At 39.6% G+C, this 57,671-nt stretch carries 53 protein-coding genes and 2 pseudogenes (1 of these 55 running past the window's edge); 4 read left to right on the top strand and 51 right to left on the bottom strand.

Going from position 1 to position 57,671, the window contains the following annotated elements:
* The 7 genes from EUBHAL_RS16245 to EUBHAL_RS10550 all read right to left on the bottom strand — a co-directional run.
* Nucleotides 1-480: the beginning of an ABC transporter substrate-binding protein gene (locus tag EUBHAL_RS16245; protein WP_005349228.1), read on the bottom strand. It extends 627 nt beyond the left edge of the window; only the first 480 of its 1,107 coding nucleotides appear in the window; the start codon lies at nt 478-480; its stop codon lies off the left edge, out of view.
* Nucleotides 477-1,277 carry an ABC transporter permease gene (locus EUBHAL_RS16240; RefSeq protein WP_005349224.1) on the bottom strand — a complete coding sequence of 267 codons (801 nt, stop codon included), beginning with the start codon at nt 1,275-1,277 and terminating at the stop codon, nt 477-479. Before EUBHAL_RS16240 ends, EUBHAL_RS16245 begins: the two co-directional genes overlap by 4 nt.
* Nucleotides 1,271-2,086 (bottom strand): ABC transporter permease, encoded by an 816-nt coding sequence (locus EUBHAL_RS10570; RefSeq protein ID WP_005349223.1) that lies wholly within the window; start codon nt 2,084-2,086, stop codon nt 1,271-1,273. The genes EUBHAL_RS16240 and EUBHAL_RS10570 overlap by 7 nt, the downstream gene beginning before the upstream one ends.
* On the bottom strand, nt 2,079-3,152 hold the full coding sequence (locus EUBHAL_RS10565) for an ABC transporter ATP-binding protein (protein WP_022169524.1): 1,074 nt from the start codon (nt 3,150-3,152) through the stop codon (nt 2,079-2,081). Before EUBHAL_RS10565 ends, EUBHAL_RS10570 begins: the two co-directional genes overlap by 8 nt.
* 36 nt (nt 3,153-3,188) lie before the next feature.
* Nucleotides 3,189-3,725 carry a helix-turn-helix domain-containing protein gene (locus EUBHAL_RS10560; RefSeq protein WP_005349219.1) on the bottom strand — a complete coding sequence of 179 codons (537 nt, stop codon included), beginning with the start codon at nt 3,723-3,725 and terminating at the stop codon, nt 3,189-3,191.
* 434 nt (nt 3,726-4,159) lie between these two features.
* Complete coding sequence (gene sstT / locus EUBHAL_RS10555) at nt 4,160-5,395, bottom strand: serine/threonine transporter SstT (protein WP_005349216.1); 1,236 nt, start codon at nt 5,393-5,395, stop codon at nt 4,160-4,162.
* A gap of 31 nt (nt 5,396-5,426) precedes the next feature.
* Nucleotides 5,427-6,221 carry a molybdopterin-binding protein gene (locus tag EUBHAL_RS10550; RefSeq protein ID WP_005349215.1) on the bottom strand — a complete coding sequence of 265 codons (795 nt, stop codon included), beginning with the start codon at nt 6,219-6,221 and terminating at the stop codon, nt 5,427-5,429.
* Nucleotides 6,222-6,423: 202 nt separating this feature from the next.
* On the opposite strand from EUBHAL_RS10550, the gene sigG reads away from it, so the two are divergent.
* Nucleotides 6,424-7,203: an RNA polymerase sporulation sigma factor SigG gene (sigG, locus tag EUBHAL_RS10545; RefSeq protein ID WP_022169526.1), complete on the top strand. Its 780-nt coding sequence runs from the start codon at nt 6,424-6,426 to the stop codon at nt 7,201-7,203.
* 515 nt (nt 7,204-7,718) lie between these two features.
* Here sigG and sigE read toward each other — a convergent pair.
* From sigE to EUBHAL_RS16920, 7 genes and pseudogenes are all read right to left on the bottom strand, one after another.
* Entirely contained in the window at nt 7,719-8,462 is a 744-nt protein-coding gene (gene sigE / locus EUBHAL_RS10540) for an RNA polymerase sporulation sigma factor SigE (protein ID WP_005349209.1), read from the bottom strand.
* Between the two features lie 38 nt (nt 8,463-8,500).
* Nucleotides 8,501-9,472: a sigma-E processing peptidase SpoIIGA gene (locus tag EUBHAL_RS10535; RefSeq protein ID WP_005349208.1), complete on the bottom strand. Its 972-nt coding sequence runs from the start codon at nt 9,470-9,472 to the stop codon at nt 8,501-8,503.
* A 156-nt stretch (nt 9,473-9,628) separates the two neighbouring features.
* Complete coding sequence (ftsZ, locus tag EUBHAL_RS10530) at nt 9,629-10,771, bottom strand: cell division protein FtsZ (protein WP_005349206.1); 1,143 nt, start codon at nt 10,769-10,771, stop codon at nt 9,629-9,631.
* Nucleotides 10,772-10,973: 202 nt separating this feature from the next.
* Nucleotides 10,974-11,750: a cell division protein FtsQ/DivIB gene (locus EUBHAL_RS10525; protein WP_005349203.1), complete on the bottom strand. Its 777-nt coding sequence runs from the start codon at nt 11,748-11,750 to the stop codon at nt 10,974-10,976.
* 16 nt (nt 11,751-11,766) lie between these two features.
* Entirely contained in the window at nt 11,767-12,897 is a 1,131-nt protein-coding gene (locus EUBHAL_RS10520; RefSeq protein ID WP_005349196.1) for an FtsW/RodA/SpoVE family cell cycle protein, read from the bottom strand.
* On the bottom strand, nt 12,894-14,255 hold the full coding sequence (murD, locus tag EUBHAL_RS10515) for a UDP-N-acetylmuramoyl-L-alanine--D-glutamate ligase (protein ID WP_005349181.1): 1,362 nt from the start codon (nt 14,253-14,255) through the stop codon (nt 12,894-12,896). Before murD ends, EUBHAL_RS10520 begins: the two co-directional genes overlap by 4 nt.
* Nucleotides 14,256-14,366: 111 nt before the next feature.
* A pseudogene (locus EUBHAL_RS16920) lies at nt 14,367-14,489 on the bottom strand (DUF6783 domain-containing protein); the annotation flags it as partial.
* Between EUBHAL_RS16920 and EUBHAL_RS16915 the strand changes: the two are divergent.
* Nucleotides 14,433-14,603, top strand: a pseudogene (locus EUBHAL_RS16915) (DUF6783 domain-containing protein). The pseudogenes EUBHAL_RS16920 and EUBHAL_RS16915 sit on opposite strands and share 57 nt — an antisense overlap.
* Here the strand turns inward: EUBHAL_RS16915 and mraY are convergent.
* From mraY to EUBHAL_RS10340, 34 genes are all read right to left on the bottom strand, one after another.
* The gene (gene mraY, locus EUBHAL_RS10510; RefSeq protein ID WP_005349179.1) at nt 14,557-15,510 is read right to left on the bottom strand and encodes a phospho-N-acetylmuramoyl-pentapeptide-transferase; all 954 of its coding nucleotides are present in this window, start codon (nt 15,508-15,510) and stop codon (nt 14,557-14,559) included. The pseudogene EUBHAL_RS16915 and the gene mraY overlap by 47 nt on opposite strands.
* Nucleotides 15,511-15,572: 62 nt before the next feature.
* Complete coding sequence (locus EUBHAL_RS10505; protein ID WP_005349177.1) at nt 15,573-17,291, bottom strand: peptidoglycan D,D-transpeptidase FtsI family protein; 1,719 nt, start codon at nt 17,289-17,291, stop codon at nt 15,573-15,575.
* Nucleotides 17,292-17,384: 93 nt separating this feature from the next.
* The gene (locus EUBHAL_RS10500; protein ID WP_005349175.1) at nt 17,385-19,490 is read right to left on the bottom strand and encodes a peptidoglycan D,D-transpeptidase FtsI family protein; all 2,106 of its coding nucleotides are present in this window, start codon (nt 19,488-19,490) and stop codon (nt 17,385-17,387) included.
* A gap of 27 nt (nt 19,491-19,517) precedes the next feature.
* Nucleotides 19,518-20,039, bottom strand: a complete 522-nt coding sequence (locus tag EUBHAL_RS10495) for an FtsB/FtsL family cell division protein (protein WP_005349174.1) — start codon at nt 20,037-20,039, stop codon at nt 19,518-19,520.
* Nucleotides 20,040-20,067: 28 nt separating this feature from the next.
* Nucleotides 20,068-21,015, bottom strand: a complete 948-nt coding sequence (gene rsmH, locus EUBHAL_RS10490) for a 16S rRNA (cytosine(1402)-N(4))-methyltransferase RsmH (RefSeq protein ID WP_005349169.1) — start codon at nt 21,013-21,015, stop codon at nt 20,068-20,070.
* Nucleotides 21,016-21,345: 330 nt separating this feature from the next.
* Entirely contained in the window at nt 21,346-22,083 is a 738-nt protein-coding gene (locus tag EUBHAL_RS10485) for an ABC transporter ATP-binding protein (RefSeq protein WP_005349168.1), read from the bottom strand.
* Nucleotides 22,083-22,865, bottom strand: coding sequence for an ABC transporter permease (locus EUBHAL_RS10480; RefSeq protein ID WP_005349165.1), 783 nt, complete (start codon nt 22,863-22,865; stop codon nt 22,083-22,085). Before EUBHAL_RS10480 ends, EUBHAL_RS10485 begins: the two co-directional genes overlap by 1 nt.
* 130 nt (nt 22,866-22,995) lie before the next feature.
* Nucleotides 22,996-23,892, bottom strand: coding sequence for a prolipoprotein diacylglyceryl transferase (lgt, locus tag EUBHAL_RS10475; RefSeq protein ID WP_005349162.1), 897 nt, complete (start codon nt 23,890-23,892; stop codon nt 22,996-22,998).
* A 585-nt stretch (nt 23,893-24,477) separates the two neighbouring features.
* Nucleotides 24,478-25,575 (bottom strand): redox-regulated ATPase YchF, encoded by a 1,098-nt coding sequence (ychF, locus tag EUBHAL_RS10470; protein WP_005349155.1) that lies wholly within the window; start codon nt 25,573-25,575, stop codon nt 24,478-24,480.
* A gap of 394 nt (nt 25,576-25,969) precedes the next feature.
* Nucleotides 25,970-27,010, bottom strand: a complete 1,041-nt coding sequence (locus tag EUBHAL_RS10465; RefSeq protein WP_005349153.1) for a leucine-rich repeat domain-containing protein — start codon at nt 27,008-27,010, stop codon at nt 25,970-25,972.
* A gap of 240 nt (nt 27,011-27,250) precedes the next feature.
* Nucleotides 27,251-27,946: a thiamine diphosphokinase gene (locus tag EUBHAL_RS10460; RefSeq protein WP_081452293.1), complete on the bottom strand. Its 696-nt coding sequence runs from the start codon at nt 27,944-27,946 to the stop codon at nt 27,251-27,253.
* A gap of 194 nt (nt 27,947-28,140) precedes the next feature.
* On the bottom strand, nt 28,141-29,019 hold the full coding sequence (gene rsgA / locus EUBHAL_RS10455; RefSeq protein WP_022170001.1) for a ribosome small subunit-dependent GTPase A: 879 nt from the start codon (nt 29,017-29,019) through the stop codon (nt 28,141-28,143).
* Nucleotides 29,020-29,101: 82 nt separating this feature from the next.
* Nucleotides 29,102-31,198: a Stk1 family PASTA domain-containing Ser/Thr kinase gene (gene pknB / locus EUBHAL_RS10450; protein ID WP_044923049.1), complete on the bottom strand. Its 2,097-nt coding sequence runs from the start codon at nt 31,196-31,198 to the stop codon at nt 29,102-29,104.
* A gap of 5 nt (nt 31,199-31,203) precedes the next feature.
* A complete protein-coding gene (locus EUBHAL_RS10445; RefSeq protein WP_005349143.1) occupies nt 31,204-31,935 on the bottom strand; it encodes a Stp1/IreP family PP2C-type Ser/Thr phosphatase in 732 nt (243 codons plus the stop codon).
* Nucleotides 31,932-32,981, bottom strand: coding sequence for a dual-specificity RNA methyltransferase RlmN (rlmN, locus tag EUBHAL_RS10440; RefSeq protein ID WP_005349139.1), 1,050 nt, complete (start codon nt 32,979-32,981; stop codon nt 31,932-31,934). Before rlmN ends, EUBHAL_RS10445 begins: the two co-directional genes overlap by 4 nt.
* 1 nt (nt 32,982) lies before the next feature.
* Entirely contained in the window at nt 32,983-34,344 is a 1,362-nt protein-coding gene (gene rsmB / locus EUBHAL_RS10435) for a 16S rRNA (cytosine(967)-C(5))-methyltransferase RsmB (RefSeq protein ID WP_242648780.1), read from the bottom strand.
* 103 nt (nt 34,345-34,447) lie between these two features.
* The gene (gene fmt / locus EUBHAL_RS10430) at nt 34,448-35,383 is read right to left on the bottom strand and encodes a methionyl-tRNA formyltransferase (RefSeq protein ID WP_005349135.1); all 936 of its coding nucleotides are present in this window, start codon (nt 35,381-35,383) and stop codon (nt 34,448-34,450) included.
* On the bottom strand, nt 35,374-35,850 hold the full coding sequence (def, locus tag EUBHAL_RS10425; protein WP_005349132.1) for a peptide deformylase: 477 nt from the start codon (nt 35,848-35,850) through the stop codon (nt 35,374-35,376). The genes fmt and def overlap by 10 nt, the downstream gene beginning before the upstream one ends.
* Nucleotides 35,851-35,997: 147 nt before the next feature.
* The gene (priA, locus tag EUBHAL_RS10420; protein ID WP_005349129.1) at nt 35,998-38,250 is read right to left on the bottom strand and encodes a replication restart helicase PriA; all 2,253 of its coding nucleotides are present in this window, start codon (nt 38,248-38,250) and stop codon (nt 35,998-36,000) included.
* A gap of 15 nt (nt 38,251-38,265) precedes the next feature.
* Complete coding sequence (locus tag EUBHAL_RS10415; RefSeq protein ID WP_005349127.1) at nt 38,266-39,726, bottom strand: UDP-N-acetylmuramoyl-L-alanyl-D-glutamate--2,6-diaminopimelate ligase; 1,461 nt, start codon at nt 39,724-39,726, stop codon at nt 38,266-38,268.
* Nucleotides 39,727-39,790: 64 nt separating this feature from the next.
* Complete coding sequence (locus tag EUBHAL_RS14900) at nt 39,791-40,573, bottom strand: VanZ family protein (RefSeq protein ID WP_049940657.1); 783 nt, start codon at nt 40,571-40,573, stop codon at nt 39,791-39,793.
* A gap of 19 nt (nt 40,574-40,592) precedes the next feature.
* Nucleotides 40,593-40,913 carry a DNA-directed RNA polymerase subunit omega gene (gene rpoZ, locus EUBHAL_RS10400; RefSeq protein ID WP_022170009.1) on the bottom strand — a complete coding sequence of 107 codons (321 nt, stop codon included), beginning with the start codon at nt 40,911-40,913 and terminating at the stop codon, nt 40,593-40,595.
* 36 nt (nt 40,914-40,949) lie between these two features.
* Nucleotides 40,950-41,597 carry a guanylate kinase gene (gmk, locus tag EUBHAL_RS10395; RefSeq protein WP_005349121.1) on the bottom strand — a complete coding sequence of 216 codons (648 nt, stop codon included), beginning with the start codon at nt 41,595-41,597 and terminating at the stop codon, nt 40,950-40,952.
* The gene (locus tag EUBHAL_RS10390) at nt 41,587-41,856 is read right to left on the bottom strand and encodes a DUF370 domain-containing protein (RefSeq protein WP_005349119.1); all 270 of its coding nucleotides are present in this window, start codon (nt 41,854-41,856) and stop codon (nt 41,587-41,589) included. The genes gmk and EUBHAL_RS10390 overlap by 11 nt, the downstream gene beginning before the upstream one ends.
* Nucleotides 41,857-41,867: 11 nt before the next feature.
* The gene (locus tag EUBHAL_RS10385) at nt 41,868-42,746 is read right to left on the bottom strand and encodes a YicC/YloC family endoribonuclease (RefSeq protein WP_044923047.1); all 879 of its coding nucleotides are present in this window, start codon (nt 42,744-42,746) and stop codon (nt 41,868-41,870) included.
* 135 nt (nt 42,747-42,881) lie between these two features.
* The gene (locus EUBHAL_RS10380) at nt 42,882-43,427 is read right to left on the bottom strand and encodes a Holliday junction resolvase RecU (RefSeq protein ID WP_005349116.1); all 546 of its coding nucleotides are present in this window, start codon (nt 43,425-43,427) and stop codon (nt 42,882-42,884) included.
* A 1-nt stretch (nt 43,428) separates the two neighbouring features.
* Complete coding sequence (locus EUBHAL_RS10375) at nt 43,429-44,697, bottom strand: RluA family pseudouridine synthase (RefSeq protein WP_005349115.1); 1,269 nt, start codon at nt 44,695-44,697, stop codon at nt 43,429-43,431.
* A 7-nt stretch (nt 44,698-44,704) separates the two neighbouring features.
* Nucleotides 44,705-45,466, bottom strand: coding sequence for an SDR family NAD(P)-dependent oxidoreductase (locus EUBHAL_RS10370; protein WP_005349114.1), 762 nt, complete (start codon nt 45,464-45,466; stop codon nt 44,705-44,707).
* Between the two features lie 23 nt (nt 45,467-45,489).
* A complete protein-coding gene (locus EUBHAL_RS10365) occupies nt 45,490-47,598 on the bottom strand; it encodes a YgiQ family radical SAM protein (RefSeq protein ID WP_044923045.1) in 2,109 nt (702 codons plus the stop codon).
* A gap of 180 nt (nt 47,599-47,778) precedes the next feature.
* On the bottom strand, nt 47,779-48,507 hold the full coding sequence (locus EUBHAL_RS10360; RefSeq protein ID WP_005349100.1) for a pseudouridine synthase: 729 nt from the start codon (nt 48,505-48,507) through the stop codon (nt 47,779-47,781).
* 151 nt (nt 48,508-48,658) lie between these two features.
* On the bottom strand, nt 48,659-50,116 hold the full coding sequence (locus tag EUBHAL_RS10355) for an RsmB/NOP family class I SAM-dependent RNA methyltransferase (RefSeq protein ID WP_005349096.1): 1,458 nt from the start codon (nt 50,114-50,116) through the stop codon (nt 48,659-48,661).
* An 87-nt stretch (nt 50,117-50,203) separates the two neighbouring features.
* Complete coding sequence (locus tag EUBHAL_RS10350; protein ID WP_005349093.1) at nt 50,204-51,004, bottom strand: GTP pyrophosphokinase; 801 nt, start codon at nt 51,002-51,004, stop codon at nt 50,204-50,206.
* Nucleotides 51,005-51,138: 134 nt separating this feature from the next.
* Nucleotides 51,139-52,608, bottom strand: coding sequence for a stage IV sporulation protein A (gene spoIVA, locus EUBHAL_RS10345; protein WP_005349090.1), 1,470 nt, complete (start codon nt 52,606-52,608; stop codon nt 51,139-51,141).
* A 128-nt stretch (nt 52,609-52,736) separates the two neighbouring features.
* Nucleotides 52,737-54,011 (bottom strand): M18 family aminopeptidase, encoded by a 1,275-nt coding sequence (locus EUBHAL_RS10340; RefSeq protein WP_005349087.1) that lies wholly within the window; start codon nt 54,009-54,011, stop codon nt 52,737-52,739.
* 88 nt (nt 54,012-54,099) lie between these two features.
* Here EUBHAL_RS10340 and EUBHAL_RS10335 point away from each other — a divergent pair, with 88 nt between their 5' ends.
* Nucleotides 54,100-54,582, top strand: a complete 483-nt coding sequence (locus EUBHAL_RS10335) for a DUF5721 family protein (RefSeq protein WP_044923042.1) — start codon at nt 54,100-54,102, stop codon at nt 54,580-54,582.
* Nucleotides 54,583-54,772: 190 nt separating this feature from the next.
* On the opposite strand, the gene EUBHAL_RS10330 is transcribed toward EUBHAL_RS10335, so the two are convergent.
* Both EUBHAL_RS10330 and EUBHAL_RS16905 read right to left on the bottom strand, forming a co-directional pair.
* Entirely contained in the window at nt 54,773-56,050 is a 1,278-nt protein-coding gene (locus tag EUBHAL_RS10330) for a S41 family peptidase (RefSeq protein WP_005349082.1), read from the bottom strand.
* Between the two features lie 73 nt (nt 56,051-56,123).
* The gene (locus EUBHAL_RS16905) at nt 56,124-56,246 is read right to left on the bottom strand and encodes a DUF6783 domain-containing protein (RefSeq protein ID WP_320855626.1); all 123 of its coding nucleotides are present in this window, start codon (nt 56,244-56,246) and stop codon (nt 56,124-56,126) included.
* On the opposite strand from EUBHAL_RS16905, the gene EUBHAL_RS16900 reads away from it, so the two are divergent.
* The gene (locus tag EUBHAL_RS16900) at nt 56,196-56,369 is read left to right on the top strand and encodes a DUF6783 domain-containing protein (RefSeq protein ID WP_334290895.1); all 174 of its coding nucleotides are present in this window, start codon (nt 56,196-56,198) and stop codon (nt 56,367-56,369) included. The two genes, EUBHAL_RS16905 and EUBHAL_RS16900, sit on opposite strands and share 51 nt — an antisense overlap.
* Here EUBHAL_RS16900 and EUBHAL_RS10325 read toward each other — a convergent pair.
* Nucleotides 56,366-57,454, bottom strand: coding sequence for a PucR family transcriptional regulator (locus EUBHAL_RS10325; protein WP_022169857.1), 1,089 nt, complete (start codon nt 57,452-57,454; stop codon nt 56,366-56,368). The two genes, EUBHAL_RS16900 and EUBHAL_RS10325, sit on opposite strands and share 4 nt — an antisense overlap.
* Nucleotides 57,455-57,671: the final 217 nt, after the last annotated feature.

Genomic DNA, 57,671 nt, shown 5'->3' with positions numbered 1-57,671 from the left:
GTTATAGAGGATTCCTACGGTCCCCCAAAGGTAAGGGACTGCGTATTCATTGGTCGGGTCAAATGCCTTACAGAAATCTAAATACTTTTCATCAATATTTTTATAGTATTCCATAGAGGAAGTATCAATTTTCTGTGCTTCGCCCTCCTGCATCATTTTCTCTACCATGTAGTCGGATGTACAAATAACATCGTAGTTAATGACACCGGATTTATATTTTGTATACATATCTTCCGGGGTGACATATTCTTCGTATTTTACTTTGATGCCAGTTTCTTTCTCGAAAGTTTTTAGTACACTTACATCAATATAATCTCCATAATTAAATACGGTAACCGTATTTTTGTCATCGCTCTTTTTTCCAGAAGAAAAGCAGCCGGTAAAGGCAATGGTTGAGATAATTAACAATACTACGAGGACGAAAATACCTGCCATCAGCTTTCCTTTTCCCTGCAGATAATATTTTTCCAGTAAATTCATCGATTTTCCTCCCTGTCTGCTTTTTTCTGTTTTGTTGCGGACATATGGTTAATGAGTCCGAGTAAAATAAGAATTGTCAAGAATAAAAGGGTTGAAAGTGCATACATCTGTGGGTTGATTCCTCTTCTAAGCTGCTGGTAAAGCATTGTGGAAATCGTGTTGATTCCCGCTCCCTTTGTGAAGTATGTTACGACAAAATCATCCATAGATACCGTAAATGCAAAGAAAAATCCTGAAAGGATTCCCGGGATAATTTCCGGCAGGACAACTTTGACAAAGGCGTATACTGCGGATGCACCTAAATCCTGTGCCGCCTCGTATACATTTTTATCCAGCTGCTGAAATCTCGGCATGACATTTAAAATGATATAGGGTAATCCTAAAGTTACGTGTGCTATCAACATGGAAGTGAATCCCAGTGACATGAAATGCACAAATAAGAGCATGATAGCCACACCGGTTACGATATCGGCATTTAATAATGGGATATTTGAAAGTCCTTCCATTACCTTTTGGAAACGGAGCTTCATCGCAGTCATTCCGATACACGCAAGTGTTCCAATCAATGTAGCGATTAAAGCCGCCAATGTTGTAAGCAGCAGGGACGTTCTTACGGCTGAAAGTACTTCCTCATTCTGAAATAAATCAGTATACCAGTGCAAGGTGAAGCCGCCCCAAACGGTTCTTGATTTAGAATCGTTAAATGAGCAGACAAATAACACAAGTAACGGCGCATACAGGAGAAACCCAATAAATGCCACATAAAATTTTTCTATAAAACTTTTTGCTTTTACCATAGCATGTTGTCTCCTTCCTCTGACGCGTGGCGGTTCATAATTGCCATACTAATAAAAATAAATATCATAAGTACAATAGAAAGCCCGGAACCTAAATTCCAGTTATTTGCCACATTAAATTCCTGGTCGATAACATTTCCAAATAAAAGAACTTTGGACCCACCTAAAATATCAGCCACAACGAACTCGGAAATGCTTGGGATAAATACCATAATAATTCCACTGATCACTCCTGGCAGAGAAAGTGGAATGATAATCTTCTGGAATGTCACCCTTGCGCTTGCTCCCAAATCATGTGCTGCTTCGATAACGTCTTTGTCAATTTTGCAAAGGGCATTGTAAATCGGCAAAATCATAAATGGAATATAGTCATAAACCATTCCGACCAAAACTGCTCCTTTTGTATACATTAATTTTTGTAAAGGAAGTCCAAAAAATCCGAGAATGGCATTTAATATTCCTGTTTTTGATAAAATAACCTGCAATGCCAGTACACGAAGAAGGAAGTTAATCCACATTGGCAAAATAAACAGCATAATGACAATGCCGGAACCTCTATGTTTTCCCTTACTTAAAATATATGCCAAAGGATACGAGATAACGAGACAAATGAGTGTACTTGCTAACGCAATCCAGACAGAATTCCAGAACGCTTTGTAGTGAACGGAATCAGCCATTGCGGTAATATTAGAAAGGGTAAAGCTTCCGTCGCTTCCTGTACAGCCATAATATAGCACCATAAATAATGGCAAAATGATAAATGCTGCTCCCCACACAATGTAAGGAGTTGTAAGAACTTTTCTACTCATCTATCGTCACCGCCTTTTCATCTTCGGATTCTGGCTTATGCATAATCTGAATATTAAACGGAATGACGGAAATGCTTACTTTAGATCCTACTGGATGACAGTTTGTGCTGTGAACAAGCCACTCATATCCATTTGCCTCCACTTCCATCTCGTAATGTACGCCCTTAAAAATAAGAGAAGTAACCACACCATCAAGGATTCCCTGACCTTCCTCACCAAGAACCACATCCTCCGGACGGATTACAACGTCAACCGGACGATTTCTTCCAAAACCTTCATCTACACATTCAAACTTTGTTCCAAGAATCTCTACCAAACGGTCTTCTAACATAATACCGTCAATAATATTACTGTCACCGATAAAATCAGCCACAAATGCATTTTCCGGCTCATTATAAATGTCTTCCGGTGTTCCCATCTGCTGGATGTACCCTTTATTCATAACGATAATCTTATCAGACATGGTAAGTGCTTCTTCCTGGTCATGTGTAATATAAATAAAAGTGATTCCCAGTTCTTCTTTCAAACGCATCAACTCATACTGCATATCCTGACGAAGCTTTAAGTCAAGCGCACCAAGCGGCTCATCTAATAACAAGACTTTCGGTTCATTGACAATCGCTCTTGCAATCGCGATTCGCTGCTGCTGTCCACCACTTAAAGAAGTTGGCTTTCTCTTCTCAAATCCTTCCAAATTCACAAGCTTTAACGCATATTTAATCTTATCCTTAATGTAGGAATCCGATTTATTTTTAATCTTTAAGCCAAATGCAATATTTTCCTCAATCGTCATATGTCCAAATAACGCATACTTCTGGAAAACCGTATTCAGGTTTCGCTTATTCGCTGGAACATTTGTAATATCCGCTCCGTCAAAAAAGACTTTTCCACTGTCTGGTTTCTCAAATCCACCGATAATACGAAGCGTTGTTGTCTTTCCACAGCCGGACGGACCAAGCAGTGTCAGGAACTCATTCTCTTTTACCTCTAAACACAACTCATCTAATACTTTGGTTGAACCAAAAGACTTTGAAACATTCACTAACTCAACTAACTTATTCTTCATTCCCATTTCCTCAATAAATTTTACTATATTTCCTGTCTAAAAACTTGGCGGCGAAGTCACCCAGATTAATTCCGTCCGCTCAATTCCCTTTAAATAATGCGTCTTATCTGCCCTGTAATAAAAAGCATCTCCCTTTTGGGCAATACAGATTCGCTTTCCCAGATGGATTTCTACTTTACCCTTTAAGATATAGCCAAACTCTTCTCCCTCATGGGGGTTGTCCGGACAGGTCTCTCCACCTTTTTCCAAAAGCAAATGAATCGGCTCCATGCAGTTCTTCTGTGCATTTGGAATAATCCACTTAATCTGGTTTTTATATTCTTCATCCTTTTTTACAAAAAAATCCTCCTCCGTAAACACAATCTGTTCCTCTTCCTGCTCTTCATTGAAAAACTCTCCGAGAGTTGTTCCAAGACATTGCAGTAAATCTTCTAACGTTGCGATGGAGGGAGAAGTCATATCTCTTTCTAACTGGGAAATAAATCCCTTACTAAGCTCTGCCCGGTCGGCAAGTTCTTCCTGAGTAAGTCCTTGCTTATTCCTCAATTCTTTAATCTTCTCTCCTAGTTCCATGATTCATGACTTCACACCTTTCTATTTATGTAATAATAAACTTAAAGTTTAGTATAGTTAAACTTCCAAAGGGTATTATGGCAGAAAGAAGTGTGCTAGTCAAGAGAGAATTAATTTCGAATTTGCCGCAGGCTGTCTTTGGCTGTTGGTGTGAAATCGAAATTTAAGTTTTGCTTCGGTACCATATACTGACTAGACACTTGCGGAATGGGTTGGGGATGGGGACAGGAGAAATAGGAACTCTGATAAATTCTGCGTTTGCATAGGCGACCAACAAACAGCCCGCAGAAAGAGAAACAACCTATATTTGTGACCTGGGAGCAAAGGTTGGATGTGAGCGATTAAGCGAACATTCAACCTGTAGCGACGAAAGTCACAAATATAGGTTATTTCTCTTTCTGTGGGCGTCTACCTTGCCTGCGGCAATTCAAGCTTTAAAATGGTATTTCTTTTCCAGCTTTTCTCCACTGCATAAATTCTGCTGTTGCAGTAAGCAGTACATCAGAAGATGAGTTCAGGGCTGTCTCACAGGAATCCTGAATTACACCGATGATAAATCCTACCCCTACTACCTGCATGGCAATATCATTGGAGATTCCGAAAAGGGAACATGCTACAGGGATTAACAGGAGAGAACCTCCGGCGATTCCTGATGCTCCACATGCGGAAAGTGTTGCTAAGATACTTAATACGATTGCTGTTGGAATGCTTACGCTGATTCCAAGTGTATGTGCAGCTGCTAATGTCATTACTGTAATTGTGATTGCCGCTCCGTCCATGTTGATTGTAGAACCAAGTGGAATGGATACGGAATAGTTATCTTTATCTAAGCCCATTTTTTCGCAAAGTTCCATATTTACAGGAATGTTTGCTGCTGAACTTCTTGTGAAGAATGCTGTTAATCCACTTTCTCTTGCACAACGTGAAATTAATGGATATGGATTTTTCTTAAGGCAAAATCCTACAATAATACCATTTGTGATAAATTCCTGGAATAACATACATCCTACGAGTAAAAGGATGAGTTTTCCGTACTGTGTGAAAATCTTCATACCACTTGTGGATACAGCATTAAATACTAAACCTAAAATACCAAATGGAGCAAGATTGATAATCCAGCGTACTGCCTGAGATACTGCATCAGAGGCATCAGAGAGCATCTGTTTTGTTCCTGGTGTAGACTTTTTAAGAGCGATTCCAAGAATAACAGCCCATGCAAGTACTCCAAGATAGTTTGCATTTACTAATGCATCAATTGGGTTTGCTACGATTTTTAAAAGGAGATTTTCAAGTACTTCTACGACTCCTTTTGGAGCTTCCTGCTGTACAGCATCTGCTAATGTGATTTTTAATGGGAATAAGAAGCTTCCTGCTACCGCTACGATTGCTCCCATTATTGTACTGAACATATAAAGGATTACTACAGTTTTCATGTTTCCGTTATGTCCTTCTTTTGTCTGAGCTAAAGAACTCATAATTAAAAGACATACCAGTAATGGAGCGATTGCCTTTAATGCTCCTACGAAAAGGTCTCCAAGAATCTTGATTCCTGTAAATTGAGGCACAGCAAGTGCCAGCACCACACCGATTGCCATACCGATTAAGATACGGATGATCAGACTGGTCTCTGTATATTTATTTACTATTCTTTTTAAACTAGATGTTTCCACTTTTTTCCTCTTTCAATTTAATGTTTTTTAGTTACACTTCTTCCTTTACCCACGCAATCTTTCCGGCAAGTATTTCTGCAATTTTTGTTACGACCGGCTGCATGGCGGTAAGGGCGTCTTCTCTTGTCTTTCCGGATGCAGTTACTCGTATTAATACGCCGTCTTCTTTTGCGTAAGTTGCGACTGTCGGATTCTCATTATCAAGGATGTCTCCTAATAAATCTGCAACTGGTGCTTCTCCAATCTCTCTTAACGGAAGCTCGTCCGGGCCTTTGCACTTAATGTTGATTGATACAAATACCTGGTCGGAAAGACGGTTAATGAAAAGGTGACAGCACTCGGCAAGAACAGCCTTCATCTCCTTTGGCGGACCTGGCAGCATAACGATTGCCTTATCTCCCTGTGCCATAATGATTCCCGGAGCAAGTCCTGCAGGATTGGTAACTACAAGAGAACCTTCTGGGACTAATGCCTGTTTTTTCTGGCTTTCTGTCATCTCATTTATTCCATAAGATTCCAGTTTCTTTCTGACGTGTTCATATGTCTGCTCATGAAAGACTAATTTCTTCCCAAAAAAAGATGCCGCTACTTCTTTCGTAAGGTCATCTTTCGTCGGACCAAGTCCACCTGTCATGATAATTAGGTCTGAACGCTTCAAAGCTGTGTCTAATACATTCCACACGCGTTCCTTATTATCTCCTACCACTGTCTGGTAGTATAAATCAATTCCTATATGGGCAAGCTCTTTTGATATATGCTGTGCATTCGTGTTTACGATATCTCCCAGCAGAAGTTCTGTTCCCACACATACGATTTCTGCAACCATGTTGATATCCTCCTATCTAATTTGAAATTTTCCGTGAAAAAATGTGCAGCCATTTCTCTCACATTTACCATTATAACAGATTTCTTAAATATATTCACCTTTTATATGAATATTTTTATTTTTTTAAGTTCATCCTTTTATACAGATGCATTTTCTATTGCATAAAATTCTGAAAGTACATGTTCATCTTAGGAGGATAGCGATGTTTTTAAACAAAGTGGAAATCTGTGGAGTAAATACTTCGGAACTGCCTCTTTTATCCGATGAGGAAAAGGAAAATCTATTCATACAAATTGAACAGGGAAATATGGATGCCAGAGAACAATATGTGAAAGGCAATCTGCGTCTTGTTTTAAGTGTTATCCAGCGTTTTTCCAGCAATCACGAACATGCCGATGATTTATTCCAAGTCGGCTGTATCGGTCTTATGAAAGCCATTGATAATTTTGACCGCACTTTAAATGTAAAATTCTCTACCTATGCTGTTCCTATGATTCTCGGAGAAGTCCGAAGGTACTTAAGAGACAATAACAGTATCCGCGTCAGCCGCTCCCTTCGTGATACTGCTTACAAGGCAATCTATGCAAAAGAACAGCTCACTAAATCAATGAACCGCACCCCCACGATTGAGGAAGTTTCCAAAAAAACGGAAATTCCCGAGGAAGATATTATTTATGCCCTGGATGCGATTGCCACCCCTATGTCCCTTTTCGAACCAGTCTATCAGGATGGAAATGATCCTCTGTTTCTGATGGATCAAATTTGCGACAAGAAAAATAAAGAAGACACCTGGATCGAGCATCTCTCTCTCCAGGAAGCCATGAATCAGCTTTCCGGAAGGGAATATCACATTATTGAAAAACGATTCTTTGAGGGGAAAACACAAACAGAAGTTGCTGATGAAATCAGCATCTCGCAGGCTCAGGTGAGCAGGTTGGAAAAAAATGCACTGAAATCTATTCGAAACTTTATTGAACGGTAGTTTTACAGGCAAAATAGACACTCTCAGAGAAGAAAAGAATCTATATTTGTGACTTTAGTCGCGGCAGGTTGAATGTTCGCTTACCCGCTCGCATCCAACCTTTGCTCCGAGGCCACAAATATAGATTCTTTTCTTCTCTGAGAGCTGTCTTTGGCTGGACAGAATTAGAAACTACTGCTCGACTTAAAAGATTCTCTTCCAGATATATATTTTTTCAGATTTACACTTTATTAAGAAATCAGAGACAACTAGCGATTCTCCGATATAAGGATTTTTCTCAACATTTAATAAGACTTGAAGTCGTTATGAAGAATTTCCAACCCCTCCAATATGCAATTTCACTCCAACAGCCAAAGACAGCACCGCAAAAGAGAGCATAGCCTATATTTGTGGCCTTAGAGCGAGGATTGAATGTGAGCATAGAGGCGAACATTCAACCCGCAGTGATAGAGTCACAAATATAGGCTATGCTCTCTTTTGCGGTGCGTCTCTCCTTGCCTGCAGCAACCCAGAATTTACTGCATTTTAATCATCTCCCGCTTCAACCGATGGATAATCTTCTTCTCCAGCCTGGAGATATAGGACTGTGAAATTCCCAGCAAGTCTGCGACTTCTTTCTGCGTCTTTTCTTCGCTTTCCTCGCCTCCTATCCCAAACCGGAGCCGAATGATAAGTTTTTCTCTGTCTGATAAAGTCTCCATCGCTTTATTTAACATTTTCCGGTCAATCTCATCTTCGATATCTTTTGAGATGACATCGCTGTCTGTTCCTAAAATGTCAGAAAGAAGAAGCTCATTACCGTCCCAGTCCACATTCAGCGGTTCATCAATAGAAACTTCCATTTTTGTTTTATTGGTTCTTCGTAAATACATCAATATTTCATTTTCGATGCATCGTGAGGCGTAGGTTGCCAATTTGATTTTTTTATCTAATTTAAAGGTCTGGATTGCTTTAATCAGTCCGATGGTACCAATCGAAATCAAATCTTCTACTCCAATTCCTGTATTCTCAAATTTCTTTGCTATGTAAACGACTAATCGTAAATTTCTCTCGATTAAAAGTGCTTTTGCTTCCTCACTTCGTCTTGTATCTAACTGACTTAACACATAAGCCTCCTCTTCTGGCTCTAAAGGCGGCGGCAAAATATCGGTTCCTCCGATATAGTGAATCTCCCGCTGAGGATGAAATAATGACTTCATATTATTTATGACTGTAAATCTTACCCGGTTTACTCCTGATGCATTCAATACAACTGCCATGCTCTTACCCTCCTTAAATATTACGATTTATTTTAGGATTATAATATATTACTACTTTCTTCTCTATCGAAAATATCATTTGGAAGCAGGACGAAAAATTCTTTTGTTTCTGAAAGTTCCTCCTGACTGATTCCAAGCATTCCTTTTGTCCTGGTAAGCACCTCCCCATCTTTTAACACAACAATTTCTTCGGCCATGACTCCCGGCATTTTTGCATTTTTCTTCCCAACAGTTGAATACTGTAGTACATAAATTCCTGTCTGAAACTGTTTTGCCCACATTCTCCATAAAGGCTGTTCTATTTGCTGCTTCTTTTTTCCATTCTTTTCTCTCTTCTTTTCTTCTTTTTCTTCTGAAAACTGTATATAAATCTGCTCTATCTCTGACTTTTCTTTCGTCAATAGCAGTTTTGCTGCCTGCTCTTTTTGTATAATGCAGACTCCCTGTCCGGTAATCTGACTGACTAAAAGATTCCCTGAATCATAGATACCTTTGTATACTGCTTTTCTCCCTTTTCTCGATATTCTCACTTCATAGGTATATGTCTTAGAAATCTGAGTTGCATTTTCTTTTTTCTTTTTCATTTTCCATAGAAAAATCACTCCTGCGCTAAACCATATAACTGCCATCGCTTTCCACGCTGTTTTTCTTCCACCGACCGTTTTTATATGTATGCAGGATAAAAAAAAGGAAACCGCTCCACCCATCAGAAAAAGATAACACAAAAATAGACTGATTGTTTTTCCTATTTTTTTAACGGAACGTATTTTAAAAAGAATGTACAGAATGCTAAAAATCAGGAACCATTTTAAAATAATTCTACAATACGGGGGCAATTTCCCTGCTGTTCCTTCCCACAGAATATAAGAGAGGGAACAGGCCGATGCCCCGATTAAAATTGTCCTGTTTTTTATTTCTGGATATAAGTCTTTTTTTACAAACAACAGCAAAATATAATCTGCTGCCCAATTATATAAAAAAGAAAATAGGAACGGATATTCCGTTTTCATGGCACCTTCTATTGCTATGTGGTTAATTTATTATATAAATTGACATAAAAAAATGAGGTCGAAATAATAAAGAAAAAATCTTTAATATTCGACCTCCGGCGACAACGCCTGCCTAAAAGAGTGAAAACTCTTTATATTCTGTTGTTCTCTTCGACCTTATCTTCTTTTCTGCAAAAATTCTGGAATCTTAATCTCCATATCTCTGTTATCATATGTTCTCGAAGATTCTCGGCTGTCACTGCTACGGCCTGTACCAGTCTTGATAGCCTGTCCACTGTATGTAGGACCATTACTTTCTGCATTATTCTTATCTGCTGCTGGTTTACGGACTTTCACCGCAGATGCTCCCTTACCAGAAACATCATGAAGTCCGGTTGCAATGATTGTAATGCTTACTTCATCATCCGGTACATCTTCACTCTCTACATTACCAAAGATAATGTTCGCCTCATCACCGGCAACTTCTGTAAGATAAGATACTGCCTCATAAACTTCCTGGATTCCGATATCACCTGAGAAGTTAATGATAATATCGGTTGCTCCACTGACTGTTGTTTCAAGTAATGGACTTTCCATCGCACTCTTGATCGCATCAACAGCCTTGTCCTCACCACTTCCAACACCGATTCCGATATGAGCGATTCCCTTATCTCTCATTACTGTCTGAATATCGGCAAAGTCTAAGTTGATAAGTCCTGGCTTAAAGATTAAGTCTGTGATACCCTGAACACCCTGCTGTAAAACCTCATCTGCCTTACAGAATGCATCTTTAATAGATGTTCTCTTATCACAAATCTGTAATAGCTTATCATTAGGAATGATAATTAAAGTATCTACGTTCTCTTTGAGACGTTCAATACCATTGAGTGCATTATTCATACGAGGCTTACCCTCAAAAATAAATGGCTTTGTCACAACACCAACGGTAAGAATTCCCATCTCTTTTGCGATCTCTGCTACAACAGGCGCAGCACCTGTTCCAGTTCCGCCACCCATACCACAGGTAACAAATACCATATCTGCTTCTTTTACGAGTTCTGTAATCTCATCACGGTTCTCTTCTACGGCAGCAGCACCAATCTCTGGCTTGGCACCAGCGCCCAGTCCCTTTGTAAGCTTCTCTCCGATCTGCACTCTTGTAGGTGCCTTACATAAATCAAGAGCCTGTTTATCCGTGTTGATTCCAATCAGTTCTACCCCTTCGATAGCTTCGTCAACCATTCGGTTCACTGCATTGTTACCGGCTCCTCCGACTCCGATAACCAGGATTTTAGCTTGTGCTAATTCTTCGTTTGACATAATTTCCAGCAAGGTTTACTCCTCCTTATTCTATGTAAATATATAATTCATCCAATTTTACTTATCATAAATATATAATACGTTTTTTTATAGAAATAATCAACTAAAAAAATTGGATTTTTGCGTTTTTTTCTGACTTCTATGAAAATTCCCATAATTGCCTTGAAAAATCAGGAAAATATCGCCAGATGTTCTTTGTCTCTTACTTATCATTCTCTTTAAAAGTGACAATCGGTTTATCATCTGTATATAAATGCATATCAATGGTTCCTTTTTTGTAATTAGAAGAAACCGTCTCAAGTATAGAAGAAAGTTTTGACATTTTACCATCGAGATAAGAAGAGCTTCCTAAATATATCTTATATTTTGAAGAAGTTAATGTAATATCATCTTCCCCTTCAAAATGTATTTCTGAAACATTTAGTTTATATGTCGTAATTTTTTTCGTAATAGATACGATAGTATTAAAATAATTCTTTTTTACCGGAACTTTATTTTCAAGTATCTTTCTTTTCAGATTCATCTCATTGAATTTGACACCGGTTACAACCGGAACCCCCTCAAACAGAGTGTTTCTACTCTCCATCGCAATTCCATTTTCATTAAAATACACATATTCATTCATGTATTTAAAAACGCCTGTCCGAAGTTTCTCTTTCACTTTTACCTTCAGTATGTGACTGTCGTCATAACTCATTGATACTTTTTCGATAAATGGCAGATAGGTCTGATCAAAAATCTGATTCTGTGCGATCATCAGCAGCGTGTTATCTATATATCCATCCTCTTTCATCGCTTCAATGATTTCGGCATTCGTATAGGTATTATTTCCTGAAATCTGTATTTTCTGAATAGAAAAATCCGTAATAAGGAAATAAATACCCATCCCCAAAACAACCGCCAGACAGGCAAAAAGAAGAAGGATATGCCGCTTTCTGGGCTTATTATCTGCCACAAGTTTTAAATTTCTTTCCCCCATCTTTTTCTCCTATCTTTTACTTTTTCACGTTTATGTAACGGGATACTGACAGCACCAGTCCCATCTCTAATAGCATAAATACCAGCGAACTTCCTCCATAGCTTATGAATGGAAGCGGGATTCCTGTATTGGGAATCGTGTTTGTTGCAACTGCAATGTTGATAAATACCTGAATACCGATATGGGCAATGACTCCAACAACAATCATAGAACCGTAAAGATCTGGTGCATTCACGGCAATCACCATAAAGCGCCATATCAGCGCAAAAAACAGAGCTAGCACGCACAACGCACCGAAAAGTCCAAGTTCCTCGCAAATAACAGAGAAAATCATATCATTATTCGCTTCTGGAAGGAATCCAAGCTTTTGCATACTCTGCCCAAGCCCCTTTCCAAACAGGCCACCGGAACCAATCGCATATAATCCCTGTATGGTCTGATGTCCCTTTTCAGAAGCTGCTGGATCAAGCCACACTGTAATACGCTCCATACGATATCCCTGTGTGAGAAGAAGTCCTCCCGCTCCAGCCACTCCAATAAGACCAATAACAACGAAAGGCACCAACAGAGGTGTAGCCACAAAAATCATAATAAAAGAGATTGCAAGAAGAATAATACAGGTACTCAGATTCTCAATACCGACAATTACGATAATCGGTATTGCAAAAAGAAATGGAATAACCATCTTCTTCCATTGTCGCATTTCTCTTGATTTACTGCTGATATAAGCTGCCAGAAAAAGGATGATTCCAATTTTGGCAAGCTCAGAAGGCTGTAAACTAAATGGCCCAATCGAAATCCATCTCTGAGAACCATGGCTCGCTGCTCCAATCGCAAAAGTAAGAAGAAGCAATCCGATGACTCCGCCATAAATCACCCAGGCAAACCACCATTTTTTCTGCCAGATATGATAATCTCTCGTAGCAATAAATAACATGCCACAGATTCCCATAGCAGCAAAAAGTGCCTGCTTTTTCACCCAGTATGTCGTATCATTATACAGGAGACTTGCCTTATAGGAACTGGTGGAATATAAAATTACAAGACCAAATCCTACCAGGAAAAGCACCAGGAATAATATAGAATAATCCATGGCCTGTGGCCGTCTTTTTGGTTTCTTCCAGGATTTCTTCTGCACAGCATTCACCCCTTAAACTTTCGGACGATTTCTTTAAATACCTTGCCTCGAACTTCATAATTTTTGAACATGCCCCAGCTTGCACATGCCGGTGAAAGTAAAACAGCATCTCCCGGTCTTGCCTTCTCTTTTGCAATGTTCATTGCTTCCTCAAAAGTATCTGCAAAAATGACGTTATGGAAACCGTGATTCTTTGCCGTGTCTGCAATTGCCTGTGCCGTTGCACCCATAACAATAAGATAACGTACTTTACCATGGAATGCATCGATCCACTCATCATAAGTAGACTTCTTATCATATCCGCCGCCTAGTAAAATCGTAGGCTTTGTCATAGCTGAGATTCCCTTGATTGCCGCATCCGGGTTCGTTCCCTTAGAATCGTTATAATAATCTACACCATCTACCGTATCCACATATTCAATACGGTGCTCTACAGCAGTAAACTTCATAACAGCATCCCTGATCTGTTCTACAGGTACTCCCATATAATATGTTATGCCGATAGCTGCCAGAATATTTTCATGATTATGAGAACCGAGTAATTTTATCTCAGAAGTTGTACATACAGGAAGCTCCTTTCCATCTTCTTTAATGATAAAAGTATCTCCTCTTAATACAATTCCCTCATCAAGTTCTTCTAAACGACTGAACATGACAGGTCTCGCTGTTGCTTTTTTAGCCATCTCTCTCGTGATTGGATCATCATAATTTAATACGATAACCTGCTCTTTATTCTGCTTTTTAGAAATGGAGAACTTAGTATCTGCATATACTTCCATCGTACCATGTCGATCTAAATGGTCTGGAGTTACATTTAATACTGCACTTACTTCTGGCTGGAAATCAATCGTTGTCTCTAACTGGAAACTGCTGATTTCTGCTGCGATCACAGAATCTTCTGTTGTATCTAATGCGACGGAAGTAAATGGAATTCCGATGTTACCTACTACAAATACAGACTTATAGTATTCGCGTAAAATACTTCCCACTAATGCAGTAGTTGTTGTCTTTCCATTTGTTCCTGTAATAGCGGCAATCTTACCCTTTGCAAAATGCGCTGCAAGTTCAATCTCGCCCCACACTGGCTTCTTTCTGTCATAGAAAGCTTTTGCTACCGGTTTATGAATTGAAATTCCAGGGCTTAAAATCAGCATATCGTATTTATCTGCTAATTCCTCTTTAAATTCTCCTAACTCAAAAGAAATTTCCATTCCTTCTGGAAGCTTTGCAGCTACTGCCTCCTTATCAAGTTCTTCATTCCCATCGTATATTGCTGCTGCAATTCCTGCTTTTCCTAATAAAGCTGCTGCACCAATTCCACTGATTCCGGCTCCGGCAATCAGTATCTTTTCACTCTTTAAATCCATGTTAACCTCCAAGTTTCGTATCTTTAAATAAAAACTCCACAAATGTGGTTGATCTTTATATTTTAGTGTTTATATTTTATAATATTTCTCTTTAATTCTATAAGTATCTTTTTATAGCTCTAAACCATGTGTTTTAGAGCGTGTTTGAAAAATGCTTTCTGCAAGATGTGTGTTACAATTTGTGGAAGATTTTACCCGAATGAGGACGGCGTAGCGAGCTCGGGCTACGTCAACTGAATGAAGGCAAAATATACCGCAAATTGGGGCGTGCAGATTGCAGAAATGATTTTTCAAACACTCTCTAGTAAGCAAGCATACCAATCAGACATAAAACAGCCGTTACAATAGAAAAGATAGAAACTACCTTTGTCTCCGGCCATCCTGATAACTCAAAATGGTGGTGAATTGGTGCCATTTTGAAAATACGCTTCTTTGTCTTTTTATAGTATGTTACCTGAATGATAACAGAAAGTACCTCAATGAAGTAGATAAATGCAACGATTGGTATAAACAGAGGAATCTTTAACATATATGCTGCAGATACGACAAATCCACCTAATGCGAGAGAACCTGTATCTCCCATAAATACCTTGGCTGGATGTGTGTTAAAGCATAAGAATCCAAGTAAGGCACCAATTACCGCACAAATTACAGGATGGATTCCCGCGTTTGTTCCAACAGCGATCACTGTTAAAAATACTGCAATTAATGTGGTTACGCTTGCTGCGAGACCATCCAGACCATCTGTAAAGTTCGCACCATTAACTGTTCCAAGTACAACAACAAATAAAATTGGAATATATAAGATTCCAAGATGCCATTCCTTTCCTCCAGAAAATGGAATAATTACATCTGTTCCAAGTCCGGAATGATTCACCATGTAAAAGGCAAATACGGCTGTAATAACAATCTGTCCAAGCATCTTCTGTGCTGGTGTCAATCCAAGATTCCGCTTCATAACAACCTTGATATAGTCATCAAGAAAACCAATTAATCCAAATCCCAGTGTGACGAAAAGAATTGGGATAATCTTTTTGTAATCAGAAATATAGAACGCACTTCCGACTAAGATTCCCACTAAGAATAAGATTCCACCCATTGTTGGTGTTCCTGACTTTTTCAGATGAGATTCCGGTCCCTCTTCTCTGATAAACTGGCCAAATTTCAGCTTATGTAAGAAACTGATCAGCCCCGGCCCTAATATTAATGTAATAAAAAATGCAACTAATGCTGGTATTGCAATTGAATGATCCATAATCTAACCTCCATTTTATCTCTTTGTAATTTAAGACATTCTTACACAGTATAATCCTCTTTTCACAGATTATCAAGATATGGCAGGACATTTTGAAAAATTTCTGCCATAACCGGTGCTGCGATCACACCCCCATAGTAAGTTCCCTGCGGCTCGTCAATCAGTACAAGACCTAAAATTTGGGGATGATTCGCCGGTGCAAATCCAAGAAAAGAGGAAATATATTTGCCACTTCTTCTTGGAAGCTTCTCACTTGTTGCCGTCTTTCCTCCTACCCGGTATCCTTCCACCTGTCCGTTCTTTCCTGTTCCTTCTGCCACCACTGCTTCTAATACTTCCCTTAATGTCTGCGATGTTTCCTTTGAAACAGCTCCCGCCTTTTCTTTATATTCATACTCTGTAATCTCTTTTGTTACAGGATTTTTCTTCTCTAAAGCAAAATGCGGTGTTACAAGTCTTCCATCATTAATTCCTGCGCTGACCGCCCGCATAAGCTGTAGTGGTGTAATCTGTATCGACTGCCCAAAAGACATTGTAGCCAGTTCTACTGCACCAATCTTATCAAGCTTATGCATAATGGAATTTGCCTCTCCTGGAAGATCCACTCCTGTTCTTTCGTAAAGTCCAAGCTTGTGGTAATAGCGAAGCATATCTTTTGCCCCGACCCTTGCCCCAATTTCCATGAAAACCGGGTTGCAGGAGTTCATAACTCCCTGCTTAAAAGTTTCTGAGCCATGTCCCTGTGTTTTATGACAGCGTATCTTTCTATCTTCTACGATTTTAAATCCCGGACAGAAAAAAGAATCCTGCAACGTTACTTTTCTTTCTTCTAAAGCGGCCGTTGCCGTGATAATCTTAAATGTGGAGCCCGGTTCATAGGAGTCACTGATCACAGGATTTCTCCACATATCATTTAGCTTATCATTCTGATTCTTTCCTTCGGCCTCATATGCTTTTGTCAAAACAAATGGCTCATTTAAATCATATTCTGGAAGGCTTACCAAAGCATAAATCTCTCCATTTTGCGGATTCATTAAAATAACAGAAACCCGTTTTGCTTTCTTAACCTTAAGAACTTTCTCGGCTGCCTGCTGTACATAACATTGCACATTATAGTCAACAGAAAGATACAGATCATTGCCATTTACCGGCTCCACCCGGGTTTCTGCCGCATTTTCAATCTCGATTCCCTGATAATCTGTAAGGGTCAAAATCTTTCCATCTGTTCCCTTCAGCACATCATCATAACGGGATTCTATTCCTAAAATTCCCTGATTATCTGCACCGGCAAACCCTAATACTTTTGATGCCAATGTTCCAAACGGATAGTATCTTTTATAATCTTCATCTACCTTTACTCCGTCAAGACCAGCTTCCCTTATCTCATCTGCCACACTCTTTGGCACATTACTCTTTATTTTTTCTCTCGAAGATACCTTTTCTACCTTCTTTTTTACTTCCTCTTCCGAAAGAGCAAGCTTTTGCGACAGTAGTTTTATTACCTTTTGTGATTCTTTTATCTGATAATAGATCACAGAAACGGAACAAACTGCCTGATTGTCTGCCAGCACAATACCATTTCTGTCATAGATTTTCCCTCTGGCAGCCTTGATCGTCCTCTCCCTCTGTTCGATATTTAATGCTTTTTTGCTTAATTCTTCGGAACGAAAAATCATAAGATAGCACAGTCTTCCTGCAAGCAGAGTAAATCCTAAAATAAATGCTCCAAATACAAGGGTATACTTCTCTTTTTGAAATGTATGAACCTTTATCGCTCTCACCCTGCAAAATGTTTTAATAGAAGTATACGCAGAAATTCTGGTCTTATTACTAACATGCCATCATGATTTTTCAAACACGCTCTAAATTCGCTGTTACTGATTCGCTGCATCCTTCGTATTCTTTTTACTTTTTGTCGTGCTGCTGCTTGTGTTCTTTTTATTTTTTGTCGTATTGCTGCTGGCTTCTGTTGTAGCACTGGTCGTATCGTCCTTCTGTTCAGTGCTGGCATTATCTGTATTAGATGTATCTGTTGTTTCCGGCTTTATGCCCAGCACATCCACGATTTCTTCCATGCAGGCTTTTTCTAACTCTACTGCCAGTCCGGCATTTGCCTGGAATGAAACATTTGGCTCATCAATCGTTACATAGATTAAGAGCTGCGGGCTTTCTACTGGGGTAAATCCAATAAAGGAAATATAATAATCCTTTTTATTTCTTGGAATTTTTTCGGCAGTACCCGTTTTACCACCAATACTATAGCCTTCAATCTGTGCTTTTGTTCCTGTTCCAGACTCCACTGTCTGCTGCATATAAGAACGGATTGTCGCTGAAGTTTCTTCGGAAATGGTCTTTCTTAACACTTCTTTCCCGATATCTTTTACTACAGCCCCATTATCACTCTGAATCTGCTTTACAATATGCGGACGATAATAATTGCCGCCATTAATAAGAGAACAAAATCCTGCTGCCATCTGCATCATCGTACAGTTAAAGTTCTGACCAAAAGCATTCGTTGCTAAAGTTACACTATTGGAATAATTCGATGCATTGTATACAAGACTCTTTGTATCTGTCTCACCTGGAAGGTCGATTCCAGTGCTTCGTCCAAATCCGAAAATATTCTGATATTTATAAAAAGTATCTGCGCCTTCTTTAAATCCAATGTTCATCATTGCTACATTACAAGATTTTGCCACCGCATCTTTTAATGTAATGTTTCCATGGACATGGGAACATCCGATGTTACGCTTTCCTACCATAAGAGAACCTGTACAAAAATAATTCTCATTGCCAGTAAGTGCTCCACTCTCAAGTCCTGTTGCCACGGTAAATGGCTTATAGGTAGATCCCGGTTCATTTGTATCACTTATAATGGAGTTTCTCCATAATTCATTAAACGCATCATAGATTGTTTTCTGGTCATCTGTTTTCTTTTTTGTGCTATCTTGGGAATCCTCAGAAGCATCTTCACTATCCGTAGTTTCCTCAGCCTGCTTCTGCTTTGTGTAAGCTTTCATCTTATCAATATCACTTTGAGAATAAAGAGATAAAAGACTTTTCTCATCCATCGGCTTATTCAGATTATATGGATAAGAACTTGTCATTCCGAGAATTTCTCCATTCTGCGGATTCATGACAAGAATATTCGTAACCTTACTTCCAATCTTATCATCAAAATCTTTTAACTTCTGCTCAATAATCTTCTGAATCTGCATATCAATCGTGCTGACAACAGAATTTCCATTCTTAGGTTCTTTTACAGACTGCTCCTGGTCAAGCTCCTCATTAAAATAATAGTATGCACGACCGTTCACTCCGTTTAACTGACTATTATAATATTGTTCGATTCCCCAGTTACCAACATTACCTGAAGATGTATACCCAAGAACACGGCAGGCAAGGGAATTATACGGATAAACTCTCTTATAGTCTTCCTCAAAAGAAACTCCCTTTACCATCTTGGCACTTTCTATCTTTGCTTTCTTTGCTTTTGAGACTCCTTTCATAGAAGCATCCGCTAAGTCTAAGAACTTCTGAAACTTCTCCACTTCGTCATATGTCATATTCTTTTTATATACTTCATAATAAGAGTATGGATTATCCTCAATCGTCTTCTTTAATTTACTCTTACTAAATCCAAAATACTCATGAAGCGCATTAATGGTCGCTTCTTCATATTTTTTATCTTGAAGCAAAATATTCTGCGGTTCCAGTATGAGTGTATAAATCTTCTCATTGGTAGCCAGGATATTTCCATTCCTGTCATAAATCTTGCCTCTCTCAAACGGCAGAATTGTACTGTCATGTTTTTGCTGACTTAGAACTGCTGTCTCATATTCTTTTCCCTTTGTTGCTGTCACATAGCATAATTTCACCACCAAAATCAAAAAGAGGAAGATGATACCTCCAAATACCAATATCAGCTTCCCTTTCATTGGGGTGGTAAGTCGTCTGTCTGCTTTTTTCTTCTTCGCCACTTTACTACCACCTGTTCTTTATCTGCTTTAATCTACACTTTCATATTGCCGGAAATAATCGTCAGAATCCCTCTGATACAAAAGGACATCGGAATCCTTCGGATAAATCATATGTAACTTCTTCTCGGCATAATCTTTAATCTGATCCAGATTGATTGATTTATCAATTTCAGCCTGAATCGCACTCTGTTTACTTTCTAAACTTGTCTTTTCAGTTTTAAGGTCAGAAATCTGTTTCTCCATCACATTAAGCTGTGCATTCGCATGAAGATAAAACATTGCTGCTGCAGAACATATGATTACCGCAATCAATGCTACCAGCGTATACTTCCAGTCAAATGCAAGAAACTTCGCCGCATTCTTCTGAATAGCTGCCGCTGCTTCTGAATCTGCTGCTTTATTCCCCGTTCTTCTTTGTTCGGGTCTTCTCACATTCTTCTTTGCAGGAACTGCCTTTGCTGTCTGCTTCCCTGCCATATCTGTTTCTAACTTTCTGACGTTGCTTCCATAAATGTATTCATAACGTTCTGATGTATTACGAAGTGCCATATTCTACCTCCAACACGATAAAATGTCTCTATCCTTCTGTGATTCTCCTCTCAAAAACACGAAGCTTTGCACTCTTAGACCGACTGTTCTCCTCAAGCTCTTCCTTACCAGGCACAATTGGTTTCCTTGTGATAACCTTTCCCTTTGATACTCTGCCACATACACAAACCGGAAATTCCGGCGGGCAAATACATGGCCGCTCACTGGTACGGAAAATATTCTTTACGATTCTGTCTTCTAAAGAATGGAATGTAATAATCGCGATTCTCCCCTCATCATTAAGAAGATCAATCATGTCCTCTAAATTATTCTTCAGCACATCAAGCTCATGATTTAACTCAATACGGATTGCCTGAAAAGTCTTCTTCGCAGGATGTCCTCCTGTAGCGCGCACCTTTTTAGGGATGGCTGCCTTGATAACCTCAATCAGCTGACCTGTTGTCTCAATCGGAGTCTTCTGTCTTGCCTGGACAATATGCTTTGCGATATTCTTTGCAAACTTGTCCTCCCCGTAATTACGGATAATATGATACAGCTCCATCTCGCTATAATCATTCACGATATCTTTCGCAGTCTTTGTCTGTCTCTGATCCATACGCATATCAAGAGGTACATCTTCCCGGTAAGTAAAGCCTCTCTCAGCATTATCAAGCTGATAAGAGGATACTCCTAAATCAAGCAGGATTCCATCTACCTTGGGGATTCCCAAATCTCTCAGTACTTCCTTCATCTGTGCATAATTGCTTCTTACAATCGTTACTTTATCCTTATACGGTTTCAGACGCTTTGTCGCAGCTTCGATTGCTTCGCCATCCTGATCGATACCAATAAGCCTTCCGTCCTCTCCTAATCGTTTCACAATTTCAGAAGAATGACCTGCACCTCCTAAAGTGCCATCTACATAAATTCCGTTCGGTTTAATTGCCAGAGACTCAATTACTTCCTCCAGCATAATCGATTTATGAACAAATTCCATTTTTACCTCCGTGTTCCATTTAAATTTTATTTTATATCAATAAGCCATCTAATGCAATATAAACCTGCTGTTATTTTCAATGTTTTATCTGCAAATTTCCAGAGCGTGTTTTTCAAACACGCTCTAAAGAAAAAGAACGATTGTCCACAAAAAACAACCGTTCCCCTTTTTCTGTTATTTCATCCTATAACAAATCTTTTTATTATAGATTTATTGTTCTTTTATTATAAAATTTCTCTCTGGTTTGACTCTAAACCATTACGAACTCACCTGTTACTGATTTGTTGCTCGCCACCTGCAGATGTGGAGTCATCTCACATCTGATATACATTATCTCATAAAATCCGTATAAACCGGCAATACAATCTCCGGCTTATCGTACATTACGATTTCCCCATCATGCATCCAGATAATCTGATCACATAAATCCTCTAAAGTAGACATACTGTGCGATACGATAACTACGGTACGGTCTCTCTTAGAAATGAGCTCTTTCATCTTGTTGTAGCTCTTCTTCTTAAACTTCTGGTCACCTACACTAAGTACCTCATCAATGAGCATAATCTCTGTCTCAAGAATCGCTGTGATAGAGAATGCAAGCTTAGAATACATACCACTAGAATATGTCTTTACCGGCATATCAATGAAGTTACCGATTCCGGCAAATTCAATAATCTCCGGCATCTTCTCAATAATAAACTCTCTTGAGAATCCAAGGAGCATACCAGATAAAATGATATTCTCTCTTCCGGAAAGTTCATTCTTAAATCCTACACCGATAGAAAGTAATGAAATCGTATGTCCATGAAGATCAATCTCTCCACTATCCGCAGAGAAAATTCCTGCGATTGCACGAAGCATCGTAGACTTTCCACTTCCGTTCTTTCCGGTAATTCCAAGAATCTGCCCTTCCGGAACCTCAAAAGATACATTCCTTACTGCGTGGAAAACTTCCTGTTCTACCTTTTTTAATTTGAAAAAGTTCTGTTTAATCGAGCCTGTTTTTAAACTTTTATAATCAATGCAGACATTCCTTACACTGATTGCACTGTTTTTATTCTCTTCCATTAAATCACCTTTACATAGCTGTTTTCGTTCTTATAAATCTTACGAACTCCTAATGCAGCAACAATAATACCTATGATAAACCATATGATAAGCCACTTTACATCTGGTGCCTGCCCGTATAAAATACACTTTCTGAGACTGCTCAAAACAAGAGCCATCGGATTCCCTTTCATAAGAATCCCTGTGTACTGTGCCGGAAGTCTCTTCTCAATATTATAGAAAATACCTGTCATATAGAATACCATACGAAGAACAATGTTCGTTACGTTCGCTAAATCCTGAATAAATACACCATAATGCATCAAATGAGTCATACATGCAAATGTAACAACAAAGAGTACAATAAATGATGGGATAACATATAAAATATTCAGCGTGATCGGTATTCTAAAGTAAATAATCATAATGACGATAATACCAAAAGAAAACAACATCTTATATCCATTAAAAAACATCTTAGATATGAGCAAAATAAATTTTGGTATATATACCTTAGTTACAATAGACTTATTATTCTTTAAAAGCTTTACACTCTGTGTCAGACATCGGTTAAAAAAATCCCAGGCAGTAATACCGATAAAAATAAATGCCGGGAAATACTGTTCTCTTGCTTCAAACACAACACCAAAAATAAATGCATAAATCAGCATGAAACAGAATGGCTCTAATACCCACCATATCCAGTTCAGATAAGAGTTGGCAACTTCTGACTTCAGCTCTGACTTTGCAGAATAAATGGCGTAGCGATAGTGACTTGTTAAATCTCTCCAAAATCGCTTCATAACATCCTCCAGCCAATTTGGAACTATCCAAAATCATTGTAGTCTCGCAACATATATATTGCCAATGCATTCTGAATAGTTACTATATTTTTTGTAAAAACCTATGGAATTATAGCATAAACAGGCGACTTTAGCAAGCCTTACCCTTTTTATGCCTGATGCGCCCTAAAATCATGCCCAAAAGTCCTCCGGCAAAAATACAGATACATACTACCTGGGTCACAGCAATTCCTGTGTGTCCAATGATAAGCTGGTCAACCCGGAGTCCCTCAATAAAGAATCGGCCTGCCCCATATCCCATCAGATAAATACACAATAGCTCTCCATCAAACTTCTTATGTTTTCGATACAGGAAAATGCACAATAATATGAGAAGATTCCACAATCCCTCATAAAGGAATGTCGGGTGCACCTGAATATACGAAAGCTTCTCTCCATTTACTGTCAACGTCACAAGATGATCAAGAATTCCTGATGTCTTTAGTTCAGATACTCTTCCATACTGTTCAAAATACTTTAATGGAATCTGCATGGCAAGTGGGCCATTCGTATAGCCTCCAAAAGCTTCTCTGTTAAAGAAGTTCCCCCATCGTCCCATAATCTGACCCAGCAGAAGTCCCATTGTCATTGTATCAAGCATTAAAAGTGCACTCTGCTTTCTTACCTTTGCAAAAATTAACAGAACGATAATTGCCATTGTCACACCTCCGACAATGCCAAGCCCTCCATGTCTTAAATTAAAAATCTCGAGGATGTTATCCTTATATGCATCCCATGAAAATACAACGTAGTAAATTCTTGCACCAATAATCGCCGGAATCATCATCCACAGCAGATAATCCATATAAATCTCTGGATTCTGCCCAGTTCGCTTTGCCTCCTGCTGTGCAACCACCAGCCCTGCTAAAAAACCGCAGGCAATGATAATCCCGTAAAACATAATCTGAAAGTTTCCGATGGAAATGTATCTTCCTACATGGGAAAGGACAATTCCTAAATGCGGAAACCGAATGTCTGTATACTGCATAAAGTCCTCCTGTTTGATAATGTCTTTTTATTATATCCCTCGGAGGGGGAAATTTCAATCTAATTAAATGAAGGTTGAAAAACAGACGCTCATGAAGCAAGCCTATCCCCTATATTTGCGACTTTAGTCGCGGCGGTTTAAATGCTCGCTCTACTCGCTCGCATCTAAACCTTGCTCCGAGGCCACAAATATAGGGGATAGGCTTGCTTCACGAGCTGTCTTTGGCTGAATTTGGTTTGGATTAATATTTTGTATGATCGGTCTTATGTGGATTCATTTAAAACGAAAAAGAATTAATTTACTTGAATCAAATAAGAGTTATAGAAATTTTATAACTTTTCCGTGTTACCTCTAATTAAAAAATCTCGCTTTACTGCAGGTATATCGAAGCAAATAGAAGCTATCATCTTCTGTCCTCAAATCTCCTCCCACTGTTTCATTCATCTTACTGCCATAGCACAGAAACCATTGAAGCCAATAAGCCATATTTGTGGTCTCGGAGCGAGTATTCAGCACGCCGCGACTAAAATCACAAATATGGCTTATTGGCTTCAATGGTTTCGTCTGTTTTACTACTAAACCAAATTATACATTAAATTTAAACAGAACCACATCTCCGTCCTGCATGACGTATTCTTTTCCCTCAGAGCGTACAAGTCCCTTATCTCTTGCGGCAGTCATGCTTCCGTTTGCGATTAAGTCCTCGTAGCTGATAACATCAGCTTTGATAAAGCCTCGTTCGAAGTCAGAGTGAATCTTTCCGGCAGCTTGTGGAGCCTTTGTTCCACGGGTGATTGTCCATGCTTTAGACTCGATTGGACCTGCTGTAAGATAAGAGATAAGTCCGAGTAAGGAATAGCTTGCCTTGATAAGTTTTTCAAGACCGGATTCTTTTAATCCTAAGTCCTCTAAGAACATTGCCTTTTCATCATCATCAAGTTCAGCGATTTCCTGCTCAATCTGCGCGCATACAACAAATACTTCTGCTTCGCAACTCTTTGCATATTCTCTTACTTTCTGTACATAATCATTTTCTGCACCGTCATCTGCTAAGTCATCTTCGGAAACGTTAGCGGCAAAAATAACTGGCTTTGCAGTAAGAAGATTACATTCGTTTAATAATGCCTGCTCATCCTCATCTTCTGTTACGAAAGTTTTAGCAAGCTGTCCATCTTCAAGATGTGCTTTTACTTTCTTTAAGAATTCTACTTCTGCAGCAATCTTTTTATCATTGTGTGCTGCGCGGGCAGATTTGGAAATACGGCGGTCTAATACTTCGATATCAGAGAAAATAAGCTCAAAGTTAATTGTCTCAATATCACGAAGTGGATCAACACTTCCGTCAACATGGATTACATTGGTATCCTCAAAACAGCGTACAACGTGAACGATAGCGTCTACTTCACGGATATTGGCAAGGAACTGGTTACCAAGTCCCTCTCCTTTGGACGCACCTTTTACAAGACCTGCAATATCAACAAATTCGATAGTAGCCGGAACAATCTTTGCAGAATCATACATATCTGACAGCACCTTAAGACGCTGATCTGGAACGGCAACAATACCGATGTTAGGGTCTATAGTACAGAATGGATAATTGGCTGACTCTGCTCCTGCCTTTGTCAAAGAGTTAAATAATGTACTCTTTCCGACATTAGGAAGGCCAACGATACCTAATTTCATAAAAAATTCCTCCTGTGGTATTTAAGTTCATAATTTCAATCTAATATTTTAGCATAGAACCTAAAAAAAAAACAGGGGGTTCTGGGTTAATTTATTAGCTAGGTAGACGAAAATGGAAAGATAATGACTTGCTATTTGTGACTTTAGTCGCTGCAGGTTGAATGTTCGCTTGCCCGCTCGCATCCAACCTTTGCTCCGAGGCCACAAATAGCAAGTCATTATCTTTCCATTTTCTGTCTTTGGCTAGCCAAGATGAATTAAACCCAGAATCTTGAAAGGATTTGGGGATGAATGCCGTGAGCAGAAATGATTTTAATGCATCTCATCTTAATTCAACAATTCAACTAACTCCAGCCAAAGACAGCCCACTTCTTTCTTCGAGGGCGTCTGTTACTTAACGAATTAAAATCTTGCCCTTAAAACCAGCACCTTTCACCTGTTGTTTTACTTTTTTGTTTTTTACATATATTTTGCAGGTTTTTGGAATACTTTTTAAATTGCATTTTTTTAAGCTTGTTGCATTGATGTATACTTTTTTCAGATAACAATTTTTCTTTCCACCGAAAGTTCCACGTATCGTCTGGATTTTTTTTGGAAGCTTAACAGTTGTTAATTTTTTGCATTTGTTAAATATAGCGTAGTCTAATTCTTTGATGGAATTGCTGAAACGAATAGATTGAAGATTCTTCATGTCACCAAATGCTTCATCTCCGATTTTTTTTACGGAATCTGGAAGATAAATGCTTTTAATATTGTCGTTCTTATAAAAAGCACCATCATCAATTACTTTTACAGATTTTTTTACTTTATAGTTTGCCTTTGTGCTTGCAACACTGTAAAGTGTTTTACCATTTTTAGAATAGATATCGTTGTTGATTACCTTTAAATAAGGATTGGAAGAAGAAATCGTAATCTTTACTTTTGGACATTTTCTTACTGTAGGCCAGTATTTTACTTTTTTCGGGATGTAAAGACTTTGAAGCTGTGGGCAGTCATAGAATTCTGTTCCAGATACACCAGCTGGTTCTTCAAACACAATTTTTTTCAGCTTCTGGTAATGACAGGCTGGTTCAGAAACACGAACACCTTTTGCGATAGTAATCTTCTCTAATACTGCCTGATAAGAACCTGCTGCCGGTTTATAAGAGCGATTTGTTTCCTCTTTCCAATCCTGATCCCAGTCATCCCAGCTAAAGAAAGTTACTTTATAAGTATCTCCCTGATACTTTACCTTATTTGGAATGCGGACTTCGCTTTTTCCTTTTTTCACATTCAGGCTTGCCTCACATTCTCCTGTAATTCTGTTTATCTCGTAGTTAACTCCGTTGATTTCTACCCATTTTGATTTTGCTTCTACCTTTGAAAAAGGGAGGGCTGATACAGCAAGTACTGCTGATAACATCAGGGCAGATAATGTTTTAAATTGTTTTCTCATTATAACATTCCTCCTGTAGATATATTAAAACCCCACCATTATAGCACAGTTTTCTATTTAATTCACTAGGAAAACTACAGACGAAGCCATTGCCCCCAATAAGGCATATTTGTGATTTTAGTCGCGGCGGTTTGAATGTTCGCTCATGCGCTCGCATCCAAACCTTGCTCCGAGACCACAAATATGCCTTATTGGGGGCAATGGCTTCGTCTGTAGTTTGCTTAATGAATTAAATAGCAATCAATCCCTTGTGATTAGAACTAAGAGATAGCCTTTTTTGACGCGAAGTGTTGCTTCTTTCGCCATAATCTCATTGCTTACCCCCACGCTTTCTTTGTTGTACAGTGTGCCATTTTTCAGTGAGTAGGAGAATCCTTCTTCGTCTATTCCTGTTACTTCTGGGGAAAAAGCAATTATGGAGAAGTATTCTTTTCCAGGATTTTGTGGATTTTTGATATCGGAACGGAGATATTTTCGTTCTTCGGGGCCGTGAAGCATTTCGATTTCATTGTGTGCATCAACAATTTTGGCTTCGATTCCATTATCTTTCAGGAATGCGAGCAGGCTGATATTTGCTAATGCATGGTCATATCTCGTTCCGGTTGCGCCGAGAATTGTTACTTTCTGAGGTTTTAAATCTACTGCGTATTTTACTGCAAGATGGGTGTCTGTGTAATCTTTTCTTGTTGGGAATTCACGAAGAGGGATACCTTTTTTTCTATATTCTTCAAGAAGTTCCTTATTTTTAAGGCTGTCGAAATCACCGAGAATGTCGGTTGGTTCTATGCCGATTTCTTTACAGTGTGCCAGTCCGGAATCGGCAGCGATGATTCGGTCATATTTTTTATCTTTTATATATTCTTTACTAAAGTTTATATCAATACTTCCCCCACTGACGATTAATAATGTCTTTCCGTTTTGCATGGTATATTTCATTCCCTTCTGATATTATATTTCACTTTTTATATCTAACTGCATCTAATCAAAGCAATCTATCTTATTTGTTCTTCTAATCTTTTGGCAATTCATCTCCCACCTTAGAGGTCGGAGTCTTCTTGCTGTAAGAGGATAAATAACTTACTTTCTCAAAAGATTTTTCTACCATGAAGAAAAACAAGTTTCATCAGTCATTACCATTTCTTTTGCTGTGCTAATTCTTCATAAAACATACAGTAATCATCATAGCGGAGTTTGCTGATTTTACCTTCTTCTAAGGCTTTTTTTACTTCACATCCTGGTTCATGGATATGACAGCATCCATTAAAGCGGCAGGTATTTTCGTAAGGTTCAAATTCTGGGAAATAATATTTCAGGTCTTCTTTTTCGATATTTTCGAGAAAGAGGGAGCTAAATCCTGGTGTGTCCATCAAGTAGGTATCCTCTCCAATGTGAATTAATTCGGAATGTCTTGTTGTGTGTTTTCCCCGCTTGATTTTTTCACTGACTGCACCGGTTTCCATCTGTTTTTCTTTACTAATACAGTTTAAAGTAGAAGATTTCCCGACACCAGACGGACCTGCCATAATTGTTGTCCTGCCACGAAGGAGTTCTTCTATCTGTGTAATCCCTTCTCCTGTTGCTGCTGCCTGGAAAATCACCTGACATCCACTGTTTTCATAATCTTTTTCAAGCTGTTGCATTTGCTCTGTTGTTGCTAAGTCTGTCTTATTAAAGCAGATAATTACCGGTATTTCCTGCTGTTCCATTGTGATCAGAAATCGATTCAGCAAGTGAAAGTTAGGTTCGGGTTCATGAACTGCAAATATAACAAGCGCCTGGTCTACATTTGCTGCCATCGGACGGATGAGCTGATTTTTTCTTTTGTGAATCTTCACTAGATTTCCTGTTTTTTCTTCTTCTGATAAAATATCAATATCCACAACGTCTCCGACATTCGGTTTCATTTTCTTGTTACGAAAGATTCCTCTGGCACGACACTCATACAGTCCGCTGCCCTCTACATATACATAGTAAAATCCTCCGATTCCTTTCATTATTTTTCCTGTCATTCTTTCCTCCGTAAAAGTAGTACATATTGAAACAAAAGCGTCGGCAGTAACAGCCAATCAGCCGTTACTGCGACGCTCTCCCTTAATCTGAAATAGCATTTAAACTTACATCGTAAGTATTATACTCTTTTCCATCAATATACATAATCACGCTTCCTGAGCCTTCTCTGTCGCCCTCAAATGTAACATTTAAAGGAAAATCATCATTGCTTACACTGCTCTTTGAATAAATCGTGCTTTCCCAGGAGTCCTGTTTGAGCACAAGTTTTACACTTCCGTTTGCTCCGTCATCAAATGGCTGTTCATCAATTGTCACGCTGCCTTCGTAGCGGTAACTTTCCTGCTCACCAAGACTGAGCACAATCGGTACTTTAGTACCTTTGTCTACAGATGTTCCTGACTCGATTCCCTGGGAAATGACATCGCCTTCGCCAACTTCACCACTGTAATCGTAGCTGACAGAACCAAGCTTTAATCCCACTCTGTTTAGCTCTCTTTCGGCAACACTCTGAGAAACTCCAATTAAGGATGGCACTGTTGTCTTGCTCACGCCTTTGCTGATAGTAATTGTTACTGCAAATCCTGTGTTTACGATACTTCCGCCTTTTGGACTCTGCTTAATCACATAGCCTTCTTTGACCGTATCGCTATTAGCATATGCTTTCTTCACCTTAAGGCCAAGCTTCTTTAACTCCTGCTCTGCTTTCTTTTCTGTATAATTCACCAAAGCCGGTACTTCCACCTTTTCTGCTGCAGTAGTGGAAGATTCCTTTTTGCCAAGCGTAAGCTTCACTTTCGTTCCAACGGCGAGAGATTCTCCTTTTTTATACTGCTGCTTCACAACAATAAGATCGCTGTCATCGCTGCTGCTTCCCTTTTCATATGCAAAGTCTGCCTTCAAACCAATTGCCTTCATCTCATCCTCTGCTGCATTCTTCGTCAGATCAAGTAATTTTGGCATCTTAACATATTCTGTCTTTTTCTCTTCCGTTGTCGTTGCTTTTGTTCTGTCCTGCGTTGTCTGTTCTGTACTCTGCTGTGTTGTTCCAGAAGATGGCTGGAATAAATGCAATGAATTTCCTATAAAATAAAATACAACACAGGCAACTAAAACACCAAACAGAACCGTAATTAAAAGAATCATCTTTTCGAGCTTTGGATTCATTTCTTTATCGTCTTTATAATCCTCATCCTCTTCATTTTCTTCATTAATTCGTATTCTGTCTTTTGTGTTATCCTCTTTTCTTCGGTTGCCAGACTTATTTAATGACTTTCTTATCTTTGTAATATCCTCTTTATTTCTCTGAATTGTTGGAGAATCATCTACGAGCGGATTCACATACACATAACTTCCATCTGGAGAAAGAAATACTTTCTGTAAATCAAGAATCAGTTCTGCCGCACTCTGATAACGCTGTTCTGGCTGTTTCATCGTACATTTTAAGATAATCTTTTCAAGACTTGCCGGAATATCCGGGAAATAACATCTTGGTGGTGTAATTTCATCTCTTAAATGCATGAGTGCGATTGCTACTGTATTCTCTCCATCAAACGGAACCTTTCCAGTTGCCATCTCATAAATAGTAATTCCCAGAGAATAAATATCGCTTCTTTCGTCTGCGTAGCCGCCCCTTGCCTGCTCCGGCGAAAGGTAGCGCACAGATCCCATCGCACTGGAAGAAATCGTATCATCCCCAGTTGCTGCTCTGGCAATTCCAAAATCTGTCACTTTTATCGTACCACTATCTGATACCAAAATATTCTGCGGCTTAATATCTCTGTGAATAATGTGATGTTCATGCGCTGCCTGCAATCCGCTTGCAATCTGAATTGCAAAGTCTACAGTCTCTCTGGCACTGAGTCTTCCGTAACGTCTGATATATCGTTTGAGAGTCATGCCTTCTGCAAGTTCCATTACGATATAATGTACACCCTCTTCATTTCCCGCATCATAAATATTTACGATATTCGGGTGTGTTAATCCTGCGGTTGACTGTGCTTCTACTGTAAACTTTCTTACAAAGCTCTCATTATCACAATATTCCCGGCGCAGAACCTTTATTGCTACATAACGGTTTAACTTATGGCATCTGGCTTTATATACATCTGCCATTCCTCCTGAGCCAATATGCTCGAGTATCTCATATCTTCCACCTAAAAAAGTACCCTTTTGCAGCAATATCTTCACCTCCCATTTCTATTCTGGGCGATGACAACTGCGATATTATCAAGGCCGCCATAAAACAAAGCTTCTTCTATACATTTTTCTGCCAGTTCTTCCTCTGTTCCTTCCCCTGATAAAATCTCTTCCAGTTTTTCATCGTCTACCATGTTAGACAAACCGTCGGAGCAGAGCAAAATCCGGCTATTCTCCTTCATATCTACGATAAAGAAATCCGGCTGGACATCTTCTGCCACTCCCACGGCCTTTGTAATAATATTCTTTTGTGGATGATTCCGGCTTTCTGCCCGGTCAAGTTCTCCTGCCCGTACCAGTTCTTCTACAAGAGAATGATCCATCGTCACCTGATGAATCTTTTCATCAAAATAGTACAGACGGCTATCCCCTATATTCATAATATATGCTGTCCCATCTACTACGGTTGCCGCAACAAATGTTGTTCCCATTCCAGAATACTGTTCTTCTTTACAAGACAGCGTATACACTTCCTCATTCACTTCATTGAGAAGCCGTTCCATAACAAGGAAAGGAAGCTCTTTTGTCTCTTTCCTTGCCAGCTCCACAAATCGGTTTACTGCATAGGATGACGCTTTATCTCCAGCTTTATGTCCACCCATTCCGTCCGCTACAATATAGAGGTTCGGAAAGCATCCTACCGGCTCATCGGAAAAAAACAAATAGTCCTGATTTACTTTTCGCTTTCTTCCGATGTCCGTCATGCCGAAAGATTTCATTCGTCCCCACTCCTTTCTTTATAGCTCTTTCTTAACTGTCCGCAGGCTGCCTGGATATCTCTTCCCATCTCCCGGCGCACAGTTACCTGAATATGTTGTCTCTCCAATATATGTTTAAATGCTGCTACATTATTCTGCGTTGACTGCTCAAAATCTCTTTCCTTAATCGGGTTAACCGGAATCAGATTAATATGACAGTTCATTCCTTTTACTCTGGAAATGAGTTCCTGTGCGTGTTCCTTTTTATCATTAACCCCTTTTACGAGGCTGTATTCAAATGTAATTCTTCTTCCAGTTGTTCTGGTATAATATCTGGCAGCTTCCATCAATTCATCCATCGAATATTTATTGGCGATTGGCATAAGCTCTCTTCGCATCGTATCATTCGGTGAATGTAAGGAAATTGCCAATGTTACCTGTGGATTTCTGTCTGCAAATTCATAAATCTTTGGCACAATTCCACAAGTAGATACGGTAATATTTCTGTGACTGATATTTAAGCCATCTGGCGAACAAAGTAATTCAATCATCCGGCATAAAGACTCAAAGTTATCAAAAGGTTCTCCTGTTCCCATAACAACCAGATGGGAAACTCTCTCTCCTGTTGCCTTCTGAATCGCATAAATCTGATCAAGCATTTCGGATGGATACAGATTTCTTGAAAGTCCCAGCAAGGTAGATGCACAAAACCGGCAGCCCATCCGGCAGCCCGCCTGTGAAGAAATACAGACAGAATTACCATGCTTATACTTCATAAGTACGCTCTCTACCATGTTACCATCGTGGAGCGAAAATAAAAACTTCTGTGTGCCGTCTATCTTCGACTCGTAATGTTCTACTTCTTCTACTCCATAGAATGGATGCTCTTTTAAAAGCTTTTCAATACATTTGGCTGGAACATTCTTCATCTCTTCCGGACTTCTTACGAGTTTTTGATGAAGCCATCCATAAATCTGCTTTGCCCGGAACTTTTTCTCACCAAGTTCCATGACACAATCGGTCAGTTCCTCTAATGTCATGGACTTTAAATCCATACTAGAATCCATACTACTTCGCCTCCGGTCTTTTAAATTTAGAAATAAAGAAGCCGTCGCAGGTATCTTCTCCCGGTATGAGCTGTAAATATCCCTGACTTCCTGTTCGGTTTTTAAGATTCTGTGGCAGATACTCCTCGATAGATACCAGATGTAATGGTGTATTTTCCTCAATCCACTTTATGTTCTCTGCATTCTCCCCTTTATTCAAAGTACAGGTAGAAAATATCATCTGGCCGCCCGGCTTTACATACTTCCATACGACAGAAAGTATCTGCCTTTGCAAAGCGGCAAGTTCGCCAAGCTGTTCCTCTGTCATCTGGTATTTAATATCGTTCTTTCTGCCCATAATGCCAAGTCCGCTGCAAGGCAGGTCTGCAAGAAGCACATCTACACTTTCTAACAGACTTTCATCTTCCTCTAACGCATCCCATTGCTGCACCTCTACATTCTCGTAGTGCATCCGGTCTTTATTCTCCTCAATGAGTTCTGTTTTATATTCTGTCAAATCTCTGGAAAGGACCTTTCCTGCTCCCTTTAATCTGTCCGCCGCATGGAATGTCTTTCCACCCGGCGCTGCACAGACATCAAGAACAAAATCGCCCTCATTTATATCTGCGATTGCTACTGCAAGCTGGGAACTCTCATCCTGTACAGCAAACTTTCCCTGGCGGAAAGCGGCAATCTTTCCAAGATAATTGAGATTAGAAATGGTAAAGGCATACGGGAGATAATTCCCTTTTTCTACTTTTACTCCTGCCTCTTCCAATTCTTTTTCCAGTTCTTCCGGTGTTGTCTTGCTTAAATTGGTACGGATTGTGAGCGGTCTTGCCTCCAGGAAAGAAGCAAAAATCTTCTCTGCACTTTCCTTCCCATACTGTTCTATGATGAGCTTACTCAGCCATTCGGGTACGGAATAGATAATACTTACATACTTTACATCGTCTTTTTTATCTGGAACCGGAAGGTTTTCCTTTTCTCTTACAAGAGTGCGGAGCACTCCATTTACAAAGCCGCTCAGTCTGCCAAATCCTCTTTTCTTTGCAAGAGATACCGCCTCCGAACAGGCTGCCGCATCTCTTACATCCATAAAGAGAATCTGATAAGCTCCCATTCGCAGAAGAGAACGGATGAGTGGCTTACATTTCTTCATCGGTGTTTTTGAATAGTGGTCTAGAATATAATCGAGATAAATCTTTCTCTCGGTCACTCCCTCACAAAGTCTGGTATAAAAAGCCCTGTCTGCCTTTTTTTCAAACTGGTTCCGCATCAGTGTCTCCCCGATTGCGATGTGGGAAAGCTTTTTATTTCTTTCAATATCAATCAGCGTATCAAGAGCCTCTGCCCTCATATCTGTCCGCTTCTCCATCTGCATTTCCTTTCTTCGTGTCTGTTTTGTTCTGCTACAATTCATGCAATAAATGCAACCTACTAGATATATTATAACTCAATATTACAAAATAATTTTTAATATTGTATTAAGCATTCTCTCCCAGAAGAGTACCTTCCTCTACCTTATGTCCAAGAAGAAAAGCTTTAACCGGCATTCTCTTTTTACCCTGAATCTGTACTTCATTGATTTTAAGAAGTCCCTCTCCTGTCTGTACATAAATAGCATCGGAAGTCACTTTTGCAACAGCTCCCGGCTGTGCGCTTCCATTTTCCTTCTCCACATCAGCATCCCAGATTTTCAAAGTTTTATCGTGGAAAGCGGTATAGGCACTTGGCCAGGAGTTAAGCCCGCGGATCAGACGTTCAATTGAAGCGGCATCTTTATTCCAGTCAATCTTACCTAAATCTTTTGTAAGCATCTTTGCATAGCAGCTCTCCTCATCATTTTGCCGAGTGCGTACTGCAGTTCCTGCTTCTAACTTATCAAGTACTTCTAATAATAACGGGCCGCCTGCCGCTGCTAACTTATCATGAAGTGACTCTCCTGTTTCTTTTGTATCAATCGGTACAACAACTTTGTCAATCATATCTCCGGTATCAAGCCCTTTTTCCATGTACATGATTGTTACACCCGTTTCTTTTTCCCCATCAATGATGGACCACTGAATCGGGGCAGCTCCACGGTACTTTGGAAGTAAGGAAGCATGTACGTTAATACATCCATACTTTGGCATATTTAAAATGCTTTCTGGGAGAATCTGTCCAAAAGCAGCTACAACGATAACTTCAGGATTGAGTCCGCGAAGAATCTCGATAAATTCTTCTTCTCCTACCTTTACTGGCTGATAAACAGGAATGTCATACTCTAAAGCCTTCTCTTTTACCGGAGTAAATGCCATCGCCTTACCGCGACCTTTTCTCTTATCCGGCTGTGTTACTACACCGACAACTTCATGGTTCTCTATAAGAGCTGCTAACGTAGGGACCGCAAAGTCCGGTGTTCCCATAAATACTACTCGCATTCTTCTTCCTCCACATCATGATATGGCTCATTCGCTCTCTCGCCGTAAAGCACACCGTCAAGATGGTCTATCTCATGTTGTAATGCTCTTGCACGAAGTCCCTCTCCCTCGATAATTACTGGATTTAACTCCATATCAAAAGACTTCACTTTTACATAATCAGCTCTTGTTACGCTGGCACATTTACCCGGAATGCTTAAGCATCCTTCCTCATCTGTCTGCTCACCAGCTGTTTCAATGATTTCTGGATTGATAAGGATGATAGGATCTTCGTCCATAACGTCAATGACACAGATTCTTCTTAAAATTCCTACCTGTGGTGCTGCAAGACCAACACCTCTTGCCTCATACATAGTATCAAACATATCCTCAATCAACGTCTCAATGGATGGTGTGATTTTCTGTACTGGTTTACATACTTTATTTAAACATGGGTCGCCAATAAAGCGGATTTTACGAATTGCCATTTCTTTTCCTCCTGGTATTCCTTTATCTTTCTTATTTTATCTTTTATTCTATCTTTTTATAATGGTTATACAAAAAGCTGTATCTTTAATTATAACATTGCAAACGCCTGCCGTAAAGTCACTTAGAGCGTGTTTGAAAAATGCTTTCTAGTAATGCGACAGTGGGTCAAAATCAAACTGAATCGTTATTCCTGCAAACATTGGATGCTTCTCTAAAACAGGCTCTAATCTTCTTTTTAAATCCAGTAATGTCTCTTTATCTTTATGTTTTAAGTAAAGCACCTGTCTATACACATCTTTTAACTTGGAAAGGCTTGCCTGTCCTGGTGCTAAAATCTGTACGGGTACTTCCTGTCCTACCTGGCTTTGCTCAATCATTTTCTCAATGCGGAGTCTCGCAACGACGGACTGTGATTCATCTCCTGACTGTACCAGGATTACAAGCATGTGTGCACACGGTGGGTATCCCATTAACTGACGGTAAGTGTACTCTTCCTTAAAAAAGTTCTCATACGAATGCTCCGCTGCTGTTGTAATTGAATAATGCTCCGGCGAATAGGTCTGGATGATAACATCCCCTCTTTTGTCTCCTCTTCCTGCCCTTCCTGCTGCCTGACAGAGAAGCTGAAATGTTTTCTCTCCACTTCGGAAATCCTGTTCATGAAGGGATAAATCTGCCGCTAGAATCCCTACCAGCGTTACATTAGCATAATCATGCCCCTTTACGATCATCTGTGTTCCTAAAAGAATATCTGCCTCACCCTTAGAAAATGCGGCAAGCATCTCCTCATGGGCATGCTTTCTTCTTGTCGTATCCATATCCATACGGAGCACTCTGGCTGTCGGAAACTCTGCATGGAGTGCCGCCTCTACCTTTTCTGTTCCAAGACCAAATGTGGCTACATGTGAGCTTTTGCAAATCGGACACTGCTTTATAAAAGTTTCTTCATAACCACAGTAATGGCAGCGTAGCTTTCCATTCCTATGGTAAGTAAGTGTCACATCACAGTGTGGGCACTTGATAACCTGTCCACAGGCACGACAGGAAACAAATCCTGCAAAACCACGCCGATTTAAAAATAGCATAATCTGTTCCTTTTTTGCCAGACGTTCTTCTATTTTTTTGTGTAATTCCCCGCTGAAAATCGAGCGGTTTCCTTTTTTAAATTCTTCTCTCAGGTCAATAATCTGCGTAGTTGGAAGCATCGCATTTCCCGCTCGCTTTTTCAGGGTCCACAGTTTATATTCTCCACTTAATGCTCTCGCATACGCTTCTACTGACGGGGTGGCTGAACCTAAGACAACACTTGCCCCGCAAAGACCTGCCCGGTAAACTGCCGTCTCTCTTGCATGATATTTCGGAGAAGTATCACTCTTATACGCTCCGTCATGTTCCTCGTCAATGATAATCAGTCCAAGTCTCTCCGTCGGAGCAAACAGTGCGGAGCGTGCCCCGATAATCACATCGGCTTCTCCTGCCCTTATCCGCTCACAGGCATCGGACTTTTCTCCCTTTGACATTCTCGAATTAATGACAGCAATCCGCTCTCCAAACCGTTCATAAAAACGTCTCACCGTCTGATACGTTAACGAAATCTCTGGAATCAGTACAATTACTTGCTTTTTCTTTGCAAGTACCTGTTCAATTAGTGCAAGATACACTTCTGTCTTTCCACTTCCCGTCACACCGTAAAGGAGATAAGTCCCCCGCTTTCCATTGTCATAGTCTTTCTGAAAGTTGTCTGCGACCGCCTGCTGTTCTTCATTGAGCGGCCATCCTGTACTTCTCTTTGTAAGCTCTGGGAATGGATTCCTGTACTTAATCCTTGACTCTAACTTTACAATGCCCTGCTCTGCGAGTCTTCGTATCTCTTTTAGCGGAAAGTTACAGCCTTTTACTGCTTCTTCCTTCGTGATTCTTCCCTTTTCTATTAACAGGAAAAGAAATCTTGCCCTCGCCACATAATGCTTCTGCTCCCATTCGGCAAGAAGCTTCTGTGCAGCTTCTATATCTGCAGAAAGAGTAATAAATACTTCTTCTTTGGGTTTCATTTTTGCTTTTACCGGAAGCACAGTGCGAAGGGCCTGTATCATCGTGGAACCATATTGTTCTTTTAAGAAAGAAGCAACCTTGATAAGTTCTGACTCCACAGAAACTCCCTCTGTATTTACCCGGAGAATTTCTTTAATCTTACTTTCTTCATAATCTGCTTCCGGGCGAATCGCGACAACATAGCCCTCCGTCTCCCGGTTTCCTCTTCCAAACGGAACAAAAACTCTGCTGCCTGGCCGCACTTCTTTCCATAAGGAAAGAGGCACCCTGTACTGGAATACCCTGTCGAGTGCCTCATGGGAAATATCAATGATTATATCAGCATATCTTGTATTACTGTCTCCCATAATCCTTCCTTTTCTTTAATATTTGCCATCTAAAACATCCTGAACGATTTCTTCTTCGCTCATATGATACTTCTTGCCTTCAATCTCCTGATAGGTCTCATGTCCTTTTCCGGCGAGAACAACGATGTCTCCTGGCTGTGCATGATGCATAGCGTAAGAGATTGCCTCATGACGGTCAATAATAGAAATATATTCTCCGTCTGTCTTCTTCATTCCAATTAAAATATCATCAATGATTGCCTGTGGCTCTTCAAATCTTGGGTTATCGGAAGTAATAATCGTAAAGTCCGCAAGCTTTCCGGATACCTCACCCATCTCATAACGGCGGAGTTTGGAACGGTTACCACCACAGCCAAATAAACTGATCAATCTTGGTGGATCATAAGCTCGTAATGTATTTAAAATGCTCTCTAAGGCTACGGCATTATGTGCGTAGTCAATAATTAATGTATAGTCATATCCTGTCGGAACAATCTGTACTCTTCCCTTTACGCTGAAGTGGCGAAGTGCCTTGTTCATCTGCTCTACGGTAACACCCATATGACCGGCAATACTGATCGCACCTAACGCATTATGTACGTTAAATGTTCCCGGCACACCACAGGAAATCTTACCTTCGCAGGTTCCCTTTAAACCAAAGTCTACGCCGAGGAAGTCTCTGTCTCTTGTCAGTTCCACATCATACGCTACTAAATCTGCGTTTTCATTTAAACCAAATGTCTCAATCGGGCAGGTCGCATTCTTTGTAATCTCTGCAAAATGCTCATCATCAATATTCGCATAACCATAGCGGCACTGGTTAAATAACTTTGCCTTGCAGGAAAGGTATTCTGCAAAGTCCTTATGCTCGTTCGGTCCGATATGGTCTGGAGAAAGGTTCGTAAATAAGCCGTAATCAAACATAATTCCAGCAGTTCTGTCAAGCTTAAATCCCTGAGAGGACGCTTCCATAACAACAACGTCACAGTCTTCCTCTGCCATCTTTCTGAAATAGCTGTGGATGTCATAAGATTCCGGTGTTGTGTTATTCACTGGGATATGTTCCTGTCCGATCACAACCTCGATTGTTCCAATCACACCAACCTTATGTCCAGCCTCCTCTAAGAGAGACTTCACCATATAGGTTGTTGTTGTCTTGCCCTTTGTTCCGGTAACAGCGATTGTGGTAAGTTCCTCTGCTGGATAACCAAACCATGCGGCAGAAATCAATGCCATCGCATAGCGGGTGTTGTCTACCTTAATGACAGTCACACTGTCCGGTACCTCTACTTCATCCTCTACGACTAAAACAGCGGCTCCCTTTTCAGCAGCCTCTGCTGCAAACTTATGTCCATCAAAAGCTGCTCCCTTAATACATAAGAAAAGGCATCCTTCTTCTATCTTTCTTGAATCGTTCACTACCGCAGTAACCTTTACATCGGTACTTCCCTGTAAACATGTATATTCTAAATGTTCTAATAACTGACTACACTTCATTCCAATTCCTCCCTTCAATCGCAGAATTCTATGTTTTTTATTGTATCTGTTTTCTAAAAAAGCGTCAACTTTTACTCTTTTTAGAAATTTCCTGTCTTTTTCGTTCTCTTTTTTGTTCTCGCAGATGAAAAATTCCCCAGAACAGCAACGCACCGAAAAATGTGCCGGTACTGTCCACACAGACATCAAAGAACTTGCAGCTTCTTCCTGGCACAAAGTACTGATGAAACTCATCACTGCAGGCATATAAGGCGCAAAAGATTTCTGCCCTTATGATGAAATTCCAGATGGATAGCTCCATCTTTTGTTCAGTGTTTTCTACTGTCTGTCTGGCAATTTCTGTTTCCTGTGTTGCTGATTCCTGTGCTGTAACTTTCTCTTTGATATTTCTTATTTCCGGCAGTACATTCTCCTGTACTACAGCTTTCTGTTTTACAGTTTTTTGTAATTTTTCCTCTGTCCGTTGTATATCTTTTGCTTTTTTCTTTCTGCTCAAAAGCATCTCCATTCGATAACACATCCACAAATAGAGATTCACCGTAATACCAAGCACTGCATATTCTGTAAAATGCGCGCATTTTCTTATCGGATACTCGATTGCTTCTGCCACTTTCACCAGCTTCTCTTTTGGAAACTGTTCTGGAAAAACCGAGTTTAATTCACGGACTAATCGGATACATACCCCCTCGCTTAAATGTGAGGAATGTGTGGCATCCGCGGCAGAAAACCGAAAAATCACACACAGCATAGTAATTACCAGTACCACTGATAAAATGTATGCTACTCTTTGTCTGGCATCTGCCCTGGCAAAAGCCTCCCTCTTTACATAAAAAGGCAGACCCCGCATACTGGTGTCTGCCTCCCTCTTACTCCACATTTGTAAATGCCGGATCAACTTCTCCTAATTCTTCAAACTCTTCACTGGAAAGATGTTCTTCATCTTCCATATTCTCTTCATCTCCTGGAAGAATCTTAATCTTAGAATCGTATAATTCCTTAACGGCGATGGATAAAGGCTTCTCTCCTTCCATTCCATTAACTAAAGGTTCATCTCCTCCAATAATCTCTCTTGCTCTCTTAGAAGTTGCAATAACGATGGAATAACGGCTGTTGATAACTGGTTCTTCTCCTGTCTCGCCCTCTTTATTAATCTTTTCCATTAATTCTGTATAAGATGGATGTAACATAAGTGATTCTCCTTTCTATTTGTCCTTTTTAAGGTTCTATTTGTCTTTTTCTGTATTTTCTTTATATTGCTGCAAACCTTCTCGAAGGCTTTCTACAAACTCCTGTCTCTTTGTAATACGACAGGACTCACTCTCGATGATTGAATGAATCGTATTCATGCAATCTTCAAGCTTTCCTTCTTCATTGCTGACAATGAATTCATACTGATCAATGCTTTCTGCTTCTTCTGCAGCTCTTCGCATACGCTTTTCTACTACTTCCGCGGTCTCTGTTCCACGTCCGATAAGCCTGTTCTTAAGTACATCAATAGATGGTGCAGTAATAAATAACAGAATCGCTTCTGGATACTGCTCTTTAATCTTCATCGCACCCTGTACTTCAATCTCAAGGATTACGACATGACCTGCGGCAAGTTCATCTTCCACAAACTTACGTGGAGTTCCATAATAATGGTCTACATACTGTGCATATTCGATAAAACCATTATAATCAATCAGACGCAAAAAGTCATCTTCTGATTTAAAATAGTACTCTCTTCCGTCCTGTTCGCCTTCTCTTGGCTGACGGGTGGTCGCTGAAACAGAAAGGCTGTAGCCAAACTTTTCAACGAGAGCCTTTGAAACAGTTCCCTTGCCTGCACCGGAAAATCCGGAAATTACAACTAATGTTCCCTTATCTTTCATTTTCCTCATCCTCATCATTGCGTTTGCTATGGCATCTCGAAGATAATGTATCTGTCGTGAGGGCAGATAAAATAAGATGTCCGCTTTCCATGACAAGTACTGCTCTTGTACGCCGTCCACAGGTGGCATCAACTGCCTTACCCTCGTCTCTTGCATTCTGAATCATTCGCTTGATTGGTGCAGCGTCTGTACTGACCATGGAAATAATCTTATCTCCATTCACCATATTTCCAAAACCTACATTAATAAAATCTGCCATTTTCTCTCCGTCTACTCTATATTCTGCACCTGTTCTCTGATTTTTTCAATCTCTGTTTTTAAATCAATTGCATGATCAGAGACTTCAATGTCGTTCGCCTTTGATAAAATCGTGTTAGCTTCCCGGTTCATTTCCTGTGCAATAAAGTCAAGTTTACGTCCAACATTGCCGCCTTTTAAAAGTTCATCTCTCATTCCGTCAATGTGGCTCTTTAATCGGACCGTCTCCTCGTCCACGCAGATTTTATCAGAATAAATGACAACTTCTGCGGCGATTCGGTTCTCATCTACATTCGTATCTCCTAAAAGTTCTGCAACTTTATCTTCAAGTTTTTTGCGGTATTCGCTGACAATTGATGGATAACGCTCCTCAATAAAAGCAACATTTTCCTTCATTCCTTCTAACTTGGCAAGAATATCCGTCTTAAGATTTTCGCCTTCTTTTTCTCTGCTGTCAGAAAAGTGACCTGCTGCCTCTGAGAGAGCTTTCATAAGCTGTTCCTTTATGGATTCCTGATTGACTGCCACATCTTCTAAAGAAAGTACGTCAGGGAATCTTCCAATCTGTAAAGCTGTCACATCACTGGAGATTCCAAGTGTCTCTCCAAGCTTTGTGAGGGCTGCATAATATTCCTTACCTAATTCTTCATTCAGGCGGACATTCACATCCTTTGCAGATAAATCTTCATAATTTATGAAAACATCTACCTTACCTCGCTGGATAGACTGTTTTAAAAAACTTCGGATATCTGCCTCTAAATAATTAAGCTTTCTTGGAAGCTTCATATTCAGATCGCAATATCTGTGGTTTACTGCCTTAATCTCCACAGTTACTTTACAGTCCTCTGACACGCTCTCGCCACGTCCGAATCCTGTCATGCTCTTAATCACTTTTCTCTCACCTCATATCTAAAAACATTGTCATTCTTAAAATTTTACAAAGTCTTATTATATATGAAAAATGAAAGTTCGTCAATCTAGAAGCGTGTCTGAAAATGCTCCAGGATTCTTTTTGTGTTTTATGATTTATTTCTTATCTGTATTTCTTTCCTTTAAATCTTCCTGCATCGCCACAAGATAATGAAGGGCAATACCTCCTGCTGCCGGGACAAAAAACTTCGGGGATAATTCTTCATATTTAAAGTTCTTTTGTCCGCCTGCTTCCATCCGCTCCCAGTACTTTATCATTTCTGAAAACCGCAGATAATAGCATTTTTGCCGATGGGTATAATAAATGAGCAAAAAGCTGATTCCATTCTGCTTTTCAAAGTTCTTCATGAACTCTACCTGATGTGGATGAAGATTCTGCAGGGAAAAGGTATCCACTGCACATTCCTTTGCATCAAAACAAACTGGAATTCCCTGTACCGCCCCGATATAGTCAACAGTACTTTTTTTCTCAAAGTAAGCTAAGGTAATATGACGAGATTCCTTGTCAAAGCGGACAGGAGTTATCGGTGTCGGAATCTTCTGGATAAGAGCTAAGCCTTTGTCTTTGTACTTTTGGTTTGCGTAATTGATCAGTTCTTCTAATACCGAACCTCGAAGTCCTCTTGAGTTCCAGGTAGCCATTTTATTTTTCCCTTCTGCTCTTTCTTATTTTCTCTGTTCGTGCATTTTCAGTTTTCTTATTAGTTGTCCTTCCTGTTCGTGTATTCCCAGCTCTTTTATTATCAGTTTCTCGGTTCTTAGCCTCGTTCTCATAAGAAAGTTCAGGAACTTCCAGTCCCCATCTTGTCTGCACCTTATGAAAAACTTCTGGTACCGGGTCAATGATATGCAAGCCGAAAAGTTCTCCTGTTCCTTCTGGAACAACCAGTTCATAACTATGCAAGAGCTGATAATTCACACCATCTTTCCACTTGATCTGGTTGTTAAAATCACGATTTCCATATTTGTAATCACCAAATACTGGATGTCCGACAGATGCCAGATGTCCCCTGATCTGATGGCTCTTTCCTGTGATAAGACGGATTTTTAAGAGGCTTGCTTTATCAGTACTTTTTAAAACCTTATATTCTGTCTCAATATAAGAAGCACCTTCTGCCTTTTCTTTATGAAGGGAAACTTTATTATTTTTCTCTTCTTTTGTAAGATAGCCTGCGATGCGGGCATCTTCTTTCACTTTCCCTTCTACAAGACAAAGATAATACTTTCCAAGTGTACGTTCTCTCAACATAGAGGCCAGACGCTGAAGTCCTTTGATGGAAATTCCCGCAAGAACAATTCCACTTGTATTTCGGTCAAGGCGGTTGGCAATAGACGGACGGAAGCCTGCAAGTTCTTCTTTTGAAATGATTCCAGTCTGAATACAGTAATCAATCAGATAATCATTTAAGGAATCATCACTGGCTTTGGCTCTTTGAGAAAGCATTCCGGCAGGCTTATGGAATACAAGAATATCTTCTGAAGAATAAAGCACACGCACCTGCTTACGAAGTTCTCGTTCTTCTTTCGTAAGTTTTCGTTCTTGTCCTCCATTGCCCGCTCTGTCTTTCGTATAAACTTTTGCCTGTTCTCTGTCAGGCTGTCTATTCCGTCCTGACTGTCCAAACCCTCTATCACTTTTATGATTTTCCATACTGCTGTCTGCCTCATAAGAATCATCTCTTCCTGATTGCGGATTTTGAAACTTTTCTAAAGTCTCATCTGAGAAAAAAATCTGAATCAGATCTCCCGCTGTAAGCTTCTCCCTGCCTTCTGCTTTTTTCCCGTTTAACTTAATGTTCTTTTTGCGAAGCATCTTGTGTAAGAAGCCAGAAGATGCGCCAGGAAGATACTTTATAAGGAACTTATCAAAACGCTGTCCCTCTTCTCTTTTTGTAATTGTTATTTCCTTCATCGTCTCTTTATTTCCTTCCGATAAATTGCAGGAAAAGGCTGTGCGGCAGTATCTTTGTCACAAGATGCGTGAGTTTGATTGCCTTTCCATATATAGAAATCTCCTTATTCTGTTCATTATCCTTCCATGCTTTTTTAATCACTTTCTTCGGGTCCGCCATAACAAGTTTCTTATAAGCTGGCAAATGCTTCTTTGTCAGTGCACGATTAAAAAATTCTGTCTTTACTGCTCCCGGACACACCGCCGTCACCCGAAGCTGTCTTTCCCTGTTCTCTGCCCGTAAAGCCCTGACATAACTTAGTACAAATGCCTTACTTGCCGCGTAAACAGCAAATCCTGGCTGTGGAAGAAATGCTGCTGCGGAAGCCATATAAATCATGCGTCCTCTGTATTTCATATAGGGAAGTAGCAAAGAGGAGATCTCCACAACACCTCTACAGTTCACATCGACCATCTCTGCCTGTTCTTCCATGGAAATATCCTGAATCTTTCCCATAATTCCAAAGCCGGCACAATGAACAAATAATTCAATATGTGGCTGTGTCTCTTCTAATGTCTGTTTCAGACACTCTACATCTTCTTTCTTCTGCAAATCCAGTGGAAGTATCCGAAATTTCTGTTCTTTATAAAGGCTCGGCCATGCTTCTAAGCGTTCTTTTCGCCTGGCAATTACCCATATTTCATCTAAATCAAGATGATTTTGCATTGTGAGTTTCACAAATTCCTTACCCATTCCCGATGATGCACCGGTGATGATTCCTATATTCATCTGGATTCCTCCTATCCACGTTTCTATCTGTACTTCTTCCTTGTATGAACGTTACGGATTGTTTTCTTCTTTGACTTTCCTCTCTCTTGCGTCTTTCCGGTAAATCTGTCTGTCTTATATTTCTCGTTCTTTTGTCTCCCTGCTTTAAAGTCTTCTGGCCTGTCTTTACCTGTCTTATATTTATCCGTCTTAAATTGCTTCGACTTCATATTTTGAGGCTTGCCTGATTTTGGCTTTGTATACTTTCTGGTATCCGCCCTGCCATCTTTAGACTTTGCTGTATTGTCCGCAGATACCTTTTTACCAGGGTGATAATTATGTCCCATTTTTCTTGGCGGAATCAGACAATGCTCATCAAAACCAATCAAATCTTCTCTTCCCGCTTTAATCAGAGCTGCTTTTACAATATCATAATTTTCGGGATTTCGATACTGAATTAATGCTCTCTGCATCTGTTTTTCCTTTAACGTTACCGGAACGTAGACTTCTTTCATTGTTCTTGGGTCAAGTCCCGTATAATACATACAAGTAGAAATGGTTCCCGGTGTCGGATAAAAGTCCTGTACCTGTTCTGGCATATATCCAAGATCTCTGATATATTCTGCCAGCGCAATCGCCTCTTTTAAATGGGAACCCGGATGAGAGGACATAAGATACGGAACCATATACTGCTTCTTTCCAAGCTTTTTATTCATGTTCCTGTACGCTTTTGCGAACTTCTCATACACCTGATTCTCCGGTTTGCCCATCAGTTTTAATACACTGTCACAAATATGCTCTGGAGCTACTTTTAACTGTCCGCTGACATGATACTTACAAAGTTCCTCTAAGAAATGATCCTTTTTATCTGCTAATACATAGTCGAATCGAATTCCAGAACGGATAAATACCTTTTTTACACCCGGCAATGCCCGAAGTCTTCGCAAAAGAGTAATATAATCACTGTGATCTGCATTCATATTCGCACAAGGCTTTGGAAAAAGACACTGCTTATTCGCACACACACCATACTTTAACTGTTTTTCACATGCAGTATGTCTAAAATCAGCAGTAGGGCCGCCAACGTCATGAATATATCCTTTAAAATCCGGATCTTTTATAATCAGCTCCGCCTCTTTTATAATGGATTCCTGACTGCGCACCTGAATCCTTCTTCCCTGATGAAATGTCAGCGCACAGAAACTGCATCCGCCAAAACATCCCCTGTTACTTGTGAGAGAAAACTTAATTTCCTTTAATGCCGGAACACCTCCAAGCTTATCATAAGATGGATGCCATGCTCTCATATAGGGAAGTTCATATACATGATCCATTTCCTCTTGCGTAAGCGGCAATGATGGTGGATTCTGTACAAGATATTCCTTCTTTTTATACGGTTCCACCAGTCTTTTTGCCGTAATCGCATCCGTATTCACATACTGGCGATAATAACTTTTGGCAAAAGTCTCTTTGGACTCTGTAATCTCTTCATAGGACGGCAGAAGTTCATAATCACCGGAAAGTTCTTCTAAATCCCTACATTTAAATACGGTTCCTCTGATATAAGTGATATCCTGCACCGCAATTCCAGAATCTAAGGCTTCCGCAATCTCAAGAATAGAATGTTCTCCCATTCCATACATGAGTAAATCTGCCCCAGAATCCAAGAGTACAGAACGCTTTACTTTGTCGCTCCAGTAATCATAATGTGCCAGTCTTCGAAGAGACGCTTCTATTCCTCCTAAAAGAATCGGCGTCTTTTTATAGGTCTTTCGTATCAGGTTACTATATACAATTGTCGGACGATTCGGCCGCCCGGAAAATCCTCCGCCTGGCGTGTAGGCATCCTGGTGTCTCCTCTTTTTAAAGGATGTATAATGGTTCACCATAGAATCCATGTTTCCGGCAGATACAATAAATGCCAGTCTTGGCTCTCCGCATACGGCAATGCTGCTCTCATCATTCCAGTCCGGCTGTGCGATAAATGCTACTTTATATCCGGCATCTTCTAACAGCCTGGTAATGATTGCCGCTCCAAATGAGGGGTGATCTACATAGGCATCTCCACAAATATAAACAAAGTCTGCCTGTTCCCAGCCACGCTCTTTCATCTCTTTTTTATTCATAGGTAAAAAGCCATGTTTTTTTATCATAAAGTTCTTCCTTTCCTGTTCCCTGCTGTTCCTTTCCCAAAGCCGGTTTGAAAAATGCTTTCTGCAAATTGGGGCGTGCAGATTGTAGAAATTTTTCAAACACGCTCTAATCTTCTATATTTCATCATCTATTTTTATTGCTTATATCTTTTTCTTATTGTTTTTATTATTTTTGTCTTATCATTTTGAAGCTGTACTTTCTTTTAATTTTGCAAGTTCCTCCTCAAAAAGTGGTCTGTACTCCCCTTTTTTCAGTTCTTTATCAAGTACCAATGGCCCCATGGAAATTCTCTTTAAATATTCTACTTTTCTTCCTACTGCCTCTGCCATTCTCTTTACCTGATGAAAACGGCCTTCCTGCACTGTAATGAAAACTTCATTTGCCTTGTCCGTTATTTCAAGTTTTGCCGGAAGTGTCTTTTTCTCATCTCCAATATCTAATCCCTGCAAAAAAAGTTCCTGTTCTTTTTCTCCTACCTCTCCGTCAAGAATCGCAAAATATGTTTTATCTACATGCTTTCTCGGTGAGAGCAGATTATGGGCCAACGCTCCATCGTTTGTAAGAAGTAGTAACCCCTCCGTATCTTTATCTAGTCTTCCAACAGGAAAAAGTCCCTTTCGTCCCTCTGTTATCAAATCAAGAACGGTCTGGCACTGTGCATCTTCCGTAGCACTGACAACTCCTGCCGGTTTATGAAGCATAATATAACGATATTTTTCGTAAGTTACCACTTCCCCATCAAGGCAAATTGCATCTTCAGATGAAACCTTCATCTCTGCCTTTTTCACAACTTCTCCATCGACAGTAACACTGCCTTTTTTTATCTTTTGCTTTGCTTCACTCCTGGTAAGCTCCGCTGCCTGTGTCAGAAACTTATCCAGTCTCATCTTTTTTAGAGTTTCCGGCATCTTACTTGTTCCTTTCTAACTTACTTTCTAGAGCGTGTTTGAAAAATACTTTTTGCAAACATACTCTAGCTGTTCCAGCCATTTTATCTACCTTTATCTGTTCTATATCCTGAATCTCTGTCTTTTGCACGATTTTACAGTATTCCTGTAATTATAATTTACGCCAGTTTGGATTATATTTATTCTTTAATCGGCCACGATTGCATTTGCCCCAGCCAAGTGGAAATTCATCTACACAAAAAAGTGTCCATCCATTCAGTCCGGCATCTTCTATATCTACTGTCTCCCCGCGGAGATACTTTTCCACGCAGATGTCTTCTGCTTTAAATGAAACACTTCTCTTATATTCTTCTGGCTTAAGTGCCATTGCAAGCGCCTGGCTTGGTTCAAAACGCTTCTTTAAACAATCTCCAAGATAAAGACCAGAACGGACTACTCGCAGTCCCTTAAAGTCCGGGCAATTCTCTGGCAGTAAAAAGGCTCTCTCTTTTATAAAAATAATTCGATTCTTCCACTGCTCCCATTCTGGAATCTCCCGCATAAATTCGTCCATCGCTTCGGGAATCTTAACATTTTTAACCTTAGAAATATTCTGTGTCTTTCCATCTTTGCACATCTTTTCTTTATCTTTTGTTTCTTTATGCACAGATTTTGATATGTCATCTTCCTTTATACACTGTTTATCCACAGATTCCACACCATCTGCTTTCCTAAAGAGAGCAGCAAAATGTCCCTCTCCCTTTACTTTATGCGGTAAAAAGCGGCGACAGTTCTTCACATCTTCTCTGCCACGAATCGTCCACTCTGGTTTTCCCTCCTCGATACCATCACAAAGAGGTAATTCCTGCAAAGAGAAATCTCTATGTTGCTCTAAGAAATATTCCACTGTCTGCTCGTCTTCTTCCTTCGCAAAGGTACAAGTCGAATATAAAAGATAACCGCCTGGCTTTATCATCTGCGCTGCACTTGTAAGAATCTCTCTTTGCAGCTTAGCATAGCGTTCTACCTCCTCTGGTGACCAGCTCTTTACCATAGAAGGCTCCCGCCGAAACATTCCCTCACCAGAACATGGCGCATCCACTAGTATTTTATCAAAATACCCCGCAAAACGCCCTGCTAATTTTTCCGGTGATTCACAGGTAATAACACTATTCTTTACTCCTGCCATCTCCATATTTTTAAGGAGAGGTTTACATCGGGAAGCACTGATATCGTTCGATAATAAAAAGCCCTCTCCCTGAAGCTTCGCTGCTAATGCAGTGGACTTCCCTCCTGGCGCAGCACAAAGATCAAGTACCTTATCTCCTGGTTCTACTGGTAAAAAAGCGGCAGGTGCCATCGCACTCGGTTCCTGTAAATAATACACTCCTGCATAATAATACGGATGGGCGGATAATTTCTGTTCGCCCTCATAATAAAATCCTGTACTACACCAGGAAACTTGTCCGTCCAAAAGGAACCGGCGGATAAAATCCGCCGGTTCCTTTTTTAACTGATTCACCCGAAGCGTCTGTCCATAACTATAATTAAAACTATCCAGATACTGCAAATACTCATCTCCGCCAAGCATCTTTTGCATCTTGTTCTGATAATCTTCTGGTAAATTCATCCATTCCTCCTGTATCTATCTGTGGTTCTATCTCACTGTCTATGTTCTATATGGCTATTATCTGCCCCCATACACTGCACTCTCACCCTACAGACTCTGTGCGCGATATCCTTCTGAAATAATATCAAGCTGTCTTGCAAAGTGTTTTAACTGTAACATATCATCAAGTACATACACCTTATAAAACTCATCCTGAATCTTCGTTACTTCTCTCTGATTCGCCACTTTATATAAGTTCTGGATATTATTCAAAATATCCTTGACTAAGGTCTCCTTCTTTCTGTGAGAATTCTGCGCATCCATAATCTCATCTCTTACATCCGACATCTCATGGTCCACTTCGATAATGGCCTCCGATGCATCAAGAAGCTTCTGCTGAATATACTCTGGAATGTTCTCCTTATACTTATACTGTAAAGAATGTTCTATCGTCGCCCAGAAATTCATCGCCATCGTGCGAATCTGAATCTCCGCACTCAGCTCCTTTGGTCCATGAATCGTATTCACCGTATATAAAATGATCATGTGATAACTACGGTAGCCGCTCGTCTTCATGTGGCTTACATAGTCCTTCTCACACTTTACCTTCATATCTGTCCGGTTCTTTATAAGATTCACCACTCTGTCTATGTCCTCTACAAACTGACAGATAATACGGATTCCCGCCAGATCTTCTATCTTCTTCTCAATATCATTCATTGATACATTCTTACGCTGCATCTTATCTAAAATACTGACAATACTCTTCACTCGTCCGTCCACGGACTCAATCGGTGAATATAAACCCTGATTCCGATGTTCTTCTATAATATGATGAAACTTTACGGTTAGCTCATCAACCGCAAGCTGGTATGGGTCAAGCAGTTCTCTCCAAAGCTGTATCTCCATATAATCACCCCCAAATTATTATACCATTTTTTTCCATTTTGTGCAAGTAAAAATGACTTAGGTTAAGAACATGTTTGAAAAATGCTTTCTGCAAGATGTGTTTTACAATTTGTGCTTTTCACTTTCTTGCTATATTATATAATAATACAAATCAATCCGCCACTGCTTTCGTTTACGATCTTTTCCATGGCGTTTTGAAGTTTTTCCTGGCTGTCATCGTTAATTTTTGTAACTTTGCCAGATATGCCATCATCAACAAGCTGTTCTAATGTTTTTCCAAAAATATTGACATTCCATATTTCTCTTGGTTCTTCGCCCGCCTGTTCTTTTATGTATGTAATAAGATCTTCTGCCTGAAGCTGTGTCCCTACAATCGGGGCCACTTCTGTTGTAAGATTGGCTCGAATCAAATGAATGGACGGTGCCTCGGCACGAATTTTTACGCCATATTTGTTTCCATGTTTTACTACTTCCGGTTCAGAAAGTGTAATTTCTGAAAGTACCGGTTTCATAACGCCATATCCTCGTTCTCTGGCATCCTTTAACGCCTGCGACACTTCTTCAAATTCTCTCTTTTTTGCCGATAATTCTTTCATCAGGCGAATAAGATGATATTCACTCTTAATTGGCAGTCCTGTAAGATCCGACAAAATATCATAATAGTACGAATCCCTTATCTGAATCTTAACATCCACTTTTCCTGTATCCATATGAATTTTTTCTATTTTCCCGGACTCTATATAATCATTCGATGGAAATACTTTCTGATACAGATCTTTCATCTTATTTTTATCCGTCATAAATTCTTTTACAAGATCTAAGACCGACTTCTTCATCCAATGATCATCTCTTAATGTTTCCACCCATTTCGGCAAATAAAATCCAACAGAAGATAATGGAAATTCAAGCAGTACATTTTTTAAGATTTCTAAAATATCCTCCTGCCTGAGCTGGTCACAATTCACCGCCATTACACTGGTATTATATTCTTTAGAAAGCTTTTCTGTTAATGCCTGTGTTGCCTTTGAATATGGCCGTTCACTATTTACCAGAACCAAAAAGGGCTTTCCGATTTCATTTAATTCTGCAACTGTTTTCTTTTCTGCTTCTACATAAGAATCTCGCGGAATTTCTCCAAACGACCCATCTGCTGTCACTAAAATCCCTATCGTAGAATGATCTCTGATTACCTTTCTTGTGCCAAATTCTGCTGCTTTCGTAAATGGAACCTCATAATCAAACCACGGCGTTTTTACAAGACGTTCCTGTCCGTTTTCCAAATTACCGCCCGCACCGGGAATCATAAAGCCAACACAGTCAATCAGACGTATTTTTATTTTCATATCTTCCATCGGAAGTTCTGCCGCTTCTTTTGGAATAAACTTCGGCTCGGTTGTCATAACCATTTTCCCTGTTCCACTTTGCGGAAGTTCATCCATCGTTCTCTTGCGTTCATTCTCATCTTTTATTTCAGGAAGTACAAGAAGTTCCATAAAACGTTTAATAAATGTTGATTTGCCACTTCGGACAGGCCCAACAACGCCAAGATAAATCTCTCCGCCTGTTCTGGCTGAAATATCCTGATATATATTTTGTTTTTCCATGAAAATCCCTCCCCAATACTAATTTAGTATATGCAAGGGAATAGAAAAATAGACTATTTTGCCTTAGTATACTTGAAAAAGATTCCATAGCGTATTTAAAAAATGATGTATCACATCGCTGCCAGAATTTACTCTGCAAAAAATGCGGTCACTAACTGACACAAACTAACATAATCCGCCATAGCCATCGTCTCTCTGGCTGAATGCATCGCAAGCATCGGTATGCCCAGATCACAGCCTGCCATCGGCAGATGTGAACCAATCATCGGACCTAATGTTGTGCCTCCGCGAATCGTGTTTCTGTCATTAATCTCCTGTAGTAATATATCATACTTTTCAGATAATCCTTTTAAAATCGCATACATTTTGCAGTCAGAAGCATATTTCTGTGTACCGCTCACCTTCACAGTAACTCCCTGCCCCATATATGCTCTCGTTGTCATATCACAACGGTCTGTATAATTCGGATGTGCGGCATGTGCGCCGTCAACAGAAAGATAATAGCTCTGTGCAAGTGAAATATCTATCTGTTCTTTTGAACAGCCCATTCCTGAAAGAATACGTTCAAGAATTCCCGGAAGTAAGGCAGAATCTGCTCCTGACTTTGTAAAACTTCCAACTTCCTCATGATTAAAAAGCCCAATAAGATTAATGCCACTTTCCCTCTCTCCATCTGTAAGAGACTCTAACAACGCACTGACAGAGGCCAGATTATCAATTCGCGGACTGCATAAAATTTCTTCTTTCACCCCACAAAGCTGTGGCTGATCATAGTTGTATAAATTAAGATCATAACTTAAAATTTCACTCTCATCCACAGAAAGTTCTTCTGCCAGAAAATGAAGAAAAGCATCTTCTGTCCACCGGCCATTGGCAAGCCCCATAAGCGGCATTAACTCTTTTTGCCGGTCAATCTTCCAGCCATTATTTGCCTCTCTTTGCATATGAATCGCAAGTCCCGGAATCAACGCAACCGGTCTCTTACTATCATACGTTACCTCTATCGGATTAAATACATCCTCTCCTTTTAGCACAATAGTTCCCGCCAGTCCAAGTGGACGGTCAAACCAGGTATGATCCATCATTCCGCCGTAAACTTCTACATTAAGCATCGCACACCCCATGCTCTTAAAATCTGGTTTTCCCTTCACCTTAAAACAAGGCTGATCCACATGTGCAAATGCCATACGCAAAGACTGAATCATTTCTTTTCCAGCACCTGTTGTAAAGGCAAATAATACATCTGGAAATGGGGCAATATAATATTTGCTATTTTCTTTTGGTGAAATCATTTTATTGTAATATAACTCTTCAAATCCCTGTTGTTTTAAATATTCCTTAGCAAAAGAAACGACTCCCACCGGGGAAGTTCCCTGTGCTAAACATTCTGTTAAAACATTCATTCTCAATCTCCTTTTCAAAAAAAATAATTCATGTTATCATCAATCATAAGATTTTGTCTTAATAGCTAAACTTATGGAGGAGTTATTCATGTTATCAATACAAATTTCCGATATTAAAGACTTTATGTCTCATCTTTTATCCAAAGATACATTCGACCACTTTTACTTTATCGAAGCCTCTATCAAAATGGGGGTAAGTTATCAGATTCAGGGGCGTATTAACGAAGGTTTTTATGATACCAGCGTAGAACAGACACTGAATCGTGAATTCTGCTATTGGAAAGAAATCCGCCACCGCATTTTTGATATTATTAAAGGGAAACGGCTCCCTCTCTCCTGCAAAATCGTTCTCGGACTTTCAAAGCAATCCATTTCCTATTTGATTGCGCATAATAACAGTTCCTTCCGCGAAGAAGATATTGAGGGAATCTACGTAAATATCTTATATGACCCGAAAAATCTTCTTATCACAACTGGAATTTCCTATAAAAATTTCTCTCTCGATAAGTCGTTAGAGTATGCTTTTGATGAATATCTGGCGAAGTTTTTAAAGGAAAAAGCAGTTATATAGTATAATAATCTAAAGCGTGTTTGAAAAATACTTTCTGCGAGATGTGTACCACAATTTGTTAGAGATTTCGCCTGAATGATGGTGCGTAGCGGGCTACGTCAACTGAATGAAGGCAAAATATACTGTAAATTGGGGCATGCCGGCTGCAGGAATAATTTTTCAAACACGCTCTATCAAGAAAATCCCATTCTTATTTTTTCAAAATCTCTATCGCCTTCTTCAACTGTTTATCTGCCTTCTCATCTGTCTGGGCTTTTTTCCACTGCTTATCGCTCATTTTCACTTCCACATCCGGCTCGATTCCTTTTTCATGAATATCTGTACCTTTTGGTGTGTAATATTTGGCAATGGTAAACTTAAAGGCTGAACCATCTGTAAGAGGCAGAATAGTTTGTACAATTCCCTTTCCATAAGTTGTTGTACCTACAACCGTTGCTTTTTTGTAATCTTTTAAGCATCCTGTCATAATCTCGGAAGCGCTCGCTGTATTTCCGTTTACCAATACAACCATCGGTACATCTACTGTTTTACCCGAATCACTCTTGAACTCTTCTTTTTTCCCCTTTTTATCTTTTGTATAAACAAGCATTTTATCCTTTGCAACCAGACGGGACAGCATATTGGTACAGGTAGTTAACAGTCCGCCTCCATCATCTCTTAAATCAATAATCAGACTCTTCATTCCCTGGCTTTCAAGGTCTGTTACTGCCTTATCAAACTGTTCGTCCGTATTTTCATGGAACTGGCTTACTGCAATATAGCCTATCTTATTCTTCCGCATTTTATAAGTAACACTATCTAATTCTACAGAAGTTTTTTCTACTGTATAATCTTTTGTTTTTTTATCTCTGTAAATAGTCAAAACGACTTTATCATTATCTTCGCTTCTAATGGCAGAAACAACATCCTGCAGTTCCATATCGGCAGTACTTTTTTGATCAATTGCCGTAATGAGATCTCCATTCTTAATACCTGCTTTATATGCCGGCTGATCTTTAAATACAGAAACGACCTCTGGATAATTCGTATCTGTGTCTTTTGCAATAGAAATTCCAATTCCATTATATTTTCCCGCATCTTCTTCCGACAATTGCTGATATTCTGATGGGGTATAATATTCTGCATAGGGGTCTTGTAAGCCCTTAGCAAACCCCTTATAAATATTGTTCTCCACATTCTCAGCATCTATTTTGTTGAGATAATAGTTACCCGCAAAAGCTTCTAACATACTTAGTTTGCGCAAAATCTTCCCATTATTAAGGCCGGTTCCATAAGCATTTGAAGTCATAACACTTTGTCTTCCTGCAAAGAAACTGAAACCGATGATAACGACAAGAACAAGCACACTTAAAACACGTTTAAAGCAGCCTTTTTTTCTTTTTGGGCTGCCTTCCTCTTTCTTTTTTTTATTATGTTCTGAATCCTGTTCCTTTAACTCAAGATTCATTTCTTTTTCCTTAAAATCCATTCTGTCTTCCTTTCTCTCTTCCTATGAAAATGTGTCTGCATTACTGACTCTTCGTTTCGTTTAAAGAACAATATTACTTCTTGCCAGAGCGTGTTTGAGAAATGCTTTCTGCAAGATGTACATCACAATTTGCGGGAGATTTCGCCTGAATGAGGGCGGCGTAGCGGGCTACGGCAACCGAATGAAGGCAAAATATATCGTAAATTGGGGTGTGCAGATTGCTGGAATGATTTTTCAAACACGCTCTAGAGCGTGTTTAAAAAATCAAAAACGCCTTCTGACGGTGTATATCTTCTCCGACAGAAGGCGTTCTTATTAATATTCGATACTTTCCATGTACTTCATGTATTTTACTACCATCAGTGCAATCTTAAAAGTAATCGCATCTTCAAATACTCTAAGATCAAGCCCTGTACTCTTCTGAAGCTTATCCAGACGATATACTAAAGTATTTCGGTGAATGTAGAGCTGTCTGGAAGTCTCTGACACATTCAGGTTATTCTCAAAGAACTTATTAATTGTCTGTAAGGTCTCTTCATCAAATTCATCTGGAGAACGTCCGTCAAAAATCTCTTTGATGAACATCTTACAAAGTGGTAATGGAAGCTGATAAATCAGACGGCCAATACCAAGTCGGCTGTATGCAATCACATTCTTATCTGGATAGAAAATCTTACCAACATCCATCGCCATCTTCGCTTCTTTATAAGAACGGGATACCTCCTTGATCTCATTCACAATAGTACCAAAGGCAACATGAACCTTTGTCATCGCTTCTGTGTTAAGCATATCAACGATAACCTGTGCTGTCTTAGTCAGTTCATCGTATCCCTCTCCATTCTTCACTTCCTTAACAAGAATAATGTTCTTCTCGTCTACCGCAGTAATAAAATCTCTCGTTTTCGCAGAAAAAATATTACGAACTGTCTCAAATGCATTATTATCTCTGTCATTCTTTGTCTCGACAATAAATACACATCTTCTTACTTCCGTTTCAATATGGAGCTTTTTCGCCCGGTTATAAATATCAACCAAAAGTAAGTTATCTAAGAGCAGGTTTTTAATAAAGTTATCTTTGTCAAAGCGCTCTTTATAGGCAATTAAAAGATTCTGTACCTGGAAAGCAGCCATCTTTCCAACCATATATACGTCATCTGTCTCACCCTTAACGAGAATAATATACTCTAACTGGTTCTCATCAAATACTTTAAAAAACTGATATCCCTGCAATGCCTGACTCTCTGCCAGAGATTCTGCAAATACCAGTACCGCTTCCTTATATTCTTCGACTGCATCTAATGTGGAGGCAAGCGGTTTACCTTCCGTATCCATGACACATAAGTCAATTCTCGTAATCGCCTTAATGCCGTCAATGGTGTCCTGTAAAATCTGATTTGAAATCATCGTATCACTCCTGTCTTTCCCTCTCATCGCATTTTGCTATCGCACGCAACAATCTTTCTTTATTTTAATACAAAAGTAACAAAAAAAAAGAGGAAATATGCAAAAAATATATTTCCTCTTGTGAAAAGTTATTATTTTTTATATCAATTCATGTGGAAAAGCTACAAAAATTTATGTACACCTGTAAATCTATTCCAAATCATTACTCAAACACACT

The organism is Anaerobutyricum hallii DSM 3353 (assembly GCF_000173975.1).
Lineage (GTDB): Bacteria > Bacillota > Clostridia > Lachnospirales > Lachnospiraceae > Anaerobutyricum > Anaerobutyricum hallii.
Note: the sequence above shows the minus strand (reverse complement) of the source record. Positions and strands in the feature narration are given on the sequence as shown.

Coding starts and splice junctions, on each gene's coding strand:
- EUBHAL_RS10445 (WP_005349143.1), bottom strand. CDS start 31,935: ATGAAATCTTTCGGCATGACGGACATCGGAAGAAAGCGAAAAGTAAAT.
- EUBHAL_RS10415 (WP_005349127.1), bottom strand. CDS start 39,726: ATGAAGTGTAGTCAGTTATTAGAACATTTAGAATATACATGTTTACAG.
- EUBHAL_RS10380 (WP_005349116.1), bottom strand. CDS start 43,427: ATGGCTACCTGGAACTCAAGAGGACTTCGAGGTTCGGTATTAGAAGAA.
- EUBHAL_RS10535 (WP_005349208.1), bottom strand. CDS start 9,472: ATGAAAACGGAATATCCGTTCCTATTTTCTTTTTTATATAATTGGGCA.
- EUBHAL_RS10325 (WP_022169857.1), bottom strand. CDS start 57,454: ATGATTTCAAATCAGATTTTACAGGACACCATTGACGGCATTAAGGCG.
- gmk (WP_005349121.1), bottom strand. CDS start 41,597: ATGAAAGATAAGGGAACATTAGTTGTAATTTCCGGATTTTCCGGTGCA.
- EUBHAL_RS10340 (WP_005349087.1), bottom strand. CDS start 54,011: ATGAATGTTTTAACAGAATGTTTAGCACAGGGAACTTCCCCGGTGGGA.
- def (WP_005349132.1), bottom strand. CDS start 35,850: ATGGCAATTCGTAAAATCCGCTTTATTGGCGACCCATGTTTAAATAAA.
- EUBHAL_RS10355 (WP_005349096.1), bottom strand. CDS start 50,116: ATGAATTTACCAGAAGATTATCAGAACAAGATGCAAAAGATGCTTGGC.
- spoIVA (WP_005349090.1), bottom strand. CDS start 52,608: ATGGAAAAACAAAATATATATCAGGATATTTCAGCCAGAACAGGCGGA.
- priA (WP_005349129.1), bottom strand. CDS start 38,250: ATGGGAGACAGTAATACAAGATATGCTGATATAATCATTGATATTTCC.
- EUBHAL_RS10350 (WP_005349093.1), bottom strand. CDS start 51,004: ATGGAGATACAGCTTTGGAGAGAACTGCTTGACCCATACCAGCTTGCG.
- rsmB (WP_242648780.1), bottom strand. CDS start 34,344: ATGCAGATGGAGAAGCGGACAGATATGAGGGCAGAGGCTCTTGATACG.
- murD (WP_005349181.1), bottom strand. CDS start 14,255: ATGGATTTAAAGAGTGAAAAGATACTGATTGCCGGAGCCGGAATCAGT.
- EUBHAL_RS14900 (WP_049940657.1), bottom strand. CDS start 40,573: ATGCGGGGTCTGCCTTTTTATGTAAAGAGGGAGGCTTTTGCCAGGGCA.
- EUBHAL_RS10480 (WP_005349165.1), bottom strand. CDS start 22,865: ATGAAGCGATTTTGGAGAGATTTAACAAGTCACTATCGCTACGCCATT.
- rsmH (WP_005349169.1), bottom strand. CDS start 21,015: ATGGAATTTGTTCATAAATCGATTATGCTGGAGGAAGTAATTGAGTCT.
- EUBHAL_RS10560 (WP_005349219.1), bottom strand. CDS start 3,725: ATGGAACTAGGAGAGAAGATTAAAGAATTGAGGAATAAGCAAGGACTT.
- EUBHAL_RS10570 (WP_005349223.1), bottom strand. CDS start 2,086: ATGAGTAGAAAAGTTCTTACAACTCCTTACATTGTGTGGGGAGCAGCA.
- lgt (WP_005349162.1), bottom strand. CDS start 23,892: ATGCAGTATACAGACATTCGGTTTCCGCATTTAGGAATTGTCCTTTCC.
- EUBHAL_RS10550 (WP_005349215.1), bottom strand. CDS start 6,221: ATGGTTGCAGAAATCGTATGTGTGGGAACAGAACTTCTGCTGGGAGAT.
- sigE (WP_005349209.1), bottom strand. CDS start 8,462: ATGGCAGTTGTATTGAATGCATCAGGAGTAAACCGGGTAAGATTTACA.
- EUBHAL_RS10565 (WP_022169524.1), bottom strand. CDS start 3,152: ATGAAGAATAAGTTAGTTGAGTTAGTGAATGTTTCAAAGTCTTTTGGT.
- EUBHAL_RS16240 (WP_005349224.1), bottom strand. CDS start 1,277: ATGGTAAAAGCAAAAAGTTTTATAGAAAAATTTTATGTGGCATTTATT.
- EUBHAL_RS10330 (WP_005349082.1), bottom strand. CDS start 56,050: ATGGATTTTAAGGAAAAAGAAATGAATCTTGAGTTAAAGGAACAGGAT.
- EUBHAL_RS10390 (WP_005349119.1), bottom strand. CDS start 41,856: ATGGCAGATTTTATTAATGTAGGTTTTGGAAATATGGTGAATGGAGAT.
- fmt (WP_005349135.1), bottom strand. CDS start 35,383: ATGCGAGTAGTATTTATGGGAACACCGGACTTTGCGGTCCCTACGTTA.
- rlmN (WP_005349139.1), bottom strand. CDS start 32,981: ATGGATTCTAGTATGGATTTAAAGTCCATGACATTAGAGGAACTGACC.
- EUBHAL_RS10495 (WP_005349174.1), bottom strand. CDS start 20,039: ATGGCACTTCGTAATACATCAGAACGTTATGAATACATTTATGGAAGC.
- mraY (WP_005349179.1), bottom strand. CDS start 15,510: ATGGATCATTCAATTGCAATACCAGCATTAGTTGCATTTTTTATTACA.
- EUBHAL_RS10465 (WP_005349153.1), bottom strand. CDS start 27,010: ATGAGAAAACAATTTAAAACATTATCTGCCCTGATGTTATCAGCAGTA.
- ftsZ (WP_005349206.1), bottom strand. CDS start 10,771: ATGTCAAACGAAGAATTAGCACAAGCTAAAATCCTGGTTATCGGAGTC.
- EUBHAL_RS10525 (WP_005349203.1), bottom strand. CDS start 11,750: ATGGGGGAAAGAAATTTAAAACTTGTGGCAGATAATAAGCCCAGAAAG.
- ychF (WP_005349155.1), bottom strand. CDS start 25,575: ATGAAATTAGGTATCGTTGGCCTTCCTAATGTCGGAAAGAGTACATTA.
- sigG (WP_022169526.1), top strand. CDS start 6,424: ATGTTTTTAAACAAAGTGGAAATCTGTGGAGTAAATACTTCGGAACTG.
- EUBHAL_RS10460 (WP_081452293.1), bottom strand. CDS start 27,946: ATGAAATATACCATGCAAAACGGAAAGACATTATTAATCGTCAGTGGG.
- EUBHAL_RS10335 (WP_044923042.1), top strand. CDS start 54,100: ATGTTATCAATACAAATTTCCGATATTAAAGACTTTATGTCTCATCTT.
- EUBHAL_RS10375 (WP_005349115.1), bottom strand. CDS start 44,697: ATGAAGGAAATAACAATTACAAAAAGAGAAGAGGGACAGCGTTTTGAT.
- EUBHAL_RS10365 (WP_044923045.1), bottom strand. CDS start 47,598: ATGATAAAAAAACATGGCTTTTTACCTATGAATAAAAAAGAGATGAAA.
- EUBHAL_RS10360 (WP_005349100.1), bottom strand. CDS start 48,507: ATGCCGGAAACTCTAAAAAAGATGAGACTGGATAAGTTTCTGACACAG.
- rpoZ (WP_022170009.1), bottom strand. CDS start 40,913: ATGTTACATCCATCTTATACAGAATTAATGGAAAAGATTAATAAAGAG.
- EUBHAL_RS10370 (WP_005349114.1), bottom strand. CDS start 45,466: ATGAATATAGGAATCATCACCGGTGCATCATCGGGAATGGGTAAGGAA.
- EUBHAL_RS10485 (WP_005349168.1), bottom strand. CDS start 22,083: ATGGAAGAGAATAAAAACAGTGCAATCAGTGTAAGGAATGTCTGCATT.
- rsgA (WP_022170001.1), bottom strand. CDS start 29,019: ATGACAGGAAAAATAATGAAAGGAATCGGAGGATTTTACTATGTATAT.